This window comes from Streptomyces sp. NBC_00996 (assembly GCF_045162675.1).
Classification (GTDB): Bacteria; Actinomycetota; Actinomycetes; order Streptomycetales; family Streptomycetaceae; genus Streptomyces.
The window spans coordinates 5,673,725-5,730,422 of record NZ_CP108723.1 but is presented as its reverse complement, the minus strand read 5'-3'; the positions used below and the strand labels follow the sequence as shown (position 1 = coordinate 5,730,422).

The window sequence follows — 56,698 nt, the reverse complement described above, 5'->3', positions numbered from 1 at the left end:
CTCGATGCGGTCGATGTCGGCGTCCGTCGGGCTGGACGTCTTCTTGAGAAGGGCCGCCGCGGCCATGATCTGCCCGGGCTGGCAGAAGCCGCACTGGGCGACATCGCAGTCGAGCCAGGCCCGCTGGACCGGGTGCAGGGTGTCGCCGTCGGCCAGGCCCTCGATGGTGGTGACCTTGTGGCCCGCGCAGTCCGCGACCGGGACGACGCAGGGCTGGACCTCCGCCCCGTCGAGGTGGCTGGTGCAGGCGCGGCAGACGCCGACCCCGCAGCCGTACTTGGGCCCCGTGACGTCCAGCATGTCGCGCAGGACCCACAGCAGGGGCATGTCGGCCGGCGCCTCGACGGTGACCGGCTTCCCGTTGAGCAGGAACGAGTAGGTGGGCATCGGCACCGTCTCAGAAGTTGATCGGGAATCGGCGGGGGCGGGTACCCGTCGCGCGGGCGTAGGCGTTGGCGACGGCACCCGCCGCCGCGGGGACGCCGAGTTCGCCCGCCCCGCCGGGGTCCCGCCGGGAGGGCATGATGTGCGCCTCGAAGTGCAGCGGAGCGTGCCGCTGGCAGGCGTAGTGGAAGTCGGCGAAGCTGCCCTCGCGGACGGCGCCCCGGTCGATGTGCAGGCCCGCCTGCAGCACGGTGGAGATGCCGTCGGCGGCGGTGCCCATGAGCTGGGCCTCCAGCCCGCGCGGATTGACGGCCGTTCCGACGTCGGCCGCCATGACCACCTTGGTCACCCGGGGCTTCTTCGGGTCGGTGGCGTCGATCTCGACCAGACAGGCCACGCAGGAGCCGTACTCCTCGTGGACGGCCACGCCCTGGGCCTGGCCGGCCGGCATGGTCCGGCCCCAGTCCCCGGCGCTCGCGACCTTGTCGAGCACGGCCTTGACCGTCTTGCTCCTGAGCGTCGCACGCCGGAACGCGACCGGGTCCTCGCCCAGGCTCCCCGCGACCTCGTCGACGACGATCTCCTCCGCGGTGCGCATCGTCCCGGAGTCCACCGAGCGCCAGGCGCCGAGGGGCATCGCCAGCTCCACCCCGCCCGAGTCCCCGGAGACGCGCCCGAAGTTGTACAGGCCACTGTCGCTGGGCAGCGGGTCCGCCGCCCGGAAGCCGGAAACGGCGCCGGTGACGCCGCCCTGGGCGGCCGGGCCCTCCTGCTCATAGGACTCGTTCACCGAGGCCATCATGTGGGTGAAGGCCACCACCCTGCCGCCCGCGTGGCTGGCGCGGATCCGGTGGTGACTGGCCGGGCGCATCCTGCCGTGCCGGATGTCGTCGTTGCGGCTCCACATCAGTTTCACCGGCCGGTGCGCCGCCTTGGAGATCAGGGCCGCCTCGATCGCCGCGTCGAAGTTGAGCCGCCGTCCGAACGAGCCGCCGCCCCGCGTGACATGGACCCGTACCTTGGACGCCGACAGCCCCACCGCCGAGGCGATGCTGTCGCGCGCGTCCATCGGCGTCTGGGAGGAGAACCAGAGCTCGGCACGGTCGGCGCGCACGTCCGCGACCGCGGTGAGCACCTCCATCGGGGCATGGCTGACGAACGCGAACTCGAACTCGCCCGTCACCTGCCTCGTTCCGAGCAGCGGCGTCCCCAGCGCGGGAACGGCGGCCCGCAGCCGGGACCGGATGGCCGCGTCGGACAGGGCCGCGAGCGGCCCCGGGGCCCAGGTGATCCGCAGGGCGTCCCTGGCCTTGAAGGCGTGGTGGAAGGATTCCGCCACCACGGCCACGCCACCGGCGATCCTGACGACCGCGTGGACGCCCGGCAGGGCACGGGCCGCCCGGTCGTCGACCGAGACCAGCTTCCCGCCGAGCGTCGGCGGCCGCGCCACCACGGTGGGCTTCGCTCCGGCCACCGCCAGGTCCCCGGCGTACTTCGCCTTGCCGGTGACGATGTCCCGCGCGTCGATCCGCGTCGTCGGCCGCCCGATCACCCGGTGCTCGGACGCCGGCTTGGGCCGGGTCGACACGGCGGGCCGGTGGATCTTGGCGGCGCTCTCGGTCAGCGACCCGAAGGTGGCCGTACGCCCGTCGGGGGCGATCACCATCGTGTCCCGGGTACGCAGCAGCCGCGGCGACAGATGCCAGCGCCGCGCGGCCGCGGTCACCAGCTTCGCGCGCGCGGTGGCGGCCAGCTCGCGGGCAGGGCCGTACAGCGAACCGACCGAGTTGGAGCCGCCGGTGTACTGGTTCCCCTTGGCCCGGGCCTCGGCGAGCGGGATCTGGACGTCGGCGAGCCGGGCGTCGAGCTCCTCGGCGATCATCATGGCGACCGCGGTCGTGATGCCCTGGCCGACCTCGACGCGCGGCAGCCGGACGACCACCTTGTTGGCCGCGGTGACCTCCAGGACCAGCATCTCCTCGTCGGTGCCTGTCACCAGGACGCCGGACGGGGTGCGGACGCCCGCCGCGGTGGGCTCGACGCCCTCCGCCGAGGATCCGTCGCAGCCGAGCGGCGCCGCGACGGTCAGGGTGGACGCCGCCAGCGTGTAGACCATGAACCTGCGGCGGGACAACTGACGGGCCACCAGACAGTCCTCTCCGAGCACCCGGGTTGGTTCGACTGTTCTCTAGGAGGGGCCAGTCCTCTTCCGGGTTGCGTACCCGGAGAGTTGATGTGAACTCGCACGCCGCCCTCCGCTCACCCGAAGGTGTGCTTCGGTGTGCGGCCGGTGCCCGTTTCAGTCCGTGCGGAAGCCGGCCTTCACCTGGTCGAAGACGGGGCGGTACTTGTCCCAACTGGCCTCCGGCGCCGAGAGGTAGATGTCGTACTCCCTGCCGCCCTCCTGCCCGAAGCCCAGGTCGATGGCGCGGAACGCCCGTACCCGCCCCTTGAAGGTGAACTCCCAGACCGCCGCGGCCTTGCCCCGAAACGTGGTCCGCTCCATCCGGATCTTCCGGTATGTCGCGTAGTTGAGCTTGGTGTTCGCCTCGATGTTCTTGAAGTGCGACTCGGGATTCGGGCCCGCGGGGTCCACCGTGCCGATGGTGAGTTCCACCAGGCGGGACGGGTCGGTGTATTTGACCTGCTCGGAGCTCGGATTGCCGCGCTTCCAGCCGTCCGGGACGGGATAGGAGGCGCCCAGCGTCTTGTCCTCGACGAGGTGAAATCCCTTGGGGACGTGCGTGGATATGGGCGTGGACGCGGGCGTGGACGTGGACGTGGACGCCGCCTCGGTGCCGTGCGTGCGCGAACCGCTGTCGCGGTGCGCCATGTACAGCCCGCCCGCGACGGCCGCGCCCGCGGCGGTCACGGCGACCGCGCTCAGGAGGAGCCCGCGACGCTTGCGACGGCCGCCCTTGTCCTTGTTCCTGCGGCGACCGCTGCCATCGTTGTCGACGGGCGCGGGATCCGACGGCCGCGTGGACAGGGAACGCGTCGGTGCCGGCTGCGACAAGGGCTGCGTCTGCATCTGCGTCGGAGCCTGCGACGTCACCACCCGCAGCGCCCGCTCCGTCTCCTCCATCGACGGCCGCTCCGCCGGATCCTTGGCCAGCAGGGCCTCGATGAGGAGTTCGAGGGCCCCGGCCTGCTTCATGGGGGCAAGCGGGTCGACGACGATGGCGTACGCCGTCTCGACGGCCGTGTCCTTGCGGAACGGGGGTCGTCCCTCGACGGACTGGTACAGCGTCGCGCCCAGCGCCCACAGGTCCGCGGCGGGACCGGAGTTCCGGCCCTTCATCCGCTCGGGGGCGATGTAGTCGATCGACCCGACGATCTCGCCGGTCTTCGTCAGCGTCGAGGTGCCGCTCGTCATCGCGATGCCGAAGTCGGTGAGCACGACGCGGCCGTCGGCACCCAGCAGTACGTTGCCGGGCTTGACGTCGCGGTGCAGCACCCCGGCCGTGTGCGCGGCACGCAGCGCGGCGATCATGCCGAGGCCGATGCGGGCGGCCTCGGCGGGCGCGAGGAGCTCGTCGCTCTTGAGCAGCGCGTCGAGGGTGGTCGAGGGGACGTACTCCATGACGATGCAGGGCAGGCCCTGGTCGTCCACGACGTCATGGACGACTACCACGTTGGGGTGGGCGATACGGGCGGCGCTGCGCGCCTCGCGGCGGGTGCGCTCGTAGAGGGTGGCGAGCTCGTCGTCGGTCAGATGCGGCTGGACGTGCAGCCGTTTCAGGGCGACCTGGCGGCTCAGCACCTCGTCCTCGGCGCGCCATACGGTGCCCATGCCACCGCGGCCGATGTGGTCGATCAACCGGTAGCGCCCGGCGACCAGCCGCCCCTCGTCCGACACTGCGCGCCCCTCGCCGACGTTCCTGGCTGTCCTGGTGGTCTTTCCTGGTGTTCGATGCGCATCTACACGCAGCGACACCATAGTCGCCGCGGCTTTCGGGGACTGCGGCGCAGGCCGTGCGGAAGGCCGGCCCGGGCCGTCAGTCGGCCATAACCAGGCACCTTCACGTGTCTGCGGTGATGGCTGCCGGTGGAGCGGCGTCCTGGGAAGCGGGCCGACTCAGGGAGGTGGGACGCGGTGCGGGAAGGTCCGGCTGGAACCGCCCCCACAGGGAGTTGGCCACGAAATGGAGGAAATTGACGGTCACGATGGCGGGAGCGACGATCGCGACCGCCTCGGGAAACATCGGTTGGAGCGACAGGGCAAGAATGACGGCGGTCACTCCGTTCTGCTGGCCCAGGGCCAACGAGACACGGTCCACCCGGTCCAACCTACGAGCCAGCACCGTACCCACCGCGATCTGCGCACCGTACGCCGCCGCGCCCAGCGCCAGGCCGTAGGCCACATCGATACCCCCGACCAGGAGCAACCCCAGCGTGAAGGCCGCTGCCAGGTAGGCCCCCTGCGTGACCCGGCCGATCTGCCGCTGGAGCGCCGGGGGCCGGAAGAACAGCCCGACGACGGCGATGCCGAGCATGAGGGTGAACGCGGCGGCCACCACGAGCAGGACGAGTACGGCCACCGCCTGCACCGTGCGGACCCCCAGTGACGGGTCCCCGGTCCCCGTACGCCGCCGCACACCACGCAGCACCAGCCACACGGCCGCGGCCCCGGCCACCAGCGCGGCGTTCCACCCCAGCTGCGCCGCGTAGTCCAGCAGATCGCGGCCGGACATGGCCGCCATGCCGCCCGTGCCGGGGGAGCCGTGCAGGGCGCGCAGGGCGATGGGCGCGGTGTAGGCGGTCAGCAGCACCGTGACCGGGTCGTCGAAGGAGGCCCAGACGGACAGGACCGTCCTCCCGCGCGGGGTCATCCGGGAGGAGTCACGCAAAGCGGCGACGGACAACGGGTCGATCTGCGCGACCGCGACGGCGAGGATCAGGTACGCGGGATCGTCCAGCACCCACCAGAGGACCAGGGCGATCAGCGCGGCCTTGGCCACCACTCCGACGGTCACGGCGAGCAGCAGGAGTCTCAGATCCTCGCTCGCCTCACGCAGCGAGATCCCGGAGGTGCTGCCGTACAGCCCGACGGCCAGGAGCAGCATGGTGAAGAAGAGATAGAGCGGGGAACCGCTGAGGTCCCCGGTCCCGGCACCGGCCCCGGTCGCCCAGCCGACCCCGATGATGCCGCACAGGATCCAGAGGTGTTTCGTGGCTCCGAGAAAGCCCCGGAGGACCGTGCCCGATGCCATGGGAATCACCCCCCGTCCGACACTTTGATCACCGCCGCACCGATGACTTTAGAGTTCTCCCGCCCATCAGGACCCGAGAACAGGTAATTGTGCCGTAAAGCGAGCAGAAACCCGCTCATTGAGAGAGCACGCGACCAGCCACTCCGTCAATTACGGTTGCCATCACCTTCTTTGAGGAGGTGACGTACCGAATTACATAGCATATTCATGCGAAGATCCGCATGGAACACGCGGTCCTGGTGCAGCGTCACGCCGAGCAGAAAAGGACCGTCCCCCGCGGCGAAATAGTAAAGCGCCCCTTCGTCCACATCGAGCACCGTCCGGGTCAGCCGTCCCGGCAGCACCGCTTTCAGCGAGTGGTCCAGCCGAGCCACGACGAAGGGCAGTCTGCGCGCGATGTCCTGGTAGCGATCACGGCGCCCCGGTCGGCTTATGTTGCGGAAGTAGGGTGCCAGCGTGGCCAGTTCGAGGACGTCGGCGGAGAGGAACCCGCAGGCGGGGTCGACGTAGGCCGCGTAGTGGAGATCCTCGGCGGACAGCGCCGAGATGCACGCCTCGCGCACTCGGGCCGAATTCGGCCCGAGGATACCGAACCGTTCGAAGTGGAGCGCGTCCTTGGTCGTGGACGGCCCGGGAACCGCCGCGGATCCGGGCCGCGGCCCCTCCTCGGACTTCTGCGTGTCCTCCTCGAACCCGCCGTAGTTCAGACCGCGTTGCCGCAGCAGCTCGCCGAACCGGGTGGCGAGTCCGGCCATGGCCCGGTCGCCCGACTCGTCGTTGTCCCGCCCCAGCGAGACACCTGTCAGATACTCGCCCGGCCGAACGTAGTAATGGAAGACCGATGCTTCACCCAGGCGCAGTACGGTCCGGATCAGCCGTCCGCTCTCCACCGGGCGCAGCGCCCGGTCCATCCGCCCCAGCAGGAAGTTCAGCTGCCGGCCCACACGGATGTAGAGCTCGCGGCTGGATCTGGTGTCCGTGCCGGCCGGGAGCGAGCCCGCCTGCCACAGGCCGTCCAGGATGTCCACCGAGTAGTTGTAGACCCCGCGGTGATAGGCGGCCACATGGTGCAGCCCGTCGGGGCGCAGCGTCTGCGCGCACATGGTGATGAACTCGTCGCTGTCGGCAGTGACATGAGCGGCTCTGTGGTGCGCGGGAGTCATGACCGAGGCGCTCCCCGCCGGGGCATCGGAGCGGCTGTCGTCCGCGGTGTCCATCACTCCCCCTCAGGTGATGTCGAAGTCGAAGCCGGTGCGGAACAGGTCTGGTTCGAGTGCCTCCATGCCCTGGCACAGCGCGGACTCGAAGGGACTCTGCGGGCCGGACAGCTTTCCGTGTGCGAGCGTCTGCGCGGCCCTGGGGTCGTACGGCAGATCCATGATGCTTCTCAAAGCCAGTGTGCCCTCTGAATGCGTTCCTCCAACAGAGAATTCCGGACTATGCCGGGTGAATTCCGCGCACTGTCCGGCGAGTTGCGTACTCTGCCGAGTGGCCTGCGGACTCTGTCCGGGTGTGTTCGCGACGTATCCGATGGTCTTGGACAGCAGGCCCGAGGCATCGAGGCGCTCGACGAGCCGCACGGTGTCCGGGTGGGAACGGGCGTCCGCACGGCCCACCACGAAGACGTACTCGACGGTCTCGCAGATTCTCCGGGTCAGCGGCCCCCAGCCCGGTCCGCAGTCCACCAGCAGGCAACCGGCGAGGTCCGCCAGCAGCTCCACCGCCCGACCCGTGATCTCCGACAGATCCGGCAGCGACGCCAGAGCCGTACTGCCCGGTGCCCGCATCGCAAGCAGTGACATGTCGCCGCTGCGTCCATCGGGAGAGCGGAGTTCCTGCAGCCGTTGCTCGACCGAGCGGTCCCGCAGGGCGACATGCCGGTCCAAGGCGAAGCCGGGCAGTCCACCGCCGTCACCGGCGCCCGTGCCCATCCCGTACTCATCACCGGTTCCCACGGCGTGCCAGGCGCCGAGCAGCGCGGTGAGCCCTGCGGTTCGCACATCCGCGTCCATAAGGATCACGTTCTGTCCCTTGGGCCCGGTCTCGGCGTCGATCAGCGCCCCGGCGGCGGCGGTGACCAGCGTCGCGCCCTCACCCGGGCGCGCGGAGACCACGGCCGCCGACCAGGGCCTGCCCAGCTCTCTCTCCGGCCTTCGCACCACTGCCGACCTCCTTGCCACGCCCCACGACCACCGCACTGTCCGTCGCCCGTCCGGCTCCGGTCAGATGTACGGCAGGTCGATGTCGATCTCGATGCGCTCCGCTCCCGGGGCTGCCCCGGTGTCCCGCACCCGGGCCTCGCTGTCCTGGAGATTCGTCGCCGCGAAGCCCGTCAGCGGGTGCTCGGCCCCGCATCGGACGCTCAGCCGCTCATACGTACGACGATCCATCTCCAAGGCTTCCGTCGACTCCCCGGAGAACACCAGGGCGTTGGCGTGGTCGAGCGCCGCGATGAGAGTCAGCGGATGATCCGATCCGAGCGTCTCGCACAGGCCCCGCCAGCCCGCCTCGCTGAGCTCCAGCGCGCCGTCGACCCGACCCGCCGAGCGCCGACAGAGGGCCAGGTTCACTTGACTGATCCGTCGGAAGGGATGGTCCTCCCCCCAACTCTCGAACCGTTCCAGGGCGTCCTCCGCGAGTCGGCAGGCCTCTCGCCCCTCCCCCAGCAGCCGCAGATCCGCCGCGAGCGCCAACTGCCCGGCCAGCTGCTCGTGGTGCCCCGGGCCTGCGTAGGACAGCCAGCCCGCCACCGCGTCCGAGTCGTACTTGCGCGCCGCGCCTATCTGGTCCAGGTCATCGCATGCCGTGCGCCGCAGAGTCGCCGCGAGACCACGGGCCGCGCGGAGCGTCGCCGGATCGGCCTCCCCGAAGCGCTTCTCCGCCTCGTTGAAGGCCTGCCGCAGCAGCAGCAGCGAGGTCTCGTAGTCCCCGGATTCCCGGTAGCGGATGCCGAGTTGGGTGGCCGCGCTCCATGTCATCTCGTGCTCCACACCGAGCACCCCACGGCAGCGCTCGTACGTCTCCCGGTGCAGGTCCAGCGCCTCCGCCGTCATACCCACCATGGCCAGCGACAGCGCGAGATTGCCCGTCGCCATCAGGGTGTACGGGTTGTCGGGGCCGAACACCTCGGTGAGGATGTCGGCGGTCGACTGGTCCTCGGCGAAGGCCTCCTGGACATGGCCGAGCGCGCGCAGCTCGGCACCCCGCCCGGTCGCGCTGCGCAGGGTGTACGGGTGGTCGAGGCCCAGCGTGGTGCGCAGCCGCTCCAGTGCCCTGCGGTTGATCTCCTCGGACTCGACGAAGCGGCCCGCGTCACGGTGGATGTTGCCCAGTTCCACGTTCAGCCGAAGCAGGAGTACGTCGTCGGTCCGCTCCACGGGGCCGTGCCGCTCGTTCCACTTGTCGCGCAGCCGCTCGGCGAGACTCTGCGCCGAGTCGAGGCGTCGCGCCAGGCGGCGGTATCGCACCTGGTTGACCAGCCAGCGCCGCACCTCGTCGTCATCGCTGTGCACAGCACCCGACGGGTCGACGTGCTGGTCGAGTTCGGCGAAGACAGGGGCATGGGTCGGGTCGTCGACTTCCGTGTCGCGCGGCGAGAGAGAGGCCAGAATCCGCTGGGCCGCCCGACGCGACTCCTGGAACTCGGCGTCCGACAGCCCGCTCCTCAGGAAGGTCAGGCCCATCGGGTCGCCCACCACGCGCTTGGTTCCGTAGTCGACGCGGGCCAGCGCGCGCTCCGACAGTGCGCGGAACGCCAGCCCCGCCGTCGTAGCCGTGAGCGGGTCGCTGCCCAGCGAGCTCAACCACTCCAGTGCGGCCTGGCAGCGCAGTACGTCGGTCTTCCCGTCGATCGACACGCCGTTCGGCGCCATGTGGGCGAGCAGACGCAGGAACCCCTCCGCGACGGGGCGCGCCACCCGAAGCGACTCCATCGACACCGACCAGGTGGCATGGGCCGCCGCCGGATAACCTGCGCCTCGGCCCGGAGCCGCGCGCCTGGGCCCGGCACCCGCGGACTGGTTGCACATCGCCTCGCGATAGCGGTCGGCCGCCTCCCGACGCGGCAGCCCGCTGGCCTTGAGCCAGGCGGCCGCCTGTTCGACGGTCTGCGGAAGACGGCCCGACACGGCGAGGATGTCATCGGCCTGTTTGTCGCGGAGCCCGGGGAAGTGACGGCGCAGCTGCCCACGCGCCTCGTCCTCGGTCGGCACACCGACCTCGTGCTGCCGTCCCGTGACGCTCCAGTCGTCGGTCTCCGACGTGATCAGCACATGGCTGCTGCCACCGCTGGGCAGCAGACCCTCCAGGTCCGAGGGCCGGCGTACGTTGTCGTAGACGAGCAGGAACCTGTGGTAGTCGGCGTGACCGCCGGCCAGTGCCCGCAGCGTGTCCTGCACGGCGCCGGGGGCAGTGGCTTTCGTCACCCCCAACTCTTCGCCGAACCCGGCCAGTTCGACCGCCACGTTTTCGGCGCTGTCGGCCCTGATCCACCGGATGGCGTCGTAGTCCGCCGCGAAGCGGTACGCGAACTCCAGGGCGATCTGGCTCTTCCCGACGCCCAGCGGACCGGTGAGGACCGCGGGCATCGCCGGACGACCGGGCGGGAACCCGTCGCGCAACAGCCCGATATGCGTCTCCCTGCCCTGGAAGATCGCGTTACGCTGCGGGATGTTGTTCCAGAGCCTGGGGGTCCGGCCCGGGAAGCGCGCCCCGCCGGACGACCGGTCGCTCGGCTGGTTCCGCTGCTCCGCCGGCTGCTCTCCCTGGGCGAAGTGCGCCAGCAACAACGCCTGCGCGTCCGCCTCGTCCAGTTCCTGCAGACGTGGTCCCCGCAGGTCGGCGATGGGCGGCCTGACCAACGCCTCCTCGACACGTACGGGCACGATCGACCCGGTGCGCTCGCCCGAGCCGAGGCGGCCGCCGTCGCGCAGATGCTGGTCGATGACGGCGTCGAGGGCGGGTTCGGACTGGAGCGCCGGAGAGACCACGAGGATCGTGAACGTCGGCTTCGCGCTCGCCCGGCCCGTTTCCGCCCGCCAGTCGCCGGCCGTCTCGCAGCTGATGCCGACGCGTGCCAGCACGGACCGAATCCAGTCGGCCCACTGACGGTCGCGCGGCGCGTAGACGATCCGGGCCGTGCGCCGGTCGGATGTCCTGACCTCGGCGAAGCGGTCGGCGAACTGGAGACGGATGTTCTCCTTCACCGGCCGGGCCTCGGTCACCCGTCCGCGGCTGATCTCCTCGGCGATACGAACGTAGGCGGTGAGCTGGGGCGAGGCCGAACCGGGCAGCAGGGTGAAGGGGACGAGCACTTCCTCGTAGGCGAAGGCCGGGTTGTGCAGTACCTCGACCTGCCCCCAGTACTCCTCCAGAGATCCCCTGGTCAGTGGGCCGACCAAGCCGGCGAACCGCCCCTGGATGTAACTCCTGCGCCGCCTGCCCTTGCTCGGGTCGAAATGTTCGACGCGCATCGGCACCGGGAGGATGCGAATGTCCCGCTGGGTCTCGCGGGCCTGCTGATGGACCTGCCGGGCGACGCTCGCGGTGCCTTCGATCGACTGGTTGCTGAGGTTGAAGCCCGCGACGACGACATCGGGCAGCCAGAGCGTGCAGATGCTCGCGTTGTCCGAGTGGCCGGTACGGCTGTCGATGAGCACATAGTCGTACGGCCCCTGCCGCAGCCGCTCGCGCAGCGTCTGAACGAACTGCTTGCCCCGGTGCTGCTGATAGAACGAGGCCCAGTCGAAGAGGGCCACATCCGTGCTGTACGACTCGTTCTGCACACCGGGCCCGAGAAATTCGATGGACCCGGGCGGCTGGAAGTGGCTCCATCGCAGGGTGTCACGGTGCTGCAGGACGTCGGTGTGCTGCTGGAGCAGTTCCTGGAGCCGGCGCTCGAACTCCGCCTCGTCAAGTCCTTCCGCCTCGACCAGGTTCAGGACGCCTCTCCCGTAGCCCTGGACCATGTCCACCACCCCGGGGGTGCGGGCCAGTTCCGGGTCGTTCAGGAACGGACGCAGAAAGCGGTGCAGGCCCGGGGACTCCAGGTCCCAGTCCACGACAAGCACTCTGCAACCCTGGCCGGCGAGGATCCAGGCCACATTGGCGAGGGCCATGGTGCGGCCCACTCCGCCCTTGTACGAGTAGAAGGTGACGATGGTCGCCGGTTCATGGGCGGCCTCGGCGCCGGGGGGCTCCGGCTCCACGCTGCTCATTGATGCTGCTCCACGTGTTCACTCAGCCATGCGGGCCGCGGAGGATGGGGCGTTCGCCTTCCCCCGGGGATGAGAACCACGATCTGGTGCGGGGAGGCGAGTCCGGCCGTTCAAGCGCGGCTCCGATCGAAGCCGTGTCCTGTGGCGAACCGGTGCGCCTGTTGTGCCACGGTACCGGCACGGGCGCAAGGTGCATATCCCAGGAGGCGAGCGACGTACGGGACATAGACCTGAATGAGGTGAGGTAGCCGACATCACGAGCCGTCATCGTGGGTGGTGAGCGGTCCGCGGCGGTCAGCACCCGGTCGGCGACACTGCGCAGCACCTTGATGTATCCGCCCCGCGCGGCAGGGTCGCGAAGCAACTGACTGATGCTGCGCCGCGGATAGTCGCTGCCCGTCGATTCGGACTGACGGGCGGTCTCCTCGGCCAGCCGCACCGGTAAACCGATCGTGTTCCACACCACCCCCACGGGAGCCACTGAGGCCTCGCCCGTGCGGTGCAGTCGCCAACTCATGCGTTCGTCGAACACGGCCAGATCGTAGGTGCAGGGCGGGGAGTGGAAGTACTCCTGCGAGTAGAGGACTATGAGAGAACGACAGTTCATGGCAGGGGTGTTGGGTGGTGGGCCGACGCCGACGTCCAGTCCCCGGTAGTCGGCAAGCGCTCCGTCGAATCTGGGATCACGTCCCAGCCTGCCGCGGATCTCGGCCTGGAGATCCGCCCGAAAATGCTCAACGTCCTGTCGGCCACTGCCGCTCACAGCATGGCTGATGAAGAAGTACGGGACCATGCCTCGCCCCCCGTTCCCGCCCCTGGGTCCCCCGGATCATTCTCTGATCAGTGCAACGGTTCTACATCGGCAGGCATCCCCATGATAGGGAGAATCCCTTCCTCTGTAACCGCCTTGTGACAGTCCTTTGCAAGAGCGAGAAGAGTGCCGGTGACACGGTCGCGTACGTGCTCGATCAGAGCGCGTAGATCCGCGCAGTAGCACGAGGGGTTGTCGAAGCCGTTCTCCGGCCGGTACCGATGCGCACGCAGACCTCCGCCGCAGACGTCCACGACAGCGCAGCTCCGGCACTGTGCGCACAGTCCGGCGACTCCCTCTCGCTCTGCGGCGAAGCCGGGATGGGCACTCGCCTCGTCGAAACCGTGCGCATCGATGTGGTAGCCGGTGTGGGCGGCGCCCTCGTGCACCGCCTTGAGGACGTCGTTCTGCTCGATGCTCCCGTCCGGCTGCACCACCACCACATCCGAGCCGAGCGCCCCCCACATCTCGCTGGTGCCGGCCCCGCCGAGATGCAGATCGACGAGCGAATCGAAGAGCCGTACCGGGACCTCCCGCACCGGCGCGTCGTACCAGCGGTCGAACGCGGCGGCCAACCAGCGCGCGTACGGAACCTCCTGCGCCGCGGGCAGACCCGGCGGCGGGAACTGCCAGGTGCCGAGCGGCATCAGCAGATCCAGCGAGGGAGGTTCGTGCGCCAGCAGGGCCTCATAGGTGTCCACCGGGTCTTCGGCGATGTCCACCGTGCACAGCAGACCGCCGTACAGCGAGCGGTAGTCGGAGTCGCGCAACAGCTCCAGGGCTCGTACGACATCCGCATGAGTGCCCTTGCCCGAGTGATGGCGGCGTCGGCGGTCGTGGGCCTCGCGGGTGCCGTCCAGGCTGACCCCGACACGGATGCCCCACTGCCGGAACAGGTCCAGGAAACGCCGGTCCAGCAGCGCGCCGTTGGTCTGCACGACGAGGACGAGCTCCGTGTCCAGCCCCCTCCACGCACTGTGCAGCGCCTCGGCGAAGCGGCCGATCCTGCGCGGTCCGGCGAGCAGCGGTTCACCACCGTGCAGCATCACCCGTGCCTCAGGGGGCCGGTGGCGTCGCACATGCTCCGCGATCCGCCGCGTCGTCCGCTCCATGACCGCGAGCGGCATCATCCGGGGCTGGGCCGACCAGCCGCTGTCCCGGAGCCCGTAGACATAGCAGTCGGGGCAGGCGAAGTTGCACCTGCTGTGGAGCTTGACGACGAACTGCGAGAATGCGGATGAGTCACGGAGCACACCTGTTGCCGACTCACACCGCACTGTGCCACCTGGGAGCTGCGGTCTTCCCCGATGACGTCGCTGACGCCTCCCCCGATGTACCGCCCCCGCGGGCACGCTGCCTCAGCAGGGCTTCCACCATCGCGGAACGCGGCATCCGCTCCAGACGTTCGACGGACACCAGGTCCGCCAACACGTGTAACTCGCCCAGCGTTCGGGAGGTGCCACTCCCGGTGTCGTTCTGCATCACGCCCAGGCCCCCATTCCCCCCGCGTCCCCGCCCCCGAAGCGATCGGACGGGTCACAGACCCTGCTACAGTCCGGGACTCGTGAGCCGTCGGCGAATATCACCCCGTACGCCTGACGTGTGCCCGTACGCCTGACTTGCGCGCCCGTCAGGCTCCTTACCACTGTACCCAGCACGGTCAAGGAAGCCTATCCTCGGTTAACGGGGGTCCACCGGACCGACTGGAGCTACGACGTTGCGAAGCCCATGTCCATGCCAGTGAGAGTTTCGCCCTGCCGGACTACCGGCGGCAGTCTGCGAGGGGCGCGTGGATCGATCCGTCAACTACTTCTACACCAGCTGCACCCGTAGCGACGGGTGGCCGTCCCTCAGCCGCTTCCACGCCGACCTGGAGTACCGGCTGAGGGCCCAGGAAGGCTTATGGGTGGGCGGTGTTCTGGGGCCACAGCCCGGTTCGCCACCGGTGCTCGAAAGCGCCATCACCCGGGTCGGGGTGATGATCGCACTCTACTCGCCGGAGTACTTCAAGGACCGGGACTGCGGTCTGGAACTGGCCGTCTTCCAACGTCGGTTACGTCGGGACGAAGACCGTGCCGAACGTGACGTGTCCGAATGCCTGATCCCACTCGTCTGGAAGCCCGTCCCGCGGCTTCCCAAGGGGGCGCCCGCCCCGGAGGAGTGGTCGATCGGCGCGGAGTGGGACGACGGATACGGATATCGGCGGTACGTCACTTCGGGGCTGCACGGACTGATGCATTCGGACGGCTCGGCGGCCGACGAGGCGTACTACTCCTTGATAGGGCAACTGGCCAAACGCATCACCGAGGCGAGACGCCTCGGCCTCACCGAGATCACCGACGCAGCCGAACTCCGCGACATACAGCCCGCGTTCGGGTATACCTCCCACGCCCGCCAGACCACCCCGGCCCGCACGGCGGTCCGTACCGGGCCGGGCCTGGGGGACCTCGACCACCATGCCCCCCTCCCCACCGCCCCCCTCGAATCCGTGGCCATCAGCTACGTGGGGGCGGACCAGCCCTGGGCGGACTGGATGGAGGAGATCCTGGAACTGGCCGGTCATCCCGAGGTGTCCCAGGTGCGGTGGAGGACCGAGGACGAGTCGTTGCCGGAGACGGTGCGACGGGCACACGAGGTGGCCGAGCGGGTCGTCGTCGTCTTCTCCCGCAGCTACTTCGCGGCCGGCTCCGGCGATCCGCTCCACTGGGAGAACGCGTTCGTCGGTCCGGGCAAAGAGTGGCTCATTCCCGTCCAGATCGACGCCGAGCCCCGTCCGCTGCTGGTGCGCCGTGGCGTGCGGGTCACCCAGTTGACCGGCTCGGACGAGAGCCAGGCCCGCCTTCTGTGCGACCTGGTGCGCGAACCCGATCCACAGGTCCCGGACCAGCGCGGAGGAGACGCCCGGTGACGTCTGCCCGCCTGCGCCCACCCCGTTCGGCCACCGAACCGCCCCCCATATGGAATATCCGCGAACTGGGCCTGCCCTTTCAGGGGCGCGACGACCAGATCGCGGCGCTGTTGAAGCTCTTCACGCAGTACGGTCACGTGCTGCTGCACGACGCCGCCGCGCCGCTCCAGGGCTTCGGCAAAACCCAGATGGCCCTCGCCTACTGCCGCCGCTACCACCGCCGTTACGACGTGGCATGGTGGTTCGAGTGCAACGGCGAGACCGATGACGATCGGCTGTGCGGACTGATCGACGACCAGTACCGGCAGCTGCGCGAGAAGTGCGCGCAGGAATTCGGGCCGAATCACGAACCCAGACCCGACAAACGCTGGCTGTTCGTCTACGACAACGTGCCGAACCCTGATCGGATCTACGAGCACTTCGTCCCCGGCGCGGGTCACCGGCTCGTCACCTCCCGGTCCGGCGGGGAGACATGGGGGAAGAACCGACTGGAACTCGGTGGCCTCAGTCAGGCGCAGGCCGAGGCACTGCTCCTGGACCAGGCCGAGGACCAGCTGGACTCGAAGCAGGCCGAGCACCTGGCGAGTCTGATCAAGGGCCATCCCGGACTGCTGCTCGAGGTCGCCGAGGAGGTGCTCCACTCCGGCTTCGAGAAGTGCGCCAGGGCGCTGACGCCGGCACCCCGGACGGACCCCGACACGCCGCCCGGCGGCATGGTCCTCCTTGCTCACGCACGTGCGGCCGACCAGTCCGGCAGGCCCCTCAGCCCGGAGGAGCGCCGGACCCTCATCGAGGAACTGGCGCGCTCGCCGGTGGGCCGCACCCGGGACGCGTACGACGCCTGGGTGGACTCCGTGCGGTATGCGATCGGGCCGACGCAGTTGACGCTCTCGAACGACAGTGGGGCCACCCGGACCCGTATCGTCTCGGTCGTCAACTTCGCGTTGTCCCAAGAGACTTCAATGGTCATGGTCGCGCTCGCGGACGCCTTGGAGGAGCTCGGGGAGGACGAGGCCGGGGTCGCCGAGGTGCGGCGCTTGGTCAACAAGGCCAAGGCCGCTTGGACCCGCGATCCGCGACAATAGGCACCCCATGACAGATGCCGGGAGGACCGATGACACGGTCGCCGTTCTTCTTCACCAGTTACGCGGTACGCCGCGCGGACAGCCCGCTCGTCAGGCAGTTCCACGACCGCCTCCAGCAGGAAGTGGAGATCAAGCGCGGCCGGTCCGCGACCAACGAGGGGTTCCTCGACGTGGGGAACCTGGAACTCGGTGTCGAGTGGCGGCGCAAGCTCTCTCAGGCGCTGGGCCGCACCCGGTTCTTGATCGCGCTCCTCTCCGACGACTACTTCGACCGCGAGTGGTGCGGGCGGGAGTGGGCGGTCATGACGGAGCGGGTGCGCCTGGCTGCTCCGCAGGAACCGGTCGCCATCCTTCCGCTGTTCTGGGTACCGGTCGCCCGGGCACTGCCCCCCGAAGTCGCGGCGGTGCAGTACCGCATGCCGAAGCTCGGGGCCGCGTACGCGGACAGCTGCCTGGTCGACCTCATGCGCGGCGACCCGCAGGAGTTCGAGAAGTTCGTCATCGAACTGACCGACTACATGGTCCAGGCGGCCACGGCACCCCTGCCTGAGCTGGACGCCGATACCGCCGAACGGTTCCCTCCGGCCTTCGGGCTGACCGCCGCCGCCCCGGCGCCCACGGCCTCCGCGCCACGTACGCCCCGGGCATCGCCCACCGAGGAGGAGCCGCCTCGTGCCGACGGCGCCGCGCCGATGACCCCCGGCGAGAAGCGTGCACTGATCGAGCTGATCCTGGCCTCCGAGGTGGCCCGCACCCGCGACGGGTGGGACGTGTACGTGGATTCCGTCCGCACCCTGGTCCACCCCGAGCAGGTGCATCTGCTGAGCGACGGCGGTCAGCTCAGGACAAGGGTGGTCGCCCTGGTCACGGCCGCACTCCGGCGCCGCACGCCTGCCGTTCTGCTGGCCGTCGGGGATGCTCTGGCCGACCAGACGGGCGAGGCCGAGGCGGAGGCGGTGCTGCGCCTGGTGCGGGCCGCCGCGGCCAAGTGGCCCATGGCCTGATGGACCACAGCGCCACCGAGGACTCCGACTGCGCCTTCTGCAGGATCGCGGCGGGTTCAGCCTTCGCCCGCGTCATCCACGAGGACCAGGACACACTGGCCTTCCTGCCGCTCAGGCCCGTCACCAGCGGGCACGCGCTCGTCATTCCCCGGCGGCACATCCGGGATCTGTGGGGCCTGGACGAGGCGACGGCCACGGCGTTGACACGGAGCGTGCTGCGGGTCGCGCACGCGGTGCGGGCCGCCTTCCGGCCCACCGGGCTGAACGTCGTGAACTCGGCGGGCGCGTCGGCGACTCAGAGCGTCATGCACCTCCACGTACACGTCGTGGCCCGTTACGAGGGTGACCGGATCGGCAACTTCTGGCCGCCGTCACCGCCCATGGAACCCACCGGGCTGGACGCGGCGGCCGAGCGGCTGCGGCTGGCCGTGAGAGCGGGGCGCGGGCGCCGGTCAGCCGAGCAACAGGACGGCCAGGAAGGCGAGATGAGCGACGCAGAGACCGCCGTAGAACAGTGAGAGCGTCGGGGAGAAGGCGGACCGCCGCCACCTCACCCGGTCCGCGTAGGGGCGGGGGTCCATGGAGAACGGCTCGACCGTGCTCCTGGGCCGCCTGACCTCGTCGTAGAGCGTGCGGAACAGCCGCTCCTGGTGCAGGAAGTAGCCGTCCAGGAACCAGAAGGCCGCGAGCACGATCAGCGCCGTCGCGACGATGGGCCAGCTGGTGCTGCCCGCCGCGAAGGCGAGGAGGCCTCCGGTCAGGGTCAGCGCCCAGCCCTTCACCAGGAAGGAGTTGTTGGCGAGCCGTGAGACGACCCCCTGCAGGAACTCAAGATGCTTCACCTGATCCGCGTCGAGAACCTGACGGTCCGCGTCGGCCGGGTCCCCCACACCCCTGGTGTTCATCGGAGAAGATTACCGCCGACCGTCATCGGGCCGGCGGGCTTTCGTCCGGTCCGTCCGGTGCCCGCGCACGCTGTGCCGGATTTCCGGCCTATCGTGACGCCCATGCAGTCCTACACAATCGGCCAGGCCGCCCGGCTCCTCGGCGTGAGCCCCGACACCGCCCGACGGTGGGCGGACGCCGGTCGGGTGGCCACCCATCGGGACGAGGGCGGGCGGCGGCTCATCGACGGGCGGGATCTCGCCGCGTTCTCCGTCGAGCTGGCCGGGGCCGGTGGTGAGGAGGGAGCCTCCTACACGTCCGTCCGCAACGCGTTCCCGGGCATCGTCACCGCCGTCAAACTCGGCGATGTCGCGGCCCAGGTGGAGATCCAGGCGGGACCGCACCGGCTGGTCTCGCTGCTGACCCGGGAGGCCGTCGAGGAGCTGGGCCTGGAAGTCGGCATGGAGGCCACCGCCCGGGTGAAGTCGACCAACGTGCACATCGACCGCACGTGAGGAGGCGTGCGGTTCACGACTCTGCCGACGTCGTCGCCGAAGTCGCAGTCGCAGTCGCAGTCGCAGTCGCTCGTCGTACAGCACGCAGAGCACCTCGGCCATGACGCGGCTCTCCTCAACCGCGTTGATCGGAAGGTGCTTTCACGATCCTCGGGGTCGATCGCGCCGGTCGAACGAACGTTGCTGTGCCCGGACAGCCGGCGGCTATCGGCTCCGCCCGCCCAGATGCTCCTTCAGCAGCGCATCGAGGGCGTCCCGTACGTCCGCCTCCCGCGCCACCTTCAACAGCGCCTCCGCCAGCACGGACTGAGGCTCCTCCCGGGCCACCACGATCCCGACCCTGGGCCCGTGCGCGGGTCCTTCCAGCGGCACCACCCGCATCCCGTCGGGCACCCCGAACATGTGCAGCCAGGCATGCGATATCACGCTGGACCAGCGGCCGCCCGGCAGATGCGCGTACAACCCGGCGACGCTGTCCGACTCGATCGCCGGGCGGCCGTCGCTCCGTCGGCGGCGAAGCACGCGTCGATGATCCGGCGGTTGCGCATCCGGGGGCTGAGCAGACACAGCGGCAGCGCCGCCGCCTGCGCCCAGCGAGCCGTCGGCGCCGTGGCCAGCGGGCCGTCCACCGGTGTGAGGAGCACATACCGCTCCTCGTACAGCGGGAAGCCGCGTGCGGGACGCAGCTCGTCGTCGTCGAGATACGTCATCGCCGCGTCCAGCTCGAACTCGGCCAGGCCCTGTCTGATCTCGGCGGACGACAGCGACGCCAGTGCGACCCGGGCCCGCGGGTGCTCCGCCGTCGGGCGGACGGGCGGTTCCGTAAGGGACTGGGTCACTGGGTACCACCTCCCGGAAGACCGTACCCGCAGCACCGGCTCGTACAAACGCACATGCGCACGTCCATGCGTCGATCACCCAGCTCATGCGATGTGACAGGAGACTTTTGGGTGGCATCTGCGGAAGTATGATCGGCGTATGCACGACTGAGGCTTCAAAGGGAGTGGAACCGTAATGACCCGTACCGCACGCCGGACCTGCCGGACCCTGCGGGTGGCAGGCGCCGGCGCCGCCGCGCTGCTGGCCCTGAGCGCCTGCTCCTCCTCGTCCGACTCCTCGGCGAAGCCGGACTCCTCGGCGTCCGCCAAGGACAGCTCGAAGCTCTCCGGCACGGTGACCGTCTTCGCCGCCGCCTCCCTGAAGGAGAGCTTCACGACGCTGGGCAAGGAGTTCGAGAAGGCCCACCCCGGTACGAAGGTGACCTTCAGCTTCGGCGGCAGTGACTCGCTCGCCGCGAGCATCACGGGCGGCGCCCCGGCCGACGTGTTCGCCGCCGCCAGCCCCAAGACGATGGCGATCGTGACGGACAAGAACGACGCGGTCGGCACCCCGACCACCTTCGTCCGCAACCAGCTGGAGATCGCCACCCTGCCCGGCAACCCCGACAAGGTCGCCTCCCTGAAGGACCTCACCAAGTCCGGCCTGAAGGTCGTCCTGTGCGACAAGACGGTGCCGTGCGGCGCCGCCGCGCAGAAGGCGCTGGACGCCAGCAGCCTCAAGCTCACCCCGGTCTCGTACGAGCAGGACGTCAAGAGCGCCCTGACGAAGGTGGAGCTGAAGGAGGCCGACGCCGCCGTCGTCTACAAGACCGATGTGAAGGCGGCGGGTGACAAGGTGGAGGGCGTGGAGTTCCCCGAGTCGGCCAATGCCGTCAACGACTACCCGATGGCCCTGCTCAAGGACGCGGACAACGCGGCCGCGGCAAAGGCGTTCATCGAGCTGGTGAAGTCAGCCGAGGGCCAGAAGGTCCTGACAGCGGCCGGATTCCTCAAGCCGTGACCACCGGGCTGGACACCTCCGACGCCGCGGCCGACACCCTGACCGGTGGGCCGCGGCGCGGACGCGTCCGGACGGGCACGCGGCGCGGCGCGCCGCTCCCCCTGCTGCTGCCCGCCCTCGTCGGCCTGGCCTTCCTGCTCCTCCCCCTTCTCGCCCTCCTTGTACGGGCTCCCTGGCGCAGCCTGCCGGACCAGCTGACCAGCACGGAGGTCTGGCAGGCGCTCCAACTGTCCCTGCTCACCGCCACAGCGGCGACCGCGGTGAGCCTGGTGCTCGGCGTGCCCCTCGCGTGGCTGCTCGCGCGCACCGAGTTCCCTGGGCGCGGCTTCGTACGCGCCCTGGTGACGCTGCCGCTCGTGCTGCCCCCGGTGGTGGGCGGTGTGGCCCTGCTGCTGGCCCTCGGTCGCAACGGAGTCGTCGGACAGTGGCTGGACTCGGCCTTCGGGATCACGCTGCCGTTCACCACGGCCGGGGTGGTCGTGGCCGAGGCGTTCGTGGCGATGCCGTTCCTCGTGATCAGCGTGGAGGGCACGCTGCGGGCCGCCGATCCGCGCTACGAGGAGGCCGCCATGACCCTCGGCGCCTCCCGCTTCACCGCGTTCCGCCGGGTCACGCTGCCGCTGATCGCGCCCGGGATCGCGGCGGGCTCCGTGCTGGCCTGGGCCCGCGCGCTCGGCGAGTTCGGCGCGACGATCACCTTCGCGGGCAACTTCCCCGGCCGTACGCAGACCATGCCACTGGCCGTGTACCTGGCCCTGCAGGACGACCCGGCCGCCGCGATCGCGCTGAGCCTGGTGCTGCTGGCCGTGTCGATCGCGGTCCTCGCGGGACTGCGCGACCGCTGGATGACGGCGGCCTCATGACGCACGGGTACGAGACGGTGGTGGCGCCATGACGGACGGACGTGTACGAGACGGTGACGGCGCCACGACCGACCCGACCGCCCCCGCCGAGCGGGGCTTCGCCGGCAAGGGACCCGACAAGGGCCTCGACGCCCGCCTCGTCGTCCACCGCGGCGCCTTCCACCTCGATGTCACGCTGACCGCCGCCCCCGGCGACGTCGTCGCGTTGCTCGGGCCGAACGGCGCGGGCAAGACCACCGCGCTGCGCACGCTGGCCGGTCTCACCCCGCTGTCCGACGGCGGGCATCTGCGGCTGGACGGCGCCGCGCTGGACCGTACGCCGCCCGAATCCCGACCCGTCGGCGTCGTCTTCCAGGACTATCTGCTCTTCCCCCACCTGACCGCCCTCGACAACGTGGCCTTCGGACCGCGCTGCCAGGGCGCGGGGAAGGCCGAGGCTCGGGCGCAGGCCGCCGAATGGCTGGACCGCATGGGCCTGACCGACCACGCCGGAGCCAAGCCGCGCCGGCTCTCCGGCGGGCAGGCGCAACGCGTCGCCCTCGCCCGCGCGCTGGCCACCCACCCCCGGCTGCTCCTGCTCGACGAACCGCTCGCCGCGCTCGACGCCCGTACGCGCCTCGATGTGCGCGCCCAGCTCCGGCGCCACCTGGCCGACTTCGAGGCCGTCGCCGTACTGGTGACGCACGACCCGTTGGACGCGATGGTGCTGGCCGACCGGCTCGTCGTCATCGAGCACGGCCGCGTCGTCCAGGAGGGCACACCGTCGGACATCGCCCGGCATCCGCGCACCGACTACATCGCCCAGCTGGTCGGCCTCAACCTCTACCGGGGGCAGGCCGAGGGCCACACCGTACGGCTCGACTCGGGCCCGGCGATCACCACGACCGAGGACCTCGACGGACCGGCCTTCGTGGCCTTCCCGCCCGGCGCCGTCACCCTGCACCGCGACCGCCCCACCGGCTCCAGCGCCCGTAATCTGTGGCAGTGCCGGGTCGGCGGACTGGAGACCCACGGCGACCAGATCCGCGCGGACCTCACCGGCGAACTCCCGCTCGCCGCCGACCTGACGACGGTCGCCGCGGCGGAACTGGACCTGCACCCGGGTGCCTCGGTCTGGGCGACGGTGAAGGCCACGCAGACGCACGCGTATCCGGCGTAGCGTCAGGGCCTGTCCGGCGGATCATTCGGAGGCGGGCACGGCGGCCGCGCGCACCATCACGCAGTCGAACTCCACCACCCGGCCCGTCGCCGCTTCCCGCGACACCGGGTACATGCCCGTGATCTCGAACCCGCTCCCCTCGTACACGGCGATCGCCTCGCCCATCCGGGGGCTGCCCTCGTACAGCCGCAGCGTCGCGACCTCCGACTGCATCCCGACGAACTCGGGGACGCGGTCCCCGGCGCCCGCGAACACCTCCAGGTCGTACCCCTGGGTGTCCATCTTCAGATAGGGCCGGGGATCGGTGATCCCGGCCAGCGCCTTGTCCATCACCCCGTCGAGCCGGCGGATCTCGATGTCCTCGGTGCGCGTCTTCGCGAACCGCTTGTAGCGGTCCTTGCCGTAATCGCTCGGCGGGAGGAGAGAGTTCATGGTGTTCCAGCCCACGTGGATGGACTGGGTGGCGTCTTCGCGGCCCAGCCCGACCTGGTACACCCACCAGTCGGGGTCCTCCTCGGCGGCCTTCCGGAGCTTGGCGAAGGCCTCCGCCGTGGGTTCGAAGGAGACGATCCGGCCGCTGTAGCCGAGGCGGCGCAACCGCCGGCCGTACTGGCCGGCGTTGGCCCCCACGTCGAAGACGCAGTTCACCTCGTACCGGTCGAGGAGCGCGGCGACGTGCTGCCCGCACAGGTAGGCCGCGGCCGCCAGCTGGAACCGGCGTTCGTCGGCCGCCGTCGCCTTCTCGTCGAGGAGCAGACGGGCGCCGGTGTCCCCGAGAGACACGCTCTTCCAGGCCGCGGTCGCGCCTCTCAGCACCAGATCAGCACCCATACCCAGCGGAACGCGTCTGCGCTCACCACGCCGGTAGACCAACGCTGTACCCGAACCGAGATCCAGAACCCGCACCCCTATCCGGGGAAGCAGCCCTAGCAGTTTTCTGTGAAGGGCCGGCATCCCCACACCCTTTCAGACATGTCGGGGCGCGCACCGGGAGTTGGTTGAACCGCCTTCATCTGCGTGGTACAGCCATCTGGTGACCTCTCCAGAGACGCCTTCCGCCGTCCCGCCGCTGGCCGCCGAACTGGGCATGCAACAGCACCCCGAGGGTGGCTGGTTCGTCGAGACGTGGACGGCGCCACAGGCCTTCCGCCCCGATGGCTACCCCGGCCCCCGCGCCGCCGCGACCGCGATCTATTTCCTGCTCACCCCGCACGACACATCCGCCTGGCACACGGTGCGCTCCGACGAACTGTGGCTGTGGCACCGCGGCGGCCCCCTTGACCTGCTCCTCGGCGGCGACGGCCGCACCCCCGACTCCACCCCCACGGTCGTCCGCCTCGGCCCGGCCATCGAGGCCGGTGAACGCCCCCAGGTCCTGATCCCCGGCGGCGTGTGGCAGTCCGCTCGCCCGGCAACTGATCAGGAGGTGCTGGTCAGTTGCGTGGTGGCTCCCGGCTTCGACTACGAGGACTTCCGCCTGCTCGACTCGGGGCTCTGATCGGGGCTCCGGCACCTGCCCGGAGGGCTCCGTCGCGGCTTTGTGACGTAAGGCGCTGGTTGCCGATCACCAGGGGCGGGCATCACCCGAAGGCAGGACCGGCCGCGCACCGTTTCGCGCGAGTCCCGGTCGGTGGGGATGGAGCCGCCGGGTGCTGGTTGTCCTGGCAGGGGGAAGAGAGGTGTCCGTCATGCGTGCGCACCAGCGCGCCGTCAGGCCGACCGCCCGCGTGGAGTACACACTGCCGCGTACGGCCGTCTCGGCGGGCAGGGCCCGCAGGTTGACGTCGGCGTTCCTCACCCGGCCATGGCCGCGGATGCCGGCGCCGACCGCCGACCAGGTCGACGACGCCACGCTGATCGCCTCGGAACTCGTCGCCAACGCCATACGGCACGGCCGCACCGGTTGCCGGCTGCGCCTGCAGCTGGGGCACGGACAGGTGACCGTCGAGGTCCACGACGACAGCCCCGGGCGGCCCCGCGTCGGCCCGCTGGACGCCGACTCGGAGAGCGGCCGCGGCCTCGCGATGGTCCAGCACCTCGCCCACAGCCTGGAGGTCGTCAGCACCGGCTTCGGCGGCAAGACGGTCCGCGCGGTCCTGGCGGTGTAGTACCGCAGCCGCATACGGGCGCCACGGGCTACGCGGGTCCGGACCAGCTCTCGGCCCGGCCGGCGACGACCGGGCGGGCCGGGGCGGAGGCCGGGCGGGCCGGGGCGGAGGCCGGGCGGCAGACGAAGCCCAGGCGGGTGAGGGCGCGGGCCACCTCGGCCTCAGTGAAGTCGCACGCAACGCATGGTGCCTCCGCAGGGTGAGTTTCGCGGCGCCGAAAACGGGTAGGACGAGCCGGGAAATTCGCCGGAAATTCATTCAGGGAAGACGCCCGGAAGACGGCCCGAGGAAGCCGGGAAGAAGCCCGAGGGAAACAAAAAGCAGGTGGCCGGGGCCCGCACCTCAGGGTGCGGGTCCCGGCCACCTGTAAGCGTCGGCCGACTCGGGAGTCAGGCGTCAGCGGGTCCCGGACTAGGCGGGGACGATGTTCTCCGCCTGGGGGCCCTTCTGGCCCTGGGTGACGTCGAAGGTCACCTTCTGGCCTTCCTGGAGCTCACGGAAGCCCTGGGTGGCGATGTTCGAGTAGTGGGCGAAGACGTCGGCGCCGCCGCCGTCCTGCTCGATGAAGCCGAAGCCCTTTTCCGCGTTGAACCACTTCACGGTGCCAGTAGCCATGTCATATCTCCTTCGGGGCAAAGCTCGAAGGCCCACACTGTGTGGACCTGCGTCGCCGCGATGATTGCCCCGTCCGGAAAACGCACCGGAAAAACTTTGGGAACCACAACTGCAACTGATATCGACACTAGCACGGTACTGGCCCCGAGGGGGGGCGCACTATCTCACCCCACTACGGGGAATATAAAAATCTGACGACGCCCCGAGCCATTTTCTGCATCGGCCGAAACAGATATTCAGGCCGGCCGGAGACGGTGCCGCAGGCGGGTGAGCGCCAGGGTTCAGGCGTCCTGCGTCGCCCTCCGGCGCAGTTCCGCGTTGAGCCGCAGGGCCTCGTCGAGGCGGTCCTCCAGGGTGCCGATGCGGCAGGCAGCCTCCACCGACGTGCCCTGGTCGACCAGGTCGCGAGCGCGGGCGGCGACGCGCAGCTGACTGCGGGAGTAGCGGCGGTGGCCGCCACCGGACCGCAGCGGCGTGATCAGGCCCGCCTCGCCGACGGCGCGCAGGAACACGGGGGTGGCACCGATCATCTCGCGGCGCGGCCCATCGTGTACGCGGGGTAGTCGTCGTCTTCGAAGCGCTCGGTGGCACTCGCTGACGTTCCCTGGGTCAGGTGCATCACCTGCACTCTGACAGATCCACGGAAGGCGCCCCAAGGGTGTCCGTCGACGGGGCGGAGCCGGGCTCACCCGGACGGCCCCGTGCGCTGGTGGGCGGCCCTCCCGGGTGGTGGCGTGGGAGGACACACCGCGTCCTCGGGAGGCCTTCGCCATGAACCGTCCGTCCTGTCTCCTCGCGTCCGCCCTGACCGCGGGCATGCTGCTGTCGACGGCCGCGTGTTCGAGAGGCGACAGTGTTGATTCCGGTCGTACGGATGTCCCGGCGTCCCCCGCGGCCAAGGACTCGCCCACCGCGCTCACCGAGGCCCAGGCCATGGCCGCGCTGATCACCAACACCGACCTGGGGTCCGAGTGGACCGAGACGCAGGGCACGGCGACCTGGCACGACACGCTGCTCAAGAGCAAGGTCGACACGGAGGCCTTCGTCACGGACAAGCAGAACGCCGTCGACTGCCAGAAACTGCTCGATGGTCTGTACGCCGAGGACCTGCTCGGCGACCCGAAGGGAGGGCAGGCCGTCACCGGGTTCGACGACAGCGACAACGACGGGCAGATGCACTACCTGGTCGCCGGGTACACGCAGTCCGACGTGGACGCGAAGCTGTCGTGGCTGAAGACGCTGCCGGACAAGTGCGATCAGTTCACCGCCGTCGACAACAAGGGCGGGAAGCAGACCGTCCAGGTCATCTCGATGTCGCTGCCCAACGTGGGCGACGCCCGCCAGGGGCTGCAGATCACCATGAACGGTGAACTGGACGGTGATCCCTCCACCTTGACCCTGGACTTCGCTGCCGTACGGGTCGGCGACAGCGCCCTGTCCTTCAGCAACGGCGGCCTCAACGGCGCCGACGATGCCTCCACCCAACAGGCCGCCCAAGCGGGCGCCACCCGCCTGAAGGACGTCCTGGCGGGCAAGACGCCCCCGCCCACACAGGGCTGAGTTTTCGCCCCCTCCGCCCCTGTCCGTCCCTTACCGGCCTTTCGGCTGCGGGTGCGTGGGGGCTCGTCGCGCAGTTCCCCGCGCCCCTTTTCAGTGGCGCGGGGAAGTGCGCAGTCTTTGGGGCGCGCCCGCTCACCCCATCCGCTCGACCGCCTCCTTGGCCTCCCTGAGGTCGGCCCCCGTGGCCTCGCGGTACGCCTTGATGGCCTGGATCTTCTTGCCGTCGCGAAGGAGGGTGGCGACCTGGGGAAGGTGCGGGTCGTCCTGGTGGAGGCCGAGGTGGTCGAGGATCAGGTCGAGTTTGTGCTCGACACGCGCGATTCTGCGGTCGGTGCGGCCCAGCTTGCTTTCCAGCCCCGCGAAGCTCGCGATCATGAGCGTGGCGAGGACGAAGAGACCCGTTATTTCCATGGTCCGTGATCCTAGGACCCGCCGCCGCGGGAACCGATGCGGCGCAACAGGCCCGGCAGCGCGCTTCGTTCACCCTCGACGCCGCGACCCCCTAGTGTCCTGCGCCACTAATTCGTCGTTAGTTCTTGGTGCCCCACTGCCGCCGACTTGGCCGAATACTCGCAGGCCGGGGCTGGATGGGCGGACAACCAACCCGGCCGGGCAAGGCGCGAATCCACCGACGAACTTCTGGCGCAGCGCACTAGCCGCCCGACGTGCCCGATCCCGCACCCGCACCCGCACCCGCACCCGGCAGAGCGGTGGGTGGCGTGGAAGTCGACCTCGCTGTCGGGGTGTCCGTGGGGGCCGTCCCCTCGACGTCGATCACCGAGCCCGGGCTCAACTGCCCGTACAGCCACTTCGCGTCGGCCTGGCGCAGGCCGATCCAGCCGGTCGTGCGGTCGTAGTCGCCGGGGGCCTTCTCGTCGTAGGTGAGGCCGGCGATGTAGTTCGCCGTCCCGTCCGAGGCGCTGAATTCGATCACCCAGGGGACCTTGAGGTGGTAGTCGCCCTTGATGCCGGCCACGCTGCCCGGCATCACTTTGACGGACTCCTTGGCGGTGACCGTCATCCGGCCCGTCCCCGTGGGCGTCCACTCGGAGCCGGAGGAGAGCGGCAGTTCGCGACCCGCCACCGAGATCACCCGCCGGGACAGGTCGACCGTGGCGTCCGGTACCGCCGGGAGGCTGGGCGTGCCGGTGGGGCTCGCGGCCGGGGCCGGGCGCTGATCCGTGCCGCCGCCGAGGTTCAGGACGAGCGCGAGGGCCAGCCCCGCCGCGGCAAAGCCGCCGGCCACGGCCAGCGTCGTACGGCGGCGGCGTCGGCGGCGCAGCGCCCGGCCGCGGATCTCCGCACCCGACAGCGCCGGGAGCATCTCCCCTTCGGCCGCCAACTCCCGTAGTTCCGAGGTGAGTTCATCGGACACGGTCGTCCTCCCTCTCCCCCTTGCCGGCCGGGTCCGCCGAGTCCGCGGACAGCACCCGTGCCAGCGCCGCCCGGCCGCGGGACAGGCGGGCCTTGACCGTGCCCACGGGGGCACCGGTTTCGGAGGCTACCTGCTCGACACTCAGGTCGCACAGATGGTGCAGGACCAGCGCCATCCGCTGCGGCTCGGGCAGCGTGCGCAGCGCGGCGACCAGGGCGGTGCGCTCGAGGTCGGGGCCCGGGGTGTGCTCGGGCGGCGGAGTGCGCCGTACGAGCTCGAGCCAGCGGCGCGCACGGCGCCAGCGGCTCACCGCGAGCCGCATCGCCACGGTCCGTATCCACGCCTCGGGAGCCCCGTCGGCGAGGAACTCCCGCCGCCGGTCCCAGGCGCGTACGAACGCCTCCTGGACGACGTCCTGTGCCTCGCCGTGGTCCCCGGTGAAGGCGTAGAGCTGGCCGGTCAGCCGGGGGAACGCGGCGGCGTAGAACGCGTCGAACTCTTCCTCGGTCATGCCCCCCGCCGGAGTTTCCGGAATTTCCGCGGCCCGATGCAACCCGGCCGTCCCTGCCGGGCGTACAGGTCCCGTACGTCGCACATCGAAACACACCACAGGGGGAGCGCGATGACCACGGGCGGCACGGGGAGTACGGGCAGTTGGGGGATCGGGAGAGGCAGGCGGCGTCGGCTCGGGCGGGCCTGGGGCGCGGCGGCGGTGTGCGCGTTCGCGCTGGCGGGCTGCTCGGCACGGGCCCTGGCGGACGGGAGCGGAGGCACGGGCGCCGGGACGGGCGCGGGCGCGAAGCCGGCCGTCACCACCACGGTCAATCCGACGCCGAAGCCCACGTCCACGCCGCTCAAGTCCCTGAAGGGAGCCCGCGTCAACATCGCCGACGGGCAGACCGTGGGCGTCGGCATGCCCATATCCGTGACGTTCGACCACGTCATACCTGCCGCCGAACGGGCGGACGTGGAACGGCAGTTGAAGGTCACCGCGGACGTCGAGGGCTCCTGGAGCTGGATCAAGGACCGCAATCTGCTGGACGGGCAGCGCGTCGACTTCCGGCCGCGCACGTACTGGAAGCCGGGCACGGTGGTCACCGTCCGGGCCGGTGCCGGGATCACTCGCCATTTCACGGTGGGCCGCTCCCTCGTCGCCGAAGTCGATGTGCGTACACACTCCATGACGGTTGAGAAGGCCGGTTCGACGCACCGCGTTCCGATCACCGCCGGCGCCCCGGGCATGGACACCTGGAACGGCACGATGGTCGTCTCCGACAAGGCGACCAAGGTCTTCATGAACTCGCGGACGGTCGGCTACGGCGACGCGTACGCCGGCTATTACTCCTACGCCGTGCACCTCACCTCTTCGGGCACCTACCTCCACCAGAACCCGAAGGCCAACACCTACGCGGGTCACCGGAACGTCACCCACGGGTGCATCGGACTCGCCACCGACGGCACGGCGAAGAGCTTCTACGACGAGGTCATCCCGGGCGACGTCGTCACGGTCGTCGGCTCCACGGACCCGGTGGCCGTGGGCAATGGATACGGCGACTGGAACCTGAGCTGGGAGCAGTGGCGGGCAGGAAGCGCGCTCTCGTGAACTCCGCGCGAGAAATTTCGGCCCCGGTGTCATCCGGGGCGCGGGTGACCGGAGTTTGGAGGAGTGGAGAGGCGCCCTCCAGTCCGATTCGTACATCGCACATCGCTGCAACGCGAGGAGTTGTCCGTTCATGACACGGATACAGAAGTACGTGGCCGCCACCGCGGTCGCCGTCGCACTGGTCGGGGCGCCTGCGGTGTCGTACGCCGCCTCACAGGGGAAGGCGGCGTCCGGCACACATCAGCGGGTCACCGAGGCGAAGGCCGCGGTCGTCGAAGCCGCTGCCAAGAAGGCCCCTGCGGCTCGGATCGTCGCTCCCGGCGAACACGTGAAGGTCCCTGGCGGCGCGGAGATCTGGCTCACCAAGGAGGGCAAGTACTGGACGACGCCGGAGAATCCCGAGCCGCAGTTCCGCAGTGTCGTCGACGGGAACATCGACCTGACGCAGCCGGGTGTGTCGATGCAGTCGGAGGGCGTGGCCGGCCACTACTTCCTCTCCGGCCTCTACTACGGCGGCAAGGGCACCGCGTCCCGCGTCACCGTCGAGACCAAGTCCGCAGCCGTGCGCGGCAAGCTGCTGGAGCTGGCGGGCAGGCCCGGCTGGGGCGTCTGGTACGCCACCGCCGAGGTGCCGGCGAGCGATGACAAGGGCGGGCTCGGCTACGTCGAGAAGGTCACCGTCCGCACCACCCAGGGCAAGGTCTACGCCCAGCTGAAGCTGAACTGATCCTGCGGGCGGGGGAGTCGGGTTGTTCAGGTCTCGGCTCCCCCGCACCGCCCCACCCCCCACGTACCCGACCCGAGGGACCGCCGGCCGTGCCGCACAACCCCACCGACGCCTCCCGAATCGCCGCGCAGCCGCGCGAAGTTCCCGCTGACGCCTCCCCGGTCGCCGCCGAGAGCGGTGACTTCGCGGCGTACGCCACCGCGGCCTGGCCGCGCCTCGTGCGCACCGCGCACATGCTCACCGGCGACTTCCACGAGGCGGAGGATCTCGTCCAGACCACGCTGGCCAAGGTCTACGCACGCTGGCGGCGCATCCCGCGCGACGACGTCGACTTCTACGTACGCCGCTCGCTGGTCAACAACAACCTCAGCCGGGTGCGCAAGAGACGGGTCGCGCATCTGCTGATGCCGTTCCTGCCGGAGCGGGTGCACCAGCGCGAGCCCGGGCACGCGGAGGCCGTCGAGCAGCGGGCGGCCCTCGGCCAGGCGCTGGCCTCGCTTTCGGCGCGGCAGCGTGCCGTGATGGTGCTGCGCTACTGGGAGGACCTGGGCGAGCCCGAGATAGCCCAGCTGCTCGGCTGCTCGGTCGGCACGGTCAAGACCCATGCCCGGCGCGGCCTGGAGGCCCTGCGCGCCCACCCCTTGTTCGACGGCCGACACCCCGTTTCCGGAGCCCGCCCATGAACCACCCGTTCCGTTCCCCGCGCCCCCCGGCCGAGGCCGATCGGCTGCGCGAGGTGTTCACCGAGGCCGCGTACGACGTCACGCCCTCCGCGGTGCCGCTGGCCGCCATCGAGCGCGAGGGCCGCCGGCGCAGGCGGCGCCGCGGGTCCGCCGTGCTGGGGGCGGCCTGCGGGGTACTGGTCGTGCTGCTGGCCGTAGTAGTGCTCCGCGACGGCGCGGCCGCCGGGCCCGGCGAGTGGGTGAAGCCGCCCGCCGCGAGCGCCGGCACCCCGAGCCCCTCGCCCTCGGTGCCCGCGGGCAGGGTGCGGGTCGTGACGCCCGGCGAGCGGGTGCAGGTCGCGCCCGGCATCAAGATCTGGCTGACCGAGGACGGCAAGCACTGGCTGGAGCCGGGGGCGCCCGGCGCCCAGTTCCGCAGTGTCTCCGACGGCAACCTCGACATGAGCAGGCCCGGCGTCAGCCTCCAGGAGTCGGGGCAGGACGGCAGTTACTTCCTCTCGGGCATCTTCCACGGCAGGGGCGAACCGGCACGCGTCGAGGTCGAGACCACCGCGGGCGAGGGCAACGGCACCGCGCTCACGCTCGCGGGCAGGCCCGGCTGGGGCGTCTGGTACCTGCGGACGAAAGTGCCGGACTCCGTGACGTCCGTGAGCGGCGTGACCGGCGTCACCAAGAGAGTCACCGTGTACGACTCGGCGGGCGGGGTGATCGCGAACCAGGAGTTCGCGCCGTGAGGGCCCTGAGGAGCGCCGGCACGCGAGGCGCCGGCCGCCCGACCTTGCGGCGCCGCGCCCGGGCCCGCCTCGGCCGCTACCTCCGGGCCCGCCGTGTCCGGGCCCGCCGCACCCGTGGCAGGCGCCTGCGCCGTGTGCTGATCGCCCTGCTCGTCGTGCTGCTCTCGCTCGTCGGCGCGGCCGTGGTGGCCTACAGGCTGACGGTGGTCCCCGAGCCGCACCCGGAGACGGCGATGCAGAGCACGGTCTTCGTGGACACCCACGGGGACTATCTGGGGCGGCGCGGCCCGGTCGACCGTCAGGAGATCCCGCTCTCGCAGGTGCCGCGGCATGTACAGGAGGCGGTGATCGCCGCGGAGAACCGCTCCTTCCGTACGGACACGGGGATCTCGCCGAGTGCGATCGCCCGGGCGGCGTGGTCGACGGTGAGCGGCGGCGGCCGGCAGGGCGGTTCCACGATCACTCAGCAGTACGTGAAGAACGCGCTGCTCAGCCCGGAGCAGTCCCTGTCCCGCAAGGCACGGGAGGCCTTGATCGCCATCAAGCTGGACCGCACCCGGTCGAAGGACGAGATCCTGCAGGGCTACCTGAACACGGTGTACTTCGGCCGCGGCGCGGCGGGCATCCGGGCCGCAGCCCGCAACTACTTCGGCGTGGACGCGAAGGACCTCACGGTCAGCCAGGGAGCCGCCCTGGCCGCCATCGTCAACATCCCCTCGTACTACGAGAAGGCGGGCTCGGACGCGAAGGTGACGACGAAGCTGACGGACCGGTGGGAGTGGGTGCTGGACGCCATGGCCGACAGCGGGGCCATCACACCCGCCCAGCGCACCGCGGCCCGCTTCCCGGCGTTCCGCTTCTACCCGCCGGGGGACACGGACGGCCAGCGCCAGTACCTGATCGACGCGGCCGCGGCGGAGGCCGCCGACCGGCTGGGCATCACCCAGGACGAGCTGGCTCGCGGCGGCTACACGGTCCGCACCACCTTCGACCTCACGGCCCAGGACGCGACGGCGGAACTGGTGAGTGACGAGCCGGTCGATCCGCACAGGCCGGCCGAGAAGGGCACCCGGCTGCACACGGCAGTGGTCGCGTCGGTGCCGGGCGACGGCGCGGTCCGTGTCCTGTACGGCGGCGCGGACTACGCCCGGCAGCCCTTCAACGACGCGCTGCACGGAGCGGTGGAGGCGGGCACGGCACTCGAGCCCTTCACGGCGGCGAAACTGGGCGCTCCCCTGACGGCCCTGCCGCGCCGCACGGCCCCCACGCCCCTGGACATGGCCGCCGCGTACGCCACGGCGGCGGCCGGGGGCACCTACGCCCAGCCCTACACCGTCCAGAAGATCACCCGGGCGGGCCGCACCCTCTTCACGGCCCGCCCTCGCACCCGAACGGCGATGGACCGGTTCGGTGCGGGAACGATCACCAAGGTCCTGCACGCCACGGATCCGTCCCCCCTGACCACGTACACGGCGGGCGCGGGGACCCGGACCCTGTGGCAGACCACGTACGACCCGCGACTCGCCGTGACCGTCGCTCTCTTCGCCCAGCACCCCGCACACGGCAAACACCCACCCCGCACGGCCCAGCTTCCCGCCGGCGCCTCCCGTCTCGCCGCCCGCATCACCGCGGACGTACGCCACCGGCTGGCGCCGCCGGCCTGGGGAACGGTCCCCGTTCCCGCACAGACGTCGAGGGCCCGGGGGACCGGCTGAAGGCCGGGGACCCCGAGTCGGAGCGGGATCGAGACCATAAGGCCCTACCCCCCGCAAAAAAATAGGGCCCATACTGGCTACACGATGACGAAACCCTCCGCGCCCCGGCGCCACCTGCCCACCAGCCCCTTCGCCGCCCCGGTCGTCCCCGTGGCCAAGGAGTTCAGCCTCGGAGACCGCGTCTCCCACGACCAGTACGGCCTGGGCACGATCGTCGGTGTCGAAGAGGGCATCGCGATGCTCGTCGACTTCGGCGCCCGCCAGGTCCGCGTCCTCAGCCCGTACACCCGGATGGACCGACTCTGACCCACTCCCCGAACGGCCCACACCGCTAGCCACCCCCCAGCCCGCGACACAGGCTGGACGCATGACTGCCCCGGCGCGTGATGACCTTCCCTTCGACGATCTCACGGACTTCGAGAACGCCGATCGGGGGTTCATCGCGGCGTTGGTGCCGGGTGAGGTCAGGGACGCGGAGGGGCAGGTCGTCTATGACGGGGACGCGTACTCGTTCCTGGGGGACGACTGTCCGGACAGCGCGCATCCCGGTCTGTGGCGGCAGGCGCGGTTGTGTGCGCGGCAAGGGTTGTACGAGGTCACCGAGGGTGTGATCAGGTTCGGGGGCTCGATCTCTCGAACATGACCGTCGTCGAGGGCAAGCGGGGCGTGCTGGTCGTCGACCCCTTGATCTCCGCCGAGTGCGCCTCGGCCGCCCTCTCCCTGTACCGGGAGCACCGGGGGCAGCGGCCCGTGACCGGGCTGATCTACACGCACTCGCACGTCGATCATTTCGGCGGTTCGCGCGGGGTGCTGCCGCACGGGAGCGAGGGCGGGGTGCCGGTGCTCGCGCCCGAAGGGTTCCTGGAGCACGCGGTCAGCGAGAACGTCTACGCCGGGAACGCGATGCTGCGGCGCGCCGACTTCATGCACGGGACCCGGCTGCCCAAGGGGCCGCGCGGTCAGATCGGTACCGGGCTCGGCACCGTGATCTCCACCGGCAGCACCGGGCTCGTCGCGCCGAACGTGGACATCACCCGTACCGGGCAGGAGGAGACCGTCGACGGGGTGCGGTTCGTCTTCCAGCTGACGCCGGGCACCGAGGCGCCCGCCGAGATGAACTTCCTGCTGCGCGAGCAGCGCGCCCTGTGCGTGGCCGAGAACGCCAACCACACCCTGCACAACCTGCTCACCCTGCGTGGCGCCCTCGTCCGCGACGCCCGTGTCTGGGCCCGGTACCTCGACGAGACGATGGACATCTTCGGCGATGCGTACGACGTCGCCTTCGGGTCGCATCACTGGCCGACCTGGGGTCGCGAGAACGTCGTCCGGTTCCTGGGCGAGCAGCGGGATTTGTACGCCTACCTGCGCGACCAGACCCTCCGCCTGCTCAACAACGGCCTCACCGGCCCCGAGATCGCCGAGGAGCTGCGCCTGCCGCCCGCCCTGGAGAACTCCTGGCATGCGCGGGGGTACTACGGGTCCTTGAGTCATAACGTGAAGGCCGTCTACCAGCGGTACCTGGGCTGGTACGACGGCAATCCCGCCCACCTCTGGGAGCATCCGCCCGTCGAACTCGCCCGGCGGTACGTGGAGTTGGGCGGCGGTGCCGAGCAGGTGCTCGACAAGGCCCGCGCCTACGCCGACGGCGGCGATCTCCGCTTCGCCGCGACCCTGCTCAACCACCTGGTCTTCGCCGATCCGGACAACACCGCGGCCAAGGAAGCCCTCGCCACCGTCTACGACAGGCTCGGGCACGGCTCCGAGAACGGGACCTGGCGCAACTTCTACCTCACCGCCGCCCTGGAGCTGCGCGAGGGCCCGGCCGCCGTCGAGATCGACACCTCCGGCTCCGGGATGACGTCCGCGCTGACCGTGAGCATGCTCCTCGACTCGCTCGCCGTCCGCATCGACGGCCCGCGCGCCTGGAACGAACACCTGACGCTCGACTTCGTCGTCATCGACGAGCAGCGCCGCCACCGGGTCAATCTCCACCACGGGGCGCTCACCCATCGCAGCATGCCGATCCACCACACGCCCAAGCCGCACGCGGGTCTGACGCTGATCCTCACCCGGCCCGAGCTGCTCGGGCTGCTCTCGGGCCAGGGCCTCGCCGGCATCGAGACGGACGGCGACACAGAGCTCCTGGCCCGCCTGCTCTCGTACGCCTCCGAGCCGGACAAGGCCTTCCCCGTCGTCACGCCGTAACCCGAACCAACGCCTCTCGTACGGGTTCTCCGGCTGCTTCACCCTCTTCACCGAGGTGGCGTCCAGCACGGAGGGGGCGAAAAACCCCTGGCCCGAGCCGCATCAGGCGTCCGGGGTCGAGCTCTTGCTGTACCGGCCCGGCGGAATGCCCACCGTCGCCGTGAAATCGCGGACCAGATGGGACTGGTCGCTGTAGCCGAGTTCGACGGCGAGGGCCGCCCAGTCGATGGACTCCTGCCGGGTGGCGAGGTCCGCGACCTCGTGGATACGGGACCGGTTGATGACCCACTTGGGGCTGAGCCCGACATGCTCGGCGAAGAGCCGCTGCAGGGTCCGCGTGTTCATGCCGAGCCGCTCGGCGAGATCACCGACCCGGGTGAGGGACTTGTCGGCGACGACGAGGTCGACCACGGCGTTCAGGGCGGCGGTCCTGGACAGCGGCCGGGTACCGAAGGAGCGGAGGAAGTCCTCCACGACGGCCGTGCATCCGTTCACGTCGTCCGCCCCGCCCAGCACACGGGCGGCACCGTCCACCCCGGCACCGAACACGGCCGACGCCGCGAGCCGCCGCCCCGCGATGTCCGCCATCGCGCCCCGCAGAAACGGTCGGAAGCCGGCCGGCCGGAACTTGACGCCGAGGACCTGGCCGCGGCCCTCCAGCCGCCGTACGAATTCATGCGGCGAAATCGCCTCGACGGTCGCGGCGCCCGCCTCGAACACCAGGTGCGTGGCGGGGTGCGGGATCACGCGCTGCTCGTAGGTGTCCCCGTCGTGCAGTTCCCAGCGGACCACCCAGTAGCGGTCCACGGCCCAGGCCAGGTCGGCCGAGGGCTCATGCCGGGTCAGCGTGAAGCGCTCGAACCCGGCTCGGGGGTCGACGATGCCCCGGGTATCCTGTTCGGCCGGCCGAGTCACGCAACCAAGATAGCGAGGGCACCGAGGCGGCGAGAGCGAAGTGTCGGGTTTCTTCAAGACCGCGGCCGCGCGCGTTCCTACACTTCGGCCATGGAAAGAGACGATTCCCCCGTCGATCCACCCGTGGACAGAGTCGGTCTTCTCGCGGGCGTCCTGGCCAAGACCGGCGACCTCGTCGAGGGCGTCGGCGCGGACCGGCTGAGCCTCCCGACGCCCTGCCACGACTACGACGTCCAGACCCTGGTCGACCACCTCGTCGGCTGGCTCCTGCTGTTCGAGTCCGCCTGCCACGGCCGGTCGTACGACGGTGATCCCGGGCAGTACAAGTGCGGGGCCGACCCCGCCGCCGAGTTCCGCGCCGCGGCGGCCGGTCTCGTCGCCGGCTGGGAGCGCTACGGCTTCGACCGCGAGGTCGCCGTGACCGGCAGCCGCAAGCTGCCCGCCGAGACGGTGTTCAACATGACGCTCATGGAGTACCTGACCCACGGCTGGGACCTGGCGGTCGCCACCGGCCGGCCGGTCCCCTTCACCGAGGAGGAGGGGGCCCAGACCCTGAACCGGGCGAAGGCCACCCTGCCCCCGCAGTACCGGGGCGAGAACATGCCGTTCGGCGAGATCGTCCCCGTCGACGAGAACGCCCCCGCCGTGGACCGCCTCGTTGCCTTCCTCGGCCGTGAGCCGGGGTTCAGCTCTTCGAGCCGTTGAAGTAGAGGCCCTCTTCGAGGTCCGCGATGAGCCCGGGCTGCACGGGGTGCCGGCCCAGCCACGTCCGGGTCAGGGTGCTCGACGCGGGGGCGTCGAGCCCCGCGAAGGCGCCGAGCCAGCCGAGGTCGGCCTCCGCCTCCTCACCCGAAACGCCCGTGACCGGCAGGTTCAGGTGCCGACCGATGACGTCGGCGATGTCGCGGAAGGCCCCCTCTGCGGCACCGTGCAGTCGTGAGCCCGCAGGGGCGGACTCCCACTCGTCGCACCGGGCACGGACCCGAGTACATCCAGTACGAGGGCCTGCACCCGGCACACCGAGAGCACGCACCGGACGCCGCTCCGCCCGCCCTCCCGGTGGACGACGGGAGTTCGACGACAGGACCTAGTGCCCCAGCAGGCGACGTTCGCCCCGTCGCGACGCCCGGCACGCCCTCTCGCCGCACCGGACGCCGCTCCTTGACGGGCAAACGTTGCCTGCCGGGGCACTAGAGGGGAGGCTGTGCCGGAGCCGGGCCGAGGGTCGTGGTGCCGGGCGCGGTGCGGTGTCCGAGTCCGGTGCGGTAGGCGTCGAGCGCCGCCTCGACCCGGCCGGTACGCCGCAGCAGATCCCCGAGCAGCCGGCACAGGTCGGCCAGGTCCCCGGCCGCTCCGGCCCGCTCCAGCAGGCTCATCGCGCGCACGTAGTGCTCCTCGGCCGCCTCCGTGTCCCGGGCGTCCTCCGCGATGATCCCGAGGAGGCGGTGCGCCCCGGCCGAGTGCACGGCCCCGCGCTCGGGGCTGAGGTCCCCGAGCACCTCGTGCAGCAACGAGGCGGCTTCGTCGGACTTCCCGCGCCGGTGCAGCACATCCGCAAGCTCCACGGCGACCTGGCTGGTGTAGAGGGCGGCGCGCTTGGCGGAGAGCATGGCCTGTGCCTCGCGCAACTCCGCCTCGGCACGCTCCAGTTCACCGTTCTGGACGTACAAGTAACCGCGCATCCAGTGGCAGTTGGCGAGTTCCGTACGGATCTGGAGCTGACGGTAGAGCTCGGCGGCCTTGGCCAGGGACACGTCGGCCTCGGCGATCCGCCCCTCGGCGATCATCGTCCGGGCCACCGAACGGTGCATCCGGGCCACCAGCGCGGGGTCGCCGACCTGCGGCGCGAGGGCCAGCGCGAACTCGGCCGCCTGGGCGGCCCGGGCATGCGCGCCCATGTCCATGTAGGGCGCGATGACCCCGGTGTAGAGCAGCAGCAGCGCGTCCGGATCGTGCAGTCCCGTCCGGTTGAGCTCGTCCAGCGTGGACTCGAACAGGTAGCAGGCGTAACGGAGTTCACCGGCGAGATAGTGGGAGACGGCGCGTCCGCGCACGGCGGGCACGCGTTGCGGCAGCGGCGCGTCCCCCATCCTGCGCTCGGACTCCTCGAAGCGCTCACGCGCCGTGCTCAGGTCGCCGGTCTCCAGGGCGCATTCGCCGAGCCCCAGCAGCGCGACTGCCTGTTCGGCGAGCAGCCCGTGCGCGTCCGCCTCCGCGAGCAGCCCGGTGTACTGCTCCGCCGCGACCTCGGCCTCCCCGGTGGCGAGCGTGCGCTGCGCGTCGGTCAGCCGCAGCCGCAGGTCGGTGGCGAGATGGGCGGGCCGCCCGGTGGCGAGCTCGTCGTAGGCGACCCCGAGCCGCTCGGCGATGTGCCGCAGCGCGGGTTCGGAGGCCCGTACCCGCCCCGCCTCCAGCGTGGAGATGTACGCGGGCGTGTACGCGGGCTCCGCCAACTGCTTCTGCGTCAACCCACGTTCCGTACGCAGCTGTTGCACCCTGCGCCCGATGATCTCCGGGCCGTCACGCTCCGCCATGGATTAAGCATGCCATTGAGTCGACTTACATTCAGTCGGCTCCTGAACAATATCCAACTCCCCTTGTACCTCTTGCCCTTTGATGCCGAAAGCCTCTACGTTAAGCGACAGGTTAAGCATGCTTAATACGCCGCTGTTGTTGCGAGGTCGCTGTGCTCCGACGTATTTACGCGCGCTACTTCAGAGGGTTCAGTGCGGCCGTGATCGCCGTGGCAGCGCTGGTCACGGCGGCGAACGCGGGCCCGGCGAGGGCGGCGGAGCAGCACCCCGCCCCGCAGGCCCAGTACATCGGCGGATCCACGGCCACCCGCTGATCCGCCCCTCGTACCGGGCCCGAGTCCGACGGTCGGGGTCAGTGGCTTCCCCGCGCGGCGGCGTTCACCGAGGTGCCCCGCAGCCGGGAACCGCCACGCCTCGATCTCCCCGTCGGCGGCCGTCGGCAGAATCCCCCCTCCGCCGGCGGCCGCTTCCGGCTCTCCCCGCATACCCTGACCCCGTGACCTCTGCCGCCGCCCGCACCGCGCTGGACCTCACCGCCGACCTCGCGGTCCCCGCTCTGGAGGACTTCTACCGGGATCTGCACCGGCATCCCGAGCTGTCGCTGCGGGAACACCGCACGGCGGCCGCGTTCGCGGAGCGGCTGCGGAAGGCGGGGTACGAGACCTTCGACGGCGTGGGCGGTACGGGCGTCGTGGGGGTCCTGCGGAACGGGGACGGGCCCACCGTGCTCCTGCGCGCCGACATGGACGCGCTGCCCGTCACCGAGGAGACCGGGCTGTCGTACGCCTCCGAGACCGCCGGAGTCATGCACGCCTGCGGTCACGACCTGCACGTCACCTGGCTCACCGGCGCCGCCGACGCGCTCGCGGCGGGGCGCGACACCTGGTCCGGCACGCTGGTCGTGGTCGGGCAGCCCGCCGAGGAGACGGGGGAAGGCGCGGCACGGATGCTCGCGGACGGGCTGTACGAGCGCTTCCCGCGCCCCGACGTGCTGCTCGCCCAGCACGTGGCGCCCGGCCCGGCGGGACTGTACGCCCACTCGCCCGGCCTGATCATGTCCGCCTCCACCGACATCGACATCGTCGTGCACGGGCGGGGCGGGCACGGTTCGCGGCCCGAGGCGACCGTCGACCCCGTGGTGACGGCGGCCTACCTCGTGACCCGGCTGCAGACGGTCGTCAGCCGGGAGATCGCGGCGCGCGAGTCGGCGGTGCTGACCGTGGGCAGGATCGAGGCGGGCACCCGGCACAACATCATTCCGTCCGAGGCCCACCTCGCCCTCAACCTCCGTACGCAGTCGGAGGACGTGCGGCAGCGGATGATCGCGGCGATCCGGCGCATCGCGGCCGGCGAGTGCCTGGCGGCCGGTTGCCCGCGCGAGCCCGACGTCACCGTCGGCAGCAGCTTCCCGATGACCGTCAACGACCCCGACACCGACCGCCGCATCGCCGCCGTGCACCGCGAGGTCTTCGGCGCCGGGACCATCCTCGACCCCGGTCCGGCGATGGGCAGCGAGGACTTCCCCCGGCTCGCGGAGGGTGGACTGCCGTACTCCTACTGGTTCGTGACGAGCACTCCGGCGGATGTGTGGAACGCGGCTCCCGGTGGCGGCGACATCATGGAGAAGCTCGCGGCCGTGCCCAGCAACCACAGCCCGCACTTCGCCCCCGATCTGTCGACGGTCGCGCCGGGCGTGCGGACCCTGGTGTCGGGAGCGCTCACCTCGCTGTCGCCGGGGTGACCCTCAGGCCTGCGTCTGGGGCTGCAGCCGGCGCAGCTGCTGCTGGACGTGGTCCAGCGCGCCCCGCCTGCGCCCGGGCACGCGCAGCCTCAAGTCGGCCAGCGCGGGCCCCAGTTCACGGGCGCGCGCCGCGTCGTCGAGACGGCCCCACTGGTGGTGGGCCCGGTCCACGGCCGACTCCACGGCCGGGGAGTCGGGGGCCTGCCCCGCGTTCAGGCGAGCGCCCGCGATCGCCAGCCAGGTACGGCAACTGCGCTCGGCGTCTCCCGCGAACATCGCCAGGTCCGCCCGGACCTCCATCCAGTGCAGCACCGTCTCGGAGGCGGGTCCGTACATCCGCAGCGCCTCCTGCTCCCGCTGTCCGGCCAGCGCGTCGGCCTCACCGTGCCGGCCCGCCTGGACGGCGGCGGAGATGGTCTCGTGCGGGTCCGCGGGGGCCGCGGGCGGCTGCGCCGGAAGTGGCGGCGACGCCGCCACCGGCGGTGCCACCACCGGCGGTCCCACCACCAGCGGGACGGACACTGGCGAGGCGGCCACCGGCGAGGCGGCGACCGACGGGGCGGTCACCAGCAGGGCCGCCATCGGGGGCGCCCCCGGCGCCAGCACCAGGTCCGTACGCGCGCCCTCGCCCAACACGCGTGTCAGCGCCTGCTGGTGCAGGTGCGACAACGGCGGACGGTAACCGCTGCGGAGAATCGTGGCGACGGCTCGCATGTACATCGGTGACGCCACCGTGCGGCGCGGCGGAGGCGGCGCGACCCGGCCGTACAGCGCGGCGGACGGGCCCGCGGTGAGCGGGCGGGCGACGAGGTGGTCCCAGGTCTCCGCGTCGGCGTGCAGGTCGGCGAAGAGGGTGGTCGTGCCCGGTGGGCGCAGGCGGAGCTCCTCGGTGATCCAGTGCCACGGGAAGGCGGTGTAGCGGACCGTCGCCGGGGTGGTGCGGGCGAGGGCCAGGTGGGGCAGGTGCTGACGGCGGTCCAGTTGGAGCTGCCCGGTCACGAACACCGTCAGCGGGCCGGGGGCCGTCGCCGCCGCGCGCAGCCGGGTGAGGACCGCCTGCGGCTCCAGCGGGTCGGCCAGTTCCACGACGTTGGCGGTGTCGGTGCCCGACAGCACCGCGGGCGACACCGCCGCCAGCACGGGGAGCACGGACGCCGCGTCCACCAGACACCCCTTGCCCACCGGCGAGGCCGCGAGGAGCAGCACGGTTCCGGGCATAGGTTCCCTCCCCCATCGATCACGTACGGCAGCACACCGTAACCGCTGCGCCTGCAAAGGGGGGACGGCAGGAGTGCAAACGTTCGCCGGGCCGGAGCACGAACGACCGCCGAGGCCGGAGCACGAACGACCGCCGAGGCCGGAGCACGAACGACCGCCGAGGCCGCAGTTCGAACGACCGCCGAGGCCGGAGCACGAACGACCGCCGAGGCCGGAGTACGAACGACCGCCGAGGCCGCAGTTCGAACGACCGCCGAGGCCGGAGTACGAACGACCGCCGACGACGCGCCGCCCCCGGAGCTACCGGCGTCGTACGGCGAAAATCGTCGTGTCGTCCGCCAAATGGCCACCGCTGTGCCGCAGCGTGCCGTCGCGGACGAAGCGCACGAGCAGCTGCGGGTCGGCGGTGCGCGGGTCCTGCGCCAGGGCCTCGGCGAGGGTGTCGCGGAGCGGGAAGAAGACGCCGCCTGCGTCACGGGCCTCCGTCACGCCGTCGGTGACCAGCAGCAGCGTCTCGCCGCGGGCCAGCGCGACGCTGAGAACGGGCGGCGGGCTGTGCGTCAACTCGCTGAGCCCGAGCGGCAGTCCGTCGCCGGGCGGCAGCGACCGCACGCCGTGGGGGGCGACCACGAGCGGTGGCTCGTGGCCGAAGTTGACGACCTCGATGGTGTCCGGGGCGTCCGGGGTCGCTTTCGGAAAGCCGATCAGGATCCCGGTGGCGAAGCGGTCGCTGTCGCCCCGGCCGAGCGCGGTGGAGTAGCGGACGTGCCGCATCATCCCGGTCTCCAGGCGGTCGGCGACCGTGTGCAGGAGGGGTTCGTGGTACGCCGCCTCACGGAACGTGCCGAGCAGCGCGGCCGCCGCCTCCACCGCCGCGAGCCCCTTGCCCTGGACGTCGCCGAGCAGGACACGTGTGCCGTACAGGCCCGGCTGGATGTCGTAGAAATCCCCGCCGACGCGGGCCTCGCTGTCGGCGGAGAGGTACACCGCCCCGTGGTCCAGATCGCCCCAGCCCGGCGCCAGCGGGCGCAGCACGGTGCGCCGGGTGGTCTCGGCGACGTCCCGCATGTGCAGCATGCGCTGCTCGCCGCGGACCCGGACGGCGCAGGCGAGGACGGCGAGGATGCCGCCGAGGGCGACGAGGATGAAGTCGGGAAGACCCGTCTGGTACTGGTGCGGCCAGGACGTGTCCACGATGAAGTAGGCAGCAAGCGAGAGAACCGCGAGCACCGCCGTGCCCCACACCCCGCAGATCGCCGCCGCGATACCGGGCACCAGCACGATCCAGGAGATGATCCGGAACTGGCCCGAGGTGTTCCAGTCGAGCACCGCGATGGCTACGAGCAGCAGCAGCGGTGGCAGCCACGCGACACTGCGGCCGCGCACCCGCAGCAGTTTCTGCCGCTGGGCGGCGTCCGCCCGCCGCACATGCGGCGGTCGGTCGTGTACGGATCTCCGGCCGCCCACCTCGCCGTACCACCTCGTTCTCGTCCTCGTCAGCCCGCGACGCGCGTCGCGGGCGGCATCAGTACGCGACCGACATCCGGGCGCGCGGGTGGGCGTCCTTCTCCAGCTCGTCGACGAAGGCGATCGCGTAGTCCTCGGCGCTGATCCGGCTGTTGCCGTGGTCGTCGGTGAGCATCCGGTCGCCGCCGATACGGAACGTGCCCGTACGTTCACCGGGGCGGATCTCGGCGGCGGGCGAGACGTAGGTCCAGTCCAGATCCTCGTCGTCGAGGGCGCGGTAGAAGGCGAGGACGTCGCGGTGGGCGAGGGCCTCCGGGAGATAGGCCTCGGGGAAGCCGGGCTGGTCGGCCAGCGCCTGGCCGGGCGCGATCTCCAGGCTGCCCGCACCGCCGACGACCATGAGCCGCCGCACTCCGGCCTGCCGTACGCCCTCGACCAGCGCCCTGTTGAGGGCCAGGAAGGGCTCGCGCGGGTCCGAACCGTCTCTCGGCGGCACACACGCCGAGGCCACCGCGTCCGCGCCCGACGCCAGCGCGGCCACCTTCGCCGGGTCGGAGGCGTCCGCCGCCGCCGCCGTGACCCCGGGGATCGGCGACTGCCCGGACCGGCTCACCGCGATGACCTGGCATCCGCGCGCCGACGCCTCCGTGGCGATACGGGTCCCGACCATGCCGGTGGCGCCGAAGAGAACGAGCTTCATGGGACTCAGCGAAACACGGGGCCAAAGCCGCCGCATCCCGACTTGCCAGGCGCCCCGGCGGGGTGTGCTCTGGAAGGCGGGGGGCGAGGAGAGAGGAGTGCTCCCATGGCTCATGCGGCACCGGCGTCATCCGCCCCGAAGGCACCTCGGACACCGACACCCAGCACACCCGATGTCTTCGACGAGCGCTATCACACCATGGCCAACTGGGCGTTCCCCGTCGGCGGCGGGCTCGTCTACGGCTTCTGGGCCGCGGCCATCAACCGCAGCGGCGGCCCGATCACGGGCTGGAACGTCCTGTTCGGCTTCGTGTGCGCCATCGCGTTCGCGGCTCTCTACATCGGCGTCCGCAAGTTGGCACCGCTGCTGAAGCGCGAACTGCACGCGGTGCTGTGGACCGCGTTCGCGGGCATCACGTTCGGGTTCCTGTACAGCCAGACCGGCGAGACCGTCCTGCGGTCCACGTTCATGGCACTGGGCGTCGCGGCGGGCGTGTTCGCGGTGACCTTCTACCGCTACTACACGCACGAGGACGCCGAGGGGCACCCCGATCCGCGCTGAGCGGCACACGGCGCACGAGGCCCCGGCAGGCTGCCGGGGTCTCGTGCGTCTCCCTCACTCACCTACTGCCACCTGGGACCCAGTCCCAGGAGTCCGAGGAGGAGCCGTTCAGGCCCCGGCCGAACGAGCCGAAGACGCTGAAGCTCCAGGTTCCCGAGCCGGAGGAACTCCGGCCGGGGTCGTCACAGAGGTCGCCGTACCCGGACGAGTCGTTCCGGTCGGAGTCGTCGCTCCAGCCGGAGTCGTTCCTGTTGGAGTTGTCGTTCCACCCCGAGTGGTTCCCCTCTCGCGGCTGCCCGGTCGGAGCCTGCCGACGGCCGACGGGGCCGCGGCCAGGGTCCGCAGGGCCGAAGTGGTGCCTCATCGGCCTCCTTCTCCCAGAACCAGGAAACACCCGTTCGGGTGAAGGCTCCACCGGAGAGCCTCCCGGCCCGTGAGGACCGGGGTGCCGGGCCCGGCAACGGCCGAACTGCGGCCGGGACCCGGGGGAGTGACCCGCGAGCCCCGTTCGGCTTGTCGTATGCGCCCATTTGCAGCCGAACCGCTCGCGCGAGGCGGCCCGGACGCCTTGCCTGGTGAAGTGTCCCAAGGTCTCCGGAGCGCTCTGTCGGCCGTGCTGATCGTGCTCGCCTGCCTGCTCGCGCCGCTCGGCGCGCTGTCGACCTGGGCGATGTACGGGCTCGGCGACCCCGTGCGGTACGAGGCCACGATGGCGCCGCTCGCCGCGGACGCCGATGTACGCGACGCGATCGCGGCCGGCGTGACGGACGGGATCCTGCGCGAAGTCCACGTACGGCCGCGGCTGCAGGGGCCGGTGGACCACTTCGTGCGGGACGCGGTGCGTTCGTTCACCGAGACCGAGGCGTACCGCACGGCATGGCAGGCCGCGAACATGGCCGCGCACGACGCCGTGATGCGGGCGCTGCGCGAGGACCGCGACGAGGCGGTGACCGTCGACCTCGCGCCGGTCACCGAGCAGGTGAAGCGTCAACTCGCTGATGACCACATGCCGTTGGCGGACCGGATCCCCGTCGAGCACACCGAGATCACCGTGCTCGAAGCCGAGGATCTGGCCCAGCTCCAAAAGGGGTTCCACGTGCTCGAAGTCGCCGCAGTCTGGCTGCCGGTCGCGGCGGTGGTGTTCGCCCTCGCGGGCGTACTTCTGGCGGTGGGCCGTCGCCGGGCGGTGTTCGCGACCGGGCTCGGCACCGCGTCGGGCGCCGCGCTGCTCGGCGCCGGGATCGCCCTGGGGCGCCGGCTCACCCTCGCCGATCTGCCGCCCGACGTGTCGCGCACGGCCGCGGGCGCGGTGTACGACGCGCTCACGGACACGCTGCGGCTCGTCTCCTGGGGGCTGCTGGCGCTGGGCCTCGCCGTGGCCCTGGGCGCCCTGCTCACGAGCGCGTACGCGCGATACCGGCGAGCGTCCGCAGCGCGCCGGCAAGTTCCTGCGGAGGAGTCGACGCGAGTCCGAGCCTGACGCAGTCCTGGGCACGGGTGTCCAGCAGGCCCTCGTGGCTCTGGGCGTGCGTGCTGCCAGGGGCAGCCCCCGTCCCCGAGAGCGCGGCACCCGGCAAGCGCCGGTAAGCACCCCCAACGGCGAAAGCCGAACCCGGAGTGATCGCTATCCCCCGGTCCGCCGCCGCCGCCGCGAAGACGTCGGCTCGCCAGGCGTACGGCAGCTCCCACCAGGCGTAATACGCGCAAGGGTCGGCCCGTACGGAGAAGCCGGCCAGGTGTTCGGCGACGAGCGCCTGCCGACGCGCCGCATCCGCCCGCTTGGCGCGGACCAGGTGGTCCACCGTGCCGTCGGCGATCCAGCGCACCGCCGCCTCCAGCGCGAACCGGCTCGCGGTCCACGCACCCGAGCGCAGGGCCGCCGCCACCTGCTCCACCCGCCCCTTGGGGGCGACGAGGAAACCCACCGTCAGGCCCGGTGCGACGCGCTTGGAGAGACCGTCGACGACATACGTGCGCTCGGGGGCGTACGCGCCGAGCGGGTCGAGGTGCCCCTCGTGGAGGAAGGACCAGATGCGATCCTCGACGACAGGAAGATCCAAGTCCGTGACCACGGCGGCCAGTTGGCGCCTGCGCCGCTCACTCGTCGTCACCGACGTCGGATTGTGCAGGGTCGGCTGGACGTACACGGCGGAGAGCGGTGCCGAGCGGTGGGCGGCCGCGACCGCCTCCGGGCGGAGCCCCTCCTCGTCCATGGGCAGCGGGACGAGGGTGCTGCCCAGGCGCGTCGCGATCTCCTTGACCAGGGGATACGTCAGGGCCTCGATGCCGACGCGGCCGCCGGGCCGGACGAGTGAGGCGAGCGCGGCCGCGATCGCCTGACGGGCGTTGCCCGCGAAGGCCAGCCGGGACGGGGCGGGGTGCCAGCCCGGGGTGGCGAGCAGGGCGGCGGCAGCCTCGCGGGCGGCGGCCGTGCCGGTGGCGGGAGCGGTGCGCAGGGACTCCGTGAGGACATCGGGGCGCAGCAGCGGCGCGAGGCCGGGGGCGAGAAGCTCCGACTGCCCCGGCACGGAGGGGTAGTTGAGCTCCAGGTTGATCGGCGACGTGGTCGCCGGTTCGGCGAGCGCGTGGCCCGAGGCGGGCGGCGCGGCCCGGACGAACGTGCCGCGCCCGACCTCGCCGACGACCAGCCCGCGCCGCACCAGCTCGGCGTACACCCGCCCGGCAGTCGATCCGGCGATCCCGCGCCGCCGTGCGAACACCCGTTGCGGAGGCAGCCGTTCACCGGGCTTGAGCCGCCCGGCGGCGATGTCGTCGGCGATCCGGTCGGCGATCCGCCGGTAGTCCTCCACCACGTGAACCCCCTGTTCCGCGCCCCGGAGCAGGATTGCACCGAGGGCAAAGATCTTATTGCACCGAGGAGTTGGGCGTGCCTAGGGTCGTGGCCATGGCACCCTTCCTCGCGTACGAGGACCAGGGCGGCGCCGACTCGACGGCGCCGCCCCTCGTCCTGATCCACGGCCACCCTTTCGACCACACCATGTGGGCTCCGCAGATCGCCGCGTTCTCGGCGGTGCGCCGCGTCATCGCCCCGGACCTGCGCGGTTACGGCGCGTCCCCTGTGGTCCCCGGGCTCACTCCGCTCTCCACCTTCGCCGAGGACATCGCCGCGCTGCTCGACGAGCTGGGGGTGGCGGAGTTCGTCCTGGCCGGGCTCTCCATGGGCGGACAGATCGCCATGGAGTGCTACCGGCAGTTCCCGGAACGGATCCGCGGACTGGTCCTCGCCGACACCTTCCCGGCCGCTGAGACACCCGAGGGCAAGAAGACACGGAACGACATGGCGGACCGACTCCTGCGCGAGGGAATGCGCGAGTACGCCGACGAGGTGCTGCACAAGATGGTCGCGCCGTACGCCGACGCGCGGGTCGCGGCCCATGTGCAGCGCATGATGACCTCGACGCCCCCCGAGGGAGCGGCAGCCGCCCTGCGGGGCCGGGCCGAACGCCCCGACTACCGCGAACTGCTGACCCAGGTCACCGTCCCGGCCCTGGTCGTCGTGGGCGCCGACGACGAGTACACCCCGGTCTCCGACGCGCAGGCGATGCACGCGGCGCTCCCCGACTCCACGCTCCACGTGATCGATTCGGCGGCGCACATGCCGAACCTGGAACGGGCAAAGGAGTTCAACGAGGTGCTGGCGGTCTTCCTGGCACGGATCGAGAACTGAGCCGCGCCACTGCTCGAAACCGACCCCGCAGCAGCTCGGAATCCGACCCGCAGCAGCTCCGAATCCGAGCCCGTCGCAGCTTCGCAACCGACCCGGCGCGGCCGGGAGCCGACCCGGGTGACCGCCAAAGGGCAACCCTCCACCGCAACGCCCCGTCTTTGAGGGAGGATTCGGGCACCCCTCACGAACGAGCGGAAGGCCGGGACTTGGACACTGCGGCGGCCGAGTGGACGGGCTCGGAGAGACCGGTCGACGAGCGCCGGGCCGGACGGGTGGCCGGGGCCTGGGCGGCGGGGTTGTTGCTGGCCGGGGTGAGCGTGGTCATCGGCTGCCGGGCGGCCGACAGTGACGGGATCACGCCCGTGCCGCAGTTGCTGGCGTTTCTGCCGTGGCTGCTGGCCCCCACCGGGCTCGCGCTGCTGCTCGCGCTGCTCGCGCGGTGGCGGATCGGGATGGTGTGGGCGGTGCTGTTGCTGGGGATCGTCGCATGGTTCATCGAGCCGTACGGGAAGACCAGCGAACCCGGTGGGGCTCCGCTCGCCGAACTGCGGGTGATGACCTCGAACGTGGAGTTCGGGCGGGGGACCGGCGCACTGATTCCGGTGGTGCGGCGGGAGAAGCCCGACATCCTGTTCGTGGAGGAGTGCGAGTACGGGTGTTCGCGGGCGTTGCGGGACGCCTTCGGGGGAACCGACGGGGTCTATCCCTACCGGGAGGCCGTCGAGGGGGCCGGATCCGACGGGGCCGTCATCATCAGCCGGTTCCCGCTCACCGGGGCCGACGGCGTTCGCGGGACCATGGGCATGCCCGGAGCCGTCGCCGACGTGCGCGGGCACGACGTACGGCTGCAGCTCGCGCACCCCATGCCCCCGCTCCCCGGCCAGCTCGGCGTCTGGCGGCGCGAGCTCGGCGAGCTGCGCGACTACGCGGCCCACGGCAGCGGTCCGACCATCATGGCCGGGGACTTCAACGCCTCCCAGGACCACGCCGCGTTCCGCCGCGTCCTCGACACCGGCCTGCGCGACAGCGCCCGGCTCGCCGGAGACCCCCGCACCCCGAGCTGGCCCGCGAGGACCACCCCGACGCTCGGCGCGCAGATCGACCATGTGCTCGTCTCCGAGGACTTCTCGGCGAACAAGGCGACGTTCCCGCGCATCACCGGTACCGACCACCGCGCGCTCGTCGTCGATCTCACCCTCCACCAGCGCCGATGACCCCGGGGGCGGCCCGGCACGGCCGTCATACTTGGTCCATGTCCCGAGAGTTCCCCATCGGCCTCACCCCTCCCGACTGGCTGGTCAGGAACCTCCAACCGGAGCAGGCGTCCGTCAACTGGGCCGCCGTCGCCCGCGCCGCGATCGCCCTGGCCCTCCCGCTCGCCATCGGACTCGCCGCGGGACAGCCGGTCTACGGCGCCCTCGCCTCCATGGGCGCCCTGTCCGGGGTCATCGGCGACACCGCGGACGCCTACCGTCTGCGGATCCTCAACATCGCCGTGCCCCAGCTCTTCGGCGCTGTCGGCGTCACGATCGGCTCGCTCGTGTTCGGGCACGGCTGGCTCGCCGTCGCCGCCGTCACCGGGGTCGCGCTGGTCTCCGGGATGATCTCGTCGATCGGCGCCGTGGCGTCCGTGTCCGGACTGCTGCTGCTCCTGAACTGCTCGATCGGCGCCGGACTTCCGCTGCCGGGCGAGTGGTGGCTGGCACCGCTGCTGATGTCCGGCGGCGGGCTCCTCGTCCTCGCTCTGGCGCTGCTCGCCTGGCCGTTGCGGTCGGGGGTGCCGGAGCGGGCCGCCGTCGCGAGCACGTACCGCACGGTCGCGGACCTGCTCGCCGCGAGCGGGACCGACGCCTACGACGACCTCCGCGTCACCGTCACCCAGTCCCTCAACCAGTCGTACGATGTCGTCCTCGCCCGGCGCGCCTTCCGCCACGGCCGCAGCCCCGACCTCGTCCGGCTGCTGGCGCAGTTGAACGCCGTCACGCCCGTCGTCGAGGCCGCCCCCGCCGCCCACCAGTACGGCAAGCCGCTGCCCGCCGAGATCCCCGCCGCCGTACGCCATCTCGCCGAGGCCGTGGAGACCGGCTACGCCGGACCGATAGGACTCCGGCTGCCCGCCCCGTCCAACGAGACCGCGCGCGCCGTCGACCACGCCCTGCGCCACGCCGCCGACGTCGTGACCGCCCGGTCGCCGGACGCCCAACCTGTCGACGACCGCCTCGGTCGGCCCGCCGCCCTCCGTGTCCGCGCCGTGCGCGCCGCCCGCAACGTCCTGCTGTCCGGCGCCTCCTGGCGCTACGGGCTGCGCCTCGCCCTGTGCATCGGCCTCGCCCAGGTGCTGGTCTCGATCATCCCGGTGCCGCGCTCGTACTGGGTCACGCTCACCATCACCTTCGTGATGAAGCCCGACTTCGGTTCGGTGTTCTCCCGGGCGCTGCTGCGCGCGCTGGGCACGGTGGCCGGGCTCGTCGTCGCGGCCGCGGTCCTCACCGTCGTACCGCGCGGCTGGTGGGACGTGCCCGTCCTGCTCGTCCTCGGGCCGCTCATCCCGGCGTTCACCCCGCGCGGCTACGGCTACCAGACCGCCGCCATCACCCCGGTGATCCTCCTCCTCTCCGACATCCTCAACCACCAGGGCACGGCTCTCCTCGTCCCCCGCCTGGTCGACTCCCTGATGGGGTGCGCGATCGCGCTCGTCGCCGGGTACCTGCTGTGGCCGGAGAGCTGGCACACCCGGGTCGGCGAGCGGCTCGCGGACGCGGTCGCGGACACGGCCGGCTATGTGGAGCTGGCGTTCGGGGCCGGCATCGATCCCGCCGCCCGCGCCCGCGCACGACGACGGCTCTACCGCGACCTCTCCGCCATCCGTGCGGAGTTCCAGCGCGCCCTGACCGAACCGCCGCCGATCGGGCGCCGCGCGGCCGCCTGGTCGCCGCTCGTCGTCGCCGTCGAACGGATGGTGGACGCCACGACCGCGGCCCGGGTCCGTGTCAAAGAGGGCGCGCCCGAGCCGTCCGCCGCCGAGGTCGCCCACGTCGTCCTCCAGCTGCAGGAGTTGTCCGAGGGGCTGCGCGAGACCGACGTGCTCGTCGCCGTCCGTACGGATCTCACGGGGCCCTCGGGCTCCGTGCTCGAACCGCTCCGCCAGGAGGTCGCGGCGGCGCGGTCGATCGCGTCACCGCACTGACGGGACGTTCGCCCCACCGCTGCCAGAGAACGTCCGCCCCGCTGCGTCGAGGGACCGAAGTCCGCTGAACGCATCGGCGGTGCCGTCACGATCCGCGGTCTCCAGGTGATCCGGTACGGGCAGGGGGCGCTCTTCGACTCGAAGAGCGCCCCCTGCCGTATGCACAGCTACCGCTAGACCCCTACGTCGCAGCCGTCCGTGCGCCACACCGCGACCACTGCCGGTCGGACGATCTTCCCGGGGCCGTCGGGCCAGACACTCGCCGGCTTCTCGACGGACGCGCCGTCGATCTCGCCCGGGTGCTGCACGGCGACGAGCACGCGCCGGTCCTGGACGAGCGGGCCGCAGGTCTCCGCGCCGGTCGGCACGGTCAGGAACTGCTTCAGCTCACCGCGCCGCTCACCCTTGGTCGCGACACCGAACAGGCCGTCGTGCGAGCCGAGTTGGTTGCCGTCGGTGGAGATCCACAGGTTCCCGTACGAGTCGAAGGCCACGTTGTCGGGGCAGGAGATCGGGCTGACCTTGTCCTTCGGGAAGCCGGCGAAGTAGGTGGCCGGGTCGGCCGGGTCGCCCGCGACGAGGAACAGCGACCAGGCGAAGGTGGTGCTCTCGGCGCGGTTGCGGCGCTCGGTGAGCTCCAGGATGTGGCCGTGCTTGTTGGCGTTGCGGGGATTGGCCTCGTCGGCGGCGGCGAAACCGGTCTTGCCGCGGTTGGTGTTGTTGGTGAGGACGACGTACACCTTGCCGGTGTGCGGCGAGGGCTGGATGTCCTCGGGTCGGTCCATCTTGGTCGCGCCGACCTTGTCGCCGGCGAGCCGTGTGAAGACGAAGACCTCCTCGGCCGTCATCCCGTCGACGTGCGAGACGGCGCCGTCGGCGGTCGCGGTGGCCAGCGGGATCCACTCCCCGCTCCCGTCGAACTCGCCGTCGGCCGGCAGCGTCCCGCTGCCGTCGATGTCGGCGGCCGGGGAGTCGCCGGTGAGCTTGGCGACGTACAGCGTGCCCTCGTCGAGCAGGGAGAGGTTGTGCTCGCGGACGGCCCTGCTCGGCCCCTTCTTCATCCGCTTGCTGCCGACGAACTTGTAGAAGTAGTCGAAGCGCTCGTCGTCACCGGTGTAGACGACGGGCCGGCCGTCCTCCGTCAGACGCACGGTCGCCGCCTCGTGCTTGAAGCGGCCGAGGGCGGTGTGCTTGCGGGGCGTGGACGTCGGGTCGTACGGGTCGAACTCGACGACGTACCCGAAGCGGTGCACCTCGTTCGGCTCCTGGGCGACGTCGAACCGCTTGTCGAAACGCTCCCACTTGCGCTCTGTGGGGCCCGTGCCGATGCCGTACCGCTTGTCCGTGGCACGGCTGCTGTTGGCGAAGTACTGGTTGAAGTTCTCCTCGCCGTGGAGGGTGGTCCCCCAGGGGGTCGTACCGCCGGAGCAGTTGTTCAGCGTGCCGAGGACCTTGCGACCGGTCGGGTCGGCGGAGGTCTTCAGCAGATCCGATCCGGCGGCCGGGCCGGTGAGCCGGAACTCGGTGGTGGCGGTGACGCGGCGGTTGAGGGGGTGGCGGGAGACGGCGGTGAGCTTGCCGGTGCGGTGGTCGTTCTGCACGACGACAGCGGACAGGCCGTGCGCGGCCCAGGCGACCTCGGCCTGCTCACGGGTGGGGTTCTCGGCGTCGTACCCCCGGAACATCAGGATCTCGTCGGTGTACTCGTGGTTGGCGACGAGGACCTGACGACCGTGCTCCGCGGGCAGCGGGAGGAGAGCGAGGAAGTCGTTGTTGTAACCGAACTGGCCCGCCTGGGCCGCGGCGGTCTGGTTCTCCGGGTCGAAGGCGGGGGCGCCGCGGAGGATGGGCTCGCCCCACCGGATGACGACGTTCTGCCGATATCCGTCCGGGATCACGACGGCGTCGGTGGTGTTCGGAGCGACGGGCGTGAAGCGAAGCCCACGCGCCCCCTTTTCGCCCTTGTACGCCGACTCGGTCGCGGCTCGGGCCTGCGGGGCGCCCGTGCCGACGACCGCCGCGCCCGTCGCCGTGGCCACCGTGACGACGGCCGCGGCCCGCATCATCGAACGACGGCTGAGCGCGCCGGCGATGACGTCACCGACGTACGCGTTGTCGCTGGTGTTGGGCACCTCGTGGAAGCAGGCGTCACCACAGCGGAACCGACAGGTCATGGCGGAGCGGCCGCCCGGATGCGTTCCTGATGTCCCCGGCGTTCCGATCAACGGCAGCAGTCTGCGCACTTTACTCTCCCCATGCGAGTCCTTGGTGTCAACGTGACGCTAGGGGGGCGTGCGTGCAGGAACGCTGCACTCCGATGAACGAAGAGTGAACCTGTGGGAGCCGAGGGGGTATTGACACGGCGGCATTACGGCCCCCCGCCCCTGCCCAAGATCACCGGCGGCGGCCGCTAACCTTACGTGTCCGTCCTGGCCAGGGATTAACGGGCATCAACTCACGCGAAGGGTTGCGCACATGGGCATTCTCACTCTCCTGCGGAACGCGTTCGGCCGCTCACGCAAGGGTCGTGACGCCGACGCGGAGACCTCGCGAGAGGCCTCGGCTCCGACGGTTCCGGCCCCCGCCGCCGAACCGGTTCCCTCCTCCGAGGAGGCCGAACGGGTTCCCGCACAGGAGTCCGCCGCCGAGCCGAAGATTCCGTCTCCTTCACCCGAGCCGGAGCCGACGCCCGAGGCCAATCCGTCCGTGGTGGACGAGCTGGTGTCGGCGGCATTCGACAACGTAGCGGTCCCGAAGCCGGCGTCGGCGCCTCAGGCGGAGACACTGGAGGGGACACCGGAGGCGGCGAAGCCCACGGTGGCGGAGGTGACACCCGAGGCTGCGACTGAGGCCGAGCCCGAGGCTGAGCCCGCGGCTGGGGCTGAACCGGAGCCCGCGGCCGAGGCCGAGCCCGTCACCGAGACCGAGCCGGAGCCCGTCGCTGAGGCTGAGCCCTCGGCCGAGGCTGAACCGGAGCCCGCGGCCGAGGCCGAGCCCGTCACCGAGACCGAGCCGGAGCCCGTCGCTGAGGCTGAGCCCTCGGCCGAGGCTGAACCGGAGCCCGCGGCCGAAGCTGAGCCCGTCACCGAGACCGAGGCTGAGCCCGTCACCGCGGCCGAGCCGGAACCCGCGCCCCAGGTCGAGTCCGGGACCGAGGTCGAGGCCGCCCCCGAGCCCGTAGCGGAAGAGGTCCCGGCGGCAGAGCCGGAGCCCGTGGTCGAGGTAGCTGCTGCAGAGCCGGACCCTGTCGTCGCCGAGGAGCCCGCTCCCGTCGCCGCACGGGCGGACGAGCCCGCATCGGCGCACGTGGACGAGCCGGCTGCCGCACAGGCGGACGAGCCGGCGGCCGCCGACGGCGATCAGGCCCCACAGGGGCCACCCGCAGCCGACGACGAGAGCAGCACGGGTGGTGCGGGCGGGAACGACACGGCCGAAGGCGAAGCCGAGGCCGAGCCCGAACCGACGGCCGAGGAGTCCACGGACCCGGAGCCGGTAGCCACCGAAGGCGAAGCCGAGGTGGAGGCCGAAGGCGAAGCCGAGGTGGAGGCCGAAGGCGAAGCCGAGGTGGAGGCCGAAGGCGAAGCCGAGGTGGAGGCCGAAGGCGAAGCCGAGGCGCCCGGCAAGCCCGCAACCCCCCTCACCCACGTCAAGACCCACGCCCCGAGCCTGGTCACGGCGTACAGGGAAGCGGGGACCGCGCTGAAGAAGCGGGACCTCACCGGCACCCGAGCCCACCTCTACCTCGTCCTCGACCGCTCCGCGAGCATGCGCCCGTACTACAAGGACGGCTCCGCCCAGGCCCTCGGCGAACAGGCCCTCGCCCTCGCCGCCCACCTGGAACCGGAGTCCACCGTCCACGTCGTCTTCTTCTCCACGGAGCTGGACGGCACCGGCGAGCTCACCCTCACCGAGTACGAGAACAAGATCGACGACCTGCACGCAGGGCTCGGCCGCATGGGCCGCACCAGCTACCACGCCGCCGTACAGGAAGTGCTCACCCACCACGAGAAGCACCACCCGGACGCGGAGCGGGCCCTCGTGATCTTCCAGACGGACGGCGCCCCCGACGCCAAGACCCCCGCCACCCAGTCCCTCACGGACGCGGCGAAGGACCACCCCACCGTCTTCTTCTCGTTCGTCGCCTTCGGCGAGCACGACAACAAGGCCTTCGACTATCTCCGCAAGCTGAAGACCGACAACACGGCCTTCTTCCACGCGGGCCCGACCCCGCGCGAGCTGACGGACGCGGAGATCTACGACGGCGTACTGGAGAACTGGCGCCCGTAGCCGCCCCCGCCACGAGGAACCGGGCCGCCCCCTTCCCACCCCTTAAAACGGGAAGCGGGCGGCCCACCCATGTCGGCTACGATTTCAAGGTTCGTAAGACGACCGACGACACGACCTGAACCGACGATCGTCACCCCACGTAGCGACTTGGGAGCAGCCCGCGATGGCTCGACACCTCATCACCAGCGCCCTTC

Annotated in this window: 53 protein-coding genes and 2 pseudogenes (2 of these 55 cut by a window edge); 27 read left to right on the top strand and 28 right to left on the bottom strand. The window is 71.1% G+C overall.

The window, feature by feature from the left end; genetic code table 11:
* The 9 genes from OG390_RS26915 to OG390_RS26875 all read right to left on the bottom strand — a co-directional run.
* A protein-coding gene (locus OG390_RS26915) for a (2Fe-2S)-binding protein (RefSeq protein ID WP_406171776.1) crosses the window boundary here: on the bottom strand, nt 1–387 show its 5' portion. It extends 69 nt beyond the left edge of the window; the window shows 387 of its 456 coding nt (coding positions 1–387); it begins with the start codon at nt 385–387; the stop codon falls past the left edge of the window.
* A 10-nt stretch (nt 388–397) separates the two neighbouring features.
* Nucleotides 398–2,500, bottom strand: a complete 2,103-nt coding sequence (locus OG390_RS26910) for a molybdopterin cofactor-binding domain-containing protein (protein WP_406177872.1) — start codon at nt 2,498–2,500, stop codon at nt 398–400.
* A gap of 183 nt (nt 2,501–2,683) precedes the next feature.
* The gene (locus tag OG390_RS26905; RefSeq protein WP_406171774.1) at nt 2,684–4,243 is read right to left on the bottom strand and encodes a serine/threonine-protein kinase; all 1,560 of its coding nucleotides are present in this window, start codon (nt 4,241–4,243) and stop codon (nt 2,684–2,686) included.
* A gap of 163 nt (nt 4,244–4,406) precedes the next feature.
* Nucleotides 4,407–5,597 carry a hypothetical protein gene (locus tag OG390_RS26900; RefSeq protein WP_406171772.1) on the bottom strand — a complete coding sequence of 397 codons (1,191 nt, stop codon included), beginning with the start codon at nt 5,595–5,597 and terminating at the stop codon, nt 4,407–4,409.
* Nucleotides 5,598–5,743: 146 nt separating this feature from the next.
* Entirely contained in the window at nt 5,744–6,814 is a 1,071-nt protein-coding gene (locus tag OG390_RS26895) for a hypothetical protein (protein WP_406171770.1), read from the bottom strand.
* Nucleotides 6,815–6,823: 9 nt separating this feature from the next.
* Nucleotides 6,824–7,759 carry a hypothetical protein gene (locus tag OG390_RS26890; protein WP_406171768.1) on the bottom strand — a complete coding sequence of 312 codons (936 nt, stop codon included), beginning with the start codon at nt 7,757–7,759 and terminating at the stop codon, nt 6,824–6,826.
* Between the two features lie 60 nt (nt 7,760–7,819).
* Nucleotides 7,820–11,812, bottom strand: coding sequence for an FxSxx-COOH system tetratricopeptide repeat protein (fxsT, locus tag OG390_RS26885; protein WP_406171766.1), 3,993 nt, complete (start codon nt 11,810–11,812; stop codon nt 7,820–7,822).
* A gap of 22 nt (nt 11,813–11,834) precedes the next feature.
* On the bottom strand, nt 11,835–12,605 hold the full coding sequence (locus OG390_RS26880; protein WP_406171764.1) for a hypothetical protein: 771 nt from the start codon (nt 12,603–12,605) through the stop codon (nt 11,835–11,837).
* Between the two features lie 47 nt (nt 12,606–12,652).
* Nucleotides 12,653–13,876: an FxsB family cyclophane-forming radical SAM/SPASM peptide maturase gene (locus OG390_RS26875; RefSeq protein ID WP_406171762.1), complete on the bottom strand. Its 1,224-nt coding sequence runs from the start codon at nt 13,874–13,876 to the stop codon at nt 12,653–12,655.
* A 536-nt stretch (nt 13,877–14,412) separates the two neighbouring features.
* Here OG390_RS26875 and OG390_RS26870 point away from each other — a divergent pair.
* Genes OG390_RS26870 through OG390_RS26855 form a run of 4 tightly spaced genes read left to right on the top strand, consistent with a single transcriptional unit; the run spans nt 14,413 to nt 18,138 of the window.
* Nucleotides 14,413–15,531: a toll/interleukin-1 receptor domain-containing protein gene (locus tag OG390_RS26870; RefSeq protein WP_406171760.1), complete on the top strand. Its 1,119-nt coding sequence runs from the start codon at nt 14,413–14,415 to the stop codon at nt 15,529–15,531.
* Nucleotides 15,528–16,616, top strand: a complete 1,089-nt coding sequence (locus tag OG390_RS26865; protein WP_406171758.1) for an effector-associated domain 2-containing protein — start codon at nt 15,528–15,530, stop codon at nt 16,614–16,616. Before OG390_RS26870 ends, OG390_RS26865 begins: the two co-directional genes overlap by 4 nt.
* Before the next feature lie 29 nt (nt 16,617–16,645).
* Complete coding sequence (locus OG390_RS26860) at nt 16,646–17,620, top strand: TIR domain-containing protein (protein ID WP_406171756.1); 975 nt, start codon at nt 16,646–16,648, stop codon at nt 17,618–17,620.
* Nucleotides 17,620–18,138, top strand: coding sequence for an HIT family protein (locus OG390_RS26855; RefSeq protein WP_406171754.1), 519 nt, complete (start codon nt 17,620–17,622; stop codon nt 18,136–18,138). Before OG390_RS26860 ends, OG390_RS26855 begins: the two co-directional genes overlap by 1 nt.
* On the opposite strand, the gene OG390_RS26850 is transcribed toward OG390_RS26855, so the two are convergent.
* Nucleotides 18,073–18,525, bottom strand: a complete 453-nt coding sequence (locus tag OG390_RS26850) for a hypothetical protein (RefSeq protein ID WP_406171753.1) — start codon at nt 18,523–18,525, stop codon at nt 18,073–18,075. The genes OG390_RS26855 and OG390_RS26850 overlap by 66 nt on opposite strands.
* Nucleotides 18,526–18,627: 102 nt before the next feature.
* On the opposite strand from OG390_RS26850, the gene OG390_RS26845 reads away from it, so the two are divergent.
* Nucleotides 18,628–19,020 carry a molybdopterin-binding protein gene (locus tag OG390_RS26845; RefSeq protein WP_189187005.1) on the top strand — a complete coding sequence of 131 codons (393 nt, stop codon included), beginning with the start codon at nt 18,628–18,630 and terminating at the stop codon, nt 19,018–19,020.
* Nucleotides 19,021–19,224: 204 nt separating this feature from the next.
* Here OG390_RS26845 and OG390_RS26840 read toward each other — a convergent pair whose 3' ends face one another.
* The gene (locus tag OG390_RS26840; protein ID WP_406171751.1) at nt 19,225–19,446 is read right to left on the bottom strand and encodes a hypothetical protein; all 222 of its coding nucleotides are present in this window, start codon (nt 19,444–19,446) and stop codon (nt 19,225–19,227) included.
* On the bottom strand, nt 19,443–19,859 hold the full coding sequence (locus OG390_RS26835) for a LysR family transcriptional regulator substrate-binding protein (RefSeq protein ID WP_406171749.1): 417 nt from the start codon (nt 19,857–19,859) through the stop codon (nt 19,443–19,445). Before OG390_RS26835 ends, OG390_RS26840 begins: the two co-directional genes overlap by 4 nt.
* A 175-nt stretch (nt 19,860–20,034) precedes the next feature.
* Between OG390_RS26835 and modA the strand changes: the two genes are divergently transcribed.
* Genes modA through OG390_RS26820 form a run of 3 tightly spaced genes read left to right on the top strand, consistent with a single transcriptional unit; the run spans nt 20,035 to nt 22,881 of the window.
* Nucleotides 20,035–20,859, top strand: a complete 825-nt coding sequence (gene modA / locus OG390_RS26830) for a molybdate ABC transporter substrate-binding protein (RefSeq protein WP_406171748.1) — start codon at nt 20,035–20,037, stop codon at nt 20,857–20,859.
* Nucleotides 20,856–21,722: an ABC transporter permease gene (locus OG390_RS26825; protein WP_406171746.1), complete on the top strand. Its 867-nt coding sequence runs from the start codon at nt 20,856–20,858 to the stop codon at nt 21,720–21,722. The genes modA and OG390_RS26825 overlap by 4 nt, the downstream gene beginning before the upstream one ends.
* Before the next feature lie 28 nt (nt 21,723–21,750).
* On the top strand, nt 21,751–22,881 hold the full coding sequence (locus OG390_RS26820; protein ID WP_406171744.1) for an ABC transporter ATP-binding protein: 1,131 nt from the start codon (nt 21,751–21,753) through the stop codon (nt 22,879–22,881).
* A 21-nt stretch (nt 22,882–22,902) separates the two neighbouring features.
* On the opposite strand, the gene OG390_RS26815 is transcribed toward OG390_RS26820, so the two are convergent.
* Complete coding sequence (locus OG390_RS26815) at nt 22,903–23,712, bottom strand: FkbM family methyltransferase (protein WP_406171742.1); 810 nt, start codon at nt 23,710–23,712, stop codon at nt 22,903–22,905.
* Nucleotides 23,713–23,914: 202 nt separating this feature from the next.
* Between OG390_RS26815 and OG390_RS26810 the strand changes: the two genes are divergently transcribed.
* Both OG390_RS26810 and OG390_RS26805 read left to right on the top strand, forming a co-directional pair.
* The gene (locus OG390_RS26810; RefSeq protein ID WP_406171740.1) at nt 23,915–24,379 is read left to right on the top strand and encodes a cupin domain-containing protein; all 465 of its coding nucleotides are present in this window, start codon (nt 23,915–23,917) and stop codon (nt 24,377–24,379) included.
* A 190-nt stretch (nt 24,380–24,569) separates the two neighbouring features.
* Nucleotides 24,570–24,989 carry an ATP-binding protein gene (locus OG390_RS26805; RefSeq protein WP_406171738.1) on the top strand — a complete coding sequence of 140 codons (420 nt, stop codon included), beginning with the start codon at nt 24,570–24,572 and terminating at the stop codon, nt 24,987–24,989.
* A 28-nt stretch (nt 24,990–25,017) separates the two neighbouring features.
* Here OG390_RS26805 and OG390_RS26800 read toward each other — a convergent pair whose 3' ends face one another.
* The 3 genes and pseudogenes from OG390_RS26800 to OG390_RS26790 form a co-directional block, all read right to left on the bottom strand.
* Entirely contained in the window at nt 25,018–25,143 is a 126-nt protein-coding gene (locus OG390_RS26800) for a hypothetical protein (protein WP_406171736.1), read from the bottom strand.
* Between the two features lie 257 nt (nt 25,144–25,400).
* Nucleotides 25,401–25,604 (bottom strand): cold-shock protein, encoded by a 204-nt coding sequence (locus OG390_RS26795; RefSeq protein WP_010986199.1) that lies wholly within the window; start codon nt 25,602–25,604, stop codon nt 25,401–25,403.
* A gap of 281 nt (nt 25,605–25,885) precedes the next feature.
* Nucleotides 25,886–26,223: pseudogene (locus OG390_RS26790) on the bottom strand (MerR family transcriptional regulator).
* A gap of 152 nt (nt 26,224–26,375) precedes the next feature.
* Here OG390_RS26790 and OG390_RS26785 point away from each other — a divergent pair.
* Nucleotides 26,376–27,164 carry a hypothetical protein gene (locus OG390_RS26785; RefSeq protein ID WP_406171733.1) on the top strand — a complete coding sequence of 263 codons (789 nt, stop codon included), beginning with the start codon at nt 26,376–26,378 and terminating at the stop codon, nt 27,162–27,164.
* 132 nt (nt 27,165–27,296) lie between these two features.
* Here the strand turns inward: OG390_RS26785 and OG390_RS26780 are convergent, their stop codons facing one another.
* The 3 genes from OG390_RS26780 to OG390_RS26770 form a co-directional block, all read right to left on the bottom strand.
* Entirely contained in the window at nt 27,297–27,575 is a 279-nt protein-coding gene (locus tag OG390_RS26780) for a ribosomal protein L7/L12 (protein WP_406171732.1), read from the bottom strand.
* A 241-nt stretch (nt 27,576–27,816) separates the two neighbouring features.
* Complete coding sequence (locus tag OG390_RS26775; protein ID WP_406171730.1) at nt 27,817–28,539, bottom strand: L,D-transpeptidase; 723 nt, start codon at nt 28,537–28,539, stop codon at nt 27,817–27,819.
* Nucleotides 28,529–29,050, bottom strand: coding sequence for a SigE family RNA polymerase sigma factor (locus OG390_RS26770; protein ID WP_406171728.1), 522 nt, complete (start codon nt 29,048–29,050; stop codon nt 28,529–28,531). Before OG390_RS26770 ends, OG390_RS26775 begins: the two co-directional genes overlap by 11 nt.
* A gap of 111 nt (nt 29,051–29,161) precedes the next feature.
* On the opposite strand from OG390_RS26770, the gene OG390_RS26765 reads away from it, so the two are divergent.
* The 7 genes and pseudogenes from OG390_RS26765 (at nt 29,162) to OG390_RS26735 (ending at nt 36,206) form a co-directional block, all read left to right on the top strand.
* Nucleotides 29,162–30,142 carry a L,D-transpeptidase gene (locus OG390_RS26765; protein WP_406171726.1) on the top strand — a complete coding sequence of 327 codons (981 nt, stop codon included), beginning with the start codon at nt 29,162–29,164 and terminating at the stop codon, nt 30,140–30,142.
* A gap of 130 nt (nt 30,143–30,272) precedes the next feature.
* The gene (locus OG390_RS26760; protein WP_406171724.1) at nt 30,273–30,869 is read left to right on the top strand and encodes a hypothetical protein; all 597 of its coding nucleotides are present in this window, start codon (nt 30,273–30,275) and stop codon (nt 30,867–30,869) included.
* 119 nt (nt 30,870–30,988) lie between these two features.
* Nucleotides 30,989–31,552: a SigE family RNA polymerase sigma factor gene (locus OG390_RS26755; RefSeq protein ID WP_406177870.1), complete on the top strand. Its 564-nt coding sequence runs from the start codon at nt 30,989–30,991 to the stop codon at nt 31,550–31,552.
* Nucleotides 31,549–32,286 (top strand): hypothetical protein, encoded by a 738-nt coding sequence (locus OG390_RS26750; protein WP_406171722.1) that lies wholly within the window; start codon nt 31,549–31,551, stop codon nt 32,284–32,286. Before OG390_RS26755 ends, OG390_RS26750 begins: the two co-directional genes overlap by 4 nt.
* Nucleotides 32,283–34,001, top strand: coding sequence for a transglycosylase domain-containing protein (locus OG390_RS26745; protein ID WP_406171720.1), 1,719 nt, complete (start codon nt 32,283–32,285; stop codon nt 33,999–34,001). The genes OG390_RS26750 and OG390_RS26745 overlap by 4 nt, the downstream gene beginning before the upstream one ends.
* An 84-nt stretch (nt 34,002–34,085) precedes the next feature.
* Nucleotides 34,086–34,307 (top strand): hypothetical protein, encoded by a 222-nt coding sequence (locus tag OG390_RS26740; RefSeq protein WP_081218430.1) that lies wholly within the window; start codon nt 34,086–34,088, stop codon nt 34,305–34,307.
* Between the two features lie 61 nt (nt 34,308–34,368).
* Nucleotides 34,369–36,206: pseudogene (locus OG390_RS26735) on the top strand (alkyl/aryl-sulfatase).
* Nucleotides 36,207–36,308: 102 nt separating this feature from the next.
* Here the strand turns inward: OG390_RS26735 and OG390_RS26730 are convergent.
* Nucleotides 36,309–37,121: a DUF6597 domain-containing transcriptional factor gene (locus OG390_RS26730; RefSeq protein ID WP_406171718.1), complete on the bottom strand. Its 813-nt coding sequence runs from the start codon at nt 37,119–37,121 to the stop codon at nt 36,309–36,311.
* 90 nt (nt 37,122–37,211) lie between these two features.
* Here OG390_RS26730 and OG390_RS26725 point away from each other — a divergent pair, with 90 nt between their 5' ends.
* Nucleotides 37,212–37,826 carry a TIGR03086 family metal-binding protein gene (locus OG390_RS26725; protein ID WP_406171716.1) on the top strand — a complete coding sequence of 205 codons (615 nt, stop codon included), beginning with the start codon at nt 37,212–37,214 and terminating at the stop codon, nt 37,824–37,826.
* On the opposite strand, the gene OG390_RS26720 is transcribed toward OG390_RS26725, so the two are convergent.
* The gene (locus tag OG390_RS26720; RefSeq protein ID WP_406171714.1) at nt 37,807–38,154 is read right to left on the bottom strand and encodes a hypothetical protein; all 348 of its coding nucleotides are present in this window, start codon (nt 38,152–38,154) and stop codon (nt 37,807–37,809) included. The two genes, OG390_RS26725 and OG390_RS26720, sit on opposite strands and share 20 nt — an antisense overlap.
* A gap of 157 nt (nt 38,155–38,311) precedes the next feature.
* Entirely contained in the window at nt 38,312–39,655 is a 1,344-nt protein-coding gene (locus OG390_RS26715; RefSeq protein ID WP_406171712.1) for a helix-turn-helix domain-containing protein, read from the bottom strand.
* A gap of 496 nt (nt 39,656–40,151) precedes the next feature.
* Here OG390_RS26715 and OG390_RS26710 point away from each other — a divergent pair, with 496 nt between their 5' ends.
* Nucleotides 40,152–41,396, top strand: coding sequence for an amidohydrolase (locus tag OG390_RS26710; protein WP_406171711.1), 1,245 nt, complete (start codon nt 40,152–40,154; stop codon nt 41,394–41,396).
* 3 nt (nt 41,397–41,399) lie between these two features.
* Here the strand turns inward: OG390_RS26710 and OG390_RS26705 are convergent, their stop codons facing one another.
* From OG390_RS26705 to OG390_RS26695, 3 genes are all read right to left on the bottom strand, one after another.
* Nucleotides 41,400–42,614: a hypothetical protein gene (locus OG390_RS26705; RefSeq protein ID WP_406171709.1), complete on the bottom strand. Its 1,215-nt coding sequence runs from the start codon at nt 42,612–42,614 to the stop codon at nt 41,400–41,402.
* Between the two features lie 300 nt (nt 42,615–42,914).
* Entirely contained in the window at nt 42,915–44,081 is a 1,167-nt protein-coding gene (locus OG390_RS26700; RefSeq protein WP_406171707.1) for a PP2C family protein-serine/threonine phosphatase, read from the bottom strand.
* Nucleotides 44,082–44,139: 58 nt separating this feature from the next.
* Nucleotides 44,140–44,781, bottom strand: a complete 642-nt coding sequence (locus OG390_RS26695) for an NAD(P)-dependent oxidoreductase (RefSeq protein ID WP_406171705.1) — start codon at nt 44,779–44,781, stop codon at nt 44,140–44,142.
* A 105-nt stretch (nt 44,782–44,886) separates the two neighbouring features.
* Between OG390_RS26695 and OG390_RS26690 the strand changes: the two genes are divergently transcribed.
* Nucleotides 44,887–45,342: a hypothetical protein gene (locus OG390_RS26690; RefSeq protein WP_406171703.1), complete on the top strand. Its 456-nt coding sequence runs from the start codon at nt 44,887–44,889 to the stop codon at nt 45,340–45,342.
* A gap of 58 nt (nt 45,343–45,400) precedes the next feature.
* Here OG390_RS26690 and OG390_RS26685 read toward each other — a convergent pair whose 3' ends face one another.
* On the bottom strand, nt 45,401–45,706 hold the full coding sequence (locus OG390_RS26685; protein WP_406171701.1) for a hypothetical protein: 306 nt from the start codon (nt 45,704–45,706) through the stop codon (nt 45,401–45,403).
* A gap of 216 nt (nt 45,707–45,922) precedes the next feature.
* Here OG390_RS26685 and OG390_RS26680 point away from each other — a divergent pair, with 216 nt between their 5' ends.
* The gene (locus OG390_RS26680) at nt 45,923–46,822 is read left to right on the top strand and encodes a hypothetical protein (protein WP_406171699.1); all 900 of its coding nucleotides are present in this window, start codon (nt 45,923–45,925) and stop codon (nt 46,820–46,822) included.
* On the opposite strand, the gene OG390_RS26675 is transcribed toward OG390_RS26680, so the two are convergent.
* Entirely contained in the window at nt 46,737–48,152 is a 1,416-nt protein-coding gene (locus OG390_RS26675; RefSeq protein WP_406177868.1) for a PLP-dependent aminotransferase family protein, read from the bottom strand. The genes OG390_RS26680 and OG390_RS26675 overlap by 86 nt on opposite strands.
* Nucleotides 48,153–48,247: 95 nt before the next feature.
* Here OG390_RS26675 and OG390_RS26670 point away from each other — a divergent pair, with 95 nt between their 5' ends.
* The 3 genes from OG390_RS26670 to OG390_RS26660 all read left to right on the top strand — a co-directional run bounded on the left by OG390_RS26670 (nt 48,248) and on the right by OG390_RS26660 (nt 52,217).
* On the top strand, nt 48,248–49,030 hold the full coding sequence (locus OG390_RS26670; protein ID WP_406177866.1) for an alpha/beta fold hydrolase: 783 nt from the start codon (nt 48,248–48,250) through the stop codon (nt 49,028–49,030).
* 206 nt (nt 49,031–49,236) lie between these two features.
* Nucleotides 49,237–50,244, top strand: a complete 1,008-nt coding sequence (locus OG390_RS26665; protein ID WP_406171697.1) for an endonuclease/exonuclease/phosphatase family protein — start codon at nt 49,237–49,239, stop codon at nt 50,242–50,244.
* Between the two features lie 38 nt (nt 50,245–50,282).
* Nucleotides 50,283–52,217 carry an FUSC family protein gene (locus OG390_RS26660; RefSeq protein ID WP_406171695.1) on the top strand — a complete coding sequence of 645 codons (1,935 nt, stop codon included), beginning with the start codon at nt 50,283–50,285 and terminating at the stop codon, nt 52,215–52,217.
* Nucleotides 52,218–52,390: 173 nt separating this feature from the next.
* Here OG390_RS26660 and OG390_RS26655 read toward each other — a convergent pair whose 3' ends face one another.
* Nucleotides 52,391–54,460: a PhoX family protein gene (locus tag OG390_RS26655; RefSeq protein ID WP_406171693.1), complete on the bottom strand. Its 2,070-nt coding sequence runs from the start codon at nt 54,458–54,460 to the stop codon at nt 52,391–52,393.
* 232 nt (nt 54,461–54,692) lie between these two features.
* Between OG390_RS26655 and OG390_RS26650 the strand changes: the two genes are divergently transcribed.
* On the top strand, nt 54,693–56,504 hold the full coding sequence (locus OG390_RS26650) for a VWA domain-containing protein (protein ID WP_406171691.1): 1,812 nt from the start codon (nt 54,693–54,695) through the stop codon (nt 56,502–56,504).
* A 163-nt stretch (nt 56,505–56,667) separates the two neighbouring features.
* Nucleotides 56,668–56,698 carry the 5' portion of a methionine--tRNA ligase gene (gene metG / locus OG390_RS26645; protein ID WP_406171689.1) on the top strand. The gene runs 1,685 nt beyond the window's last position, so 31 of the gene's 1,716 nt are visible here — the first part of the coding sequence; the start codon lies at nt 56,668–56,670; the stop codon falls past the right edge of the window.

Coding starts and splice junctions, on each gene's coding strand:
- OG390_RS26780 (WP_406171732.1), bottom strand. CDS start 27,575: ATGGAAATAACGGGTCTCTTCGTCCTCGCCACGCTCATGATCGCGAGC.
- fxsT (WP_406171766.1), bottom strand. CDS start 11,812: ATGAGCAGCGTGGAGCCGGAGCCCCCCGGCGCCGAGGCCGCCCATGAA.
- OG390_RS26750 (WP_406171722.1), top strand. CDS start 31,549: ATGAACCACCCGTTCCGTTCCCCGCGCCCCCCGGCCGAGGCCGATCGG.
- OG390_RS26705 (WP_406171709.1), bottom strand. CDS start 42,614: ATGCCCGGAACCGTGCTGCTCCTCGCGGCCTCGCCGGTGGGCAAGGGG.
- OG390_RS26805 (WP_406171738.1), top strand. CDS start 24,570: ATGCGTGCGCACCAGCGCGCCGTCAGGCCGACCGCCCGCGTGGAGTAC.
- OG390_RS26850 (WP_406171753.1), bottom strand. CDS start 18,525: ATGAACACCAGGGGTGTGGGGGACCCGGCCGACGCGGACCGTCAGGTT.
- OG390_RS26715 (WP_406171712.1), bottom strand. CDS start 39,655: ATGGCGGAGCGTGACGGCCCGGAGATCATCGGGCGCAGGGTGCAACAG.
- OG390_RS26765 (WP_406171726.1), top strand. CDS start 29,162: ATGACCACGGGCGGCACGGGGAGTACGGGCAGTTGGGGGATCGGGAGA.
- OG390_RS26815 (WP_406171742.1), bottom strand. CDS start 23,712: ATGGGTGCTGATCTGGTGCTGAGAGGCGCGACCGCGGCCTGGAAGAGC.
- OG390_RS26860 (WP_406171756.1), top strand. CDS start 16,646: ATGACACGGTCGCCGTTCTTCTTCACCAGTTACGCGGTACGCCGCGCG.
- OG390_RS26660 (WP_406171695.1), top strand. CDS start 50,283: ATGTCCCGAGAGTTCCCCATCGGCCTCACCCCTCCCGACTGGCTGGTC.
- OG390_RS26820 (WP_406171744.1), top strand. CDS start 21,751: ATGACGGACGGACGTGTACGAGACGGTGACGGCGCCACGACCGACCCG.
- OG390_RS26845 (WP_189187005.1), top strand. CDS start 18,628: ATGCAGTCCTACACAATCGGCCAGGCCGCCCGGCTCCTCGGCGTGAGC.
- OG390_RS26895 (WP_406171770.1), bottom strand. CDS start 6,814: ATGGACACCGCGGACGACAGCCGCTCCGATGCCCCGGCGGGGAGCGCC.
- OG390_RS26740 (WP_081218430.1), top strand. CDS start 34,086: ATGACGAAACCCTCCGCGCCCCGGCGCCACCTGCCCACCAGCCCCTTC.
- OG390_RS26760 (WP_406171724.1), top strand. CDS start 30,273: ATGACACGGATACAGAAGTACGTGGCCGCCACCGCGGTCGCCGTCGCA.
- modA (WP_406171748.1), top strand. CDS start 20,035: ATGACCCGTACCGCACGCCGGACCTGCCGGACCCTGCGGGTGGCAGGC.
- OG390_RS26685 (WP_406171701.1), bottom strand. CDS start 45,706: ATGAGGCACCACTTCGGCCCTGCGGACCCTGGCCGCGGCCCCGTCGGC.
- OG390_RS26690 (WP_406171703.1), top strand. CDS start 44,887: ATGGCTCATGCGGCACCGGCGTCATCCGCCCCGAAGGCACCTCGGACA.
- OG390_RS26855 (WP_406171754.1), top strand. CDS start 17,620: ATGGACCACAGCGCCACCGAGGACTCCGACTGCGCCTTCTGCAGGATC.
- OG390_RS26650 (WP_406171691.1), top strand. CDS start 54,693: ATGGGCATTCTCACTCTCCTGCGGAACGCGTTCGGCCGCTCACGCAAG.
- OG390_RS26725 (WP_406171716.1), top strand. CDS start 37,212: ATGGAAAGAGACGATTCCCCCGTCGATCCACCCGTGGACAGAGTCGGT.
- OG390_RS26670 (WP_406177866.1), top strand. CDS start 48,248: ATGGCACCCTTCCTCGCGTACGAGGACCAGGGCGGCGCCGACTCGACG.
- OG390_RS26880 (WP_406171764.1), bottom strand. CDS start 12,605: ATGGTCCCGTACTTCTTCATCAGCCATGCTGTGAGCGGCAGTGGCCGA.
- OG390_RS26785 (WP_406171733.1), top strand. CDS start 26,376: ATGAACCGTCCGTCCTGTCTCCTCGCGTCCGCCCTGACCGCGGGCATG.
- OG390_RS26795 (WP_010986199.1), bottom strand. CDS start 25,604: ATGGCTACTGGCACCGTGAAGTGGTTCAACGCGGAAAAGGGCTTCGGC.
- OG390_RS26770 (WP_406171728.1), bottom strand. CDS start 29,050: ATGACCGAGGAAGAGTTCGACGCGTTCTACGCCGCCGCGTTCCCCCGG.
- OG390_RS26910 (WP_406177872.1), bottom strand. CDS start 2,500: ATGGTCTACACGCTGGCGGCGTCCACCCTGACCGTCGCGGCGCCGCTC.
- OG390_RS26695 (WP_406171705.1), bottom strand. CDS start 44,781: ATGAAGCTCGTTCTCTTCGGCGCCACCGGCATGGTCGGGACCCGTATC.
- OG390_RS26900 (WP_406171772.1), bottom strand. CDS start 5,597: ATGGCATCGGGCACGGTCCTCCGGGGCTTTCTCGGAGCCACGAAACAC.